The organism is Bradyrhizobium sp. th-b2 (genome assembly GCF_000426785.1).
Taxonomy (GTDB): domain Bacteria; phylum Pseudomonadota; class Alphaproteobacteria; order Rhizobiales; family Xanthobacteraceae; genus Bradyrhizobium; species Bradyrhizobium septentrionale.
Genome location: NZ_AUGA01000028.1, coordinates 55,781 through 112,293, shown reverse-complemented (window position 1 = coordinate 112,293; position 56,513 = coordinate 55,781). Strand labels below are relative to the sequence as shown.

General features: G+C 61.5%; 55 protein-coding genes, 1 tRNA gene and 3 pseudogenes (1 of these 59 cut by a window edge). 40 read left to right on the top strand and 19 right to left on the bottom strand.

From position 1 onward, the window contains the following. The 5 genes from K359_RS0129845 to K359_RS0129825 form a co-directional block, all read left to right on the top strand. Positions 1 to 784, top strand: the 3' portion of a protein-coding gene (locus K359_RS0129845) for a TRAP transporter substrate-binding protein (protein WP_029082599.1). It extends 221 nt beyond the left edge of the window; the window shows 784 of its 1,005 coding nt (coding positions 222–1,005); the start codon falls outside the window, past its left edge; the stop codon is at positions 782 to 784. 288 nt (positions 785 to 1,072) lie between these two features. Continuing rightward, positions 1,073 to 1,645 carry a TRAP transporter small permease gene (locus K359_RS0129840; RefSeq protein ID WP_029082598.1) on the top strand — a complete coding sequence of 191 codons (573 nt, stop codon included), beginning with the start codon at positions 1,073 to 1,075 and terminating at the stop codon, positions 1,643 to 1,645. Continuing rightward, complete coding sequence (locus K359_RS0129835) at positions 1,645 to 2,928, top strand: TRAP transporter large permease (protein ID WP_029082597.1); 1,284 nt, start codon at positions 1,645 to 1,647, stop codon at positions 2,926 to 2,928. Before K359_RS0129840 ends, K359_RS0129835 begins: the two co-directional genes overlap by 1 nt. A 159-nt stretch (positions 2,929 to 3,087) precedes the next feature. Further along, entirely contained in the window at positions 3,088 to 3,681 is a 594-nt protein-coding gene (locus K359_RS0129830) for a Spy/CpxP family protein refolding chaperone (protein ID WP_029082596.1), read from the top strand. 175 nt (positions 3,682 to 3,856) lie between these two features. Beyond that, positions 3,857 to 3,932 (top strand) — tRNA-Lys (locus tag K359_RS0129825). 190 nt (positions 3,933 to 4,122) lie between these two features. Here K359_RS0129825 and K359_RS53375 read toward each other — a convergent pair. Further along, positions 4,123 to 5,637, bottom strand: coding sequence for a DUF2235 domain-containing protein (locus tag K359_RS53375; protein WP_051346481.1), 1,515 nt, complete (start codon positions 5,635 to 5,637; stop codon positions 4,123 to 4,125). Positions 5,638 to 5,816: 179 nt separating this feature from the next. On the opposite strand from K359_RS53375, the gene K359_RS59215 reads away from it, so the two are divergent. From K359_RS59215 to K359_RS66260, 7 genes are all read left to right on the top strand, one after another. After that, positions 5,817 to 6,017, top strand: coding sequence for a hypothetical protein (locus K359_RS59215; RefSeq protein ID WP_084301864.1), 201 nt, complete (start codon positions 5,817 to 5,819; stop codon positions 6,015 to 6,017). 872 nt (positions 6,018 to 6,889) lie between these two features. Continuing rightward, complete coding sequence (locus K359_RS0129810; RefSeq protein ID WP_029082595.1) at positions 6,890 to 8,047, top strand: diphosphate--fructose-6-phosphate 1-phosphotransferase; 1,158 nt, start codon at positions 6,890 to 6,892, stop codon at positions 8,045 to 8,047. Positions 8,048 to 8,249: 202 nt separating this feature from the next. Continuing rightward, a complete protein-coding gene (locus tag K359_RS0129805; protein ID WP_029082594.1) occupies positions 8,250 to 9,851 on the top strand; it encodes an alpha-amylase family glycosyl hydrolase in 1,602 nt (533 codons plus the stop codon). 24 nt (positions 9,852 to 9,875) lie between these two features. Further along, positions 9,876 to 10,883 carry a glycosyltransferase family 4 protein gene (locus tag K359_RS0129800; RefSeq protein ID WP_029082593.1) on the top strand — a complete coding sequence of 336 codons (1,008 nt, stop codon included), beginning with the start codon at positions 9,876 to 9,878 and terminating at the stop codon, positions 10,881 to 10,883. Between the two features lie 521 nt (positions 10,884 to 11,404). After that, positions 11,405 to 11,722: a co-chaperone GroES gene (locus tag K359_RS0129795; protein WP_029082592.1), complete on the top strand. Its 318-nt coding sequence runs from the start codon at positions 11,405 to 11,407 to the stop codon at positions 11,720 to 11,722. A 138-nt stretch (positions 11,723 to 11,860) separates the two neighbouring features. Then, positions 11,861 to 13,513 (top strand): chaperonin GroEL, encoded by a 1,653-nt coding sequence (gene groL / locus K359_RS0129790; protein ID WP_029082591.1) that lies wholly within the window; start codon positions 11,861 to 11,863, stop codon positions 13,511 to 13,513. 616 nt (positions 13,514 to 14,129) lie between these two features. Further along, a complete protein-coding gene (locus K359_RS66260) occupies positions 14,130 to 14,456 on the top strand; it encodes an ATP-binding cassette domain-containing protein (RefSeq protein ID WP_084518549.1) in 327 nt (108 codons plus the stop codon). On the opposite strand, the gene K359_RS53370 is transcribed toward K359_RS66260, so the two are convergent. After that, the gene (locus K359_RS53370) at positions 14,443 to 14,898 is read right to left on the bottom strand and encodes a MarR family winged helix-turn-helix transcriptional regulator (protein WP_051346480.1); all 456 of its coding nucleotides are present in this window, start codon (positions 14,896 to 14,898) and stop codon (positions 14,443 to 14,445) included. The genes K359_RS66260 and K359_RS53370 overlap by 14 nt on opposite strands. A 249-nt stretch (positions 14,899 to 15,147) precedes the next feature. Here K359_RS53370 and K359_RS0129775 point away from each other — a divergent pair, with 249 nt between their 5' ends. From K359_RS0129775 to K359_RS53365, 14 genes are all read left to right on the top strand, one after another. Beyond that, positions 15,148 to 16,197: a substrate-binding domain-containing protein gene (locus K359_RS0129775; RefSeq protein ID WP_029082589.1), complete on the top strand. Its 1,050-nt coding sequence runs from the start codon at positions 15,148 to 15,150 to the stop codon at positions 16,195 to 16,197. Between the two features lie 66 nt (positions 16,198 to 16,263). After that, complete coding sequence (locus tag K359_RS0129770) at positions 16,264 to 17,502, top strand: ABC transporter substrate-binding protein (protein ID WP_029082588.1); 1,239 nt, start codon at positions 16,264 to 16,266, stop codon at positions 17,500 to 17,502. Positions 17,503 to 17,564: 62 nt separating this feature from the next. Then, positions 17,565 to 18,431: a branched-chain amino acid ABC transporter permease gene (locus K359_RS0129765; RefSeq protein ID WP_029082587.1), complete on the top strand. Its 867-nt coding sequence runs from the start codon at positions 17,565 to 17,567 to the stop codon at positions 18,429 to 18,431. Next, on the top strand, positions 18,431 to 19,495 hold the full coding sequence (locus K359_RS0129760) for a branched-chain amino acid ABC transporter permease (protein WP_029082586.1): 1,065 nt from the start codon (positions 18,431 to 18,433) through the stop codon (positions 19,493 to 19,495). Before K359_RS0129765 ends, K359_RS0129760 begins: the two co-directional genes overlap by 1 nt. Before the next feature lie 2 nt (positions 19,496 to 19,497). Next, a complete protein-coding gene (locus tag K359_RS0129755; RefSeq protein WP_029082585.1) occupies positions 19,498 to 20,226 on the top strand; it encodes an ATP-binding cassette domain-containing protein in 729 nt (242 codons plus the stop codon). Further along, positions 20,223 to 20,924, top strand: coding sequence for an ABC transporter ATP-binding protein (locus K359_RS0129750; RefSeq protein WP_029082584.1), 702 nt, complete (start codon positions 20,223 to 20,225; stop codon positions 20,922 to 20,924). Before K359_RS0129755 ends, K359_RS0129750 begins: the two co-directional genes overlap by 4 nt. A gap of 87 nt (positions 20,925 to 21,011) precedes the next feature. Then, complete coding sequence (locus K359_RS0129745) at positions 21,012 to 22,526, top strand: amidase (protein WP_029082583.1); 1,515 nt, start codon at positions 21,012 to 21,014, stop codon at positions 22,524 to 22,526. Further along, positions 22,526 to 22,828: a putative quinol monooxygenase gene (locus K359_RS0129740; protein WP_029082582.1), complete on the top strand. Its 303-nt coding sequence runs from the start codon at positions 22,526 to 22,528 to the stop codon at positions 22,826 to 22,828. Before K359_RS0129745 ends, K359_RS0129740 begins: the two co-directional genes overlap by 1 nt. 16 nt (positions 22,829 to 22,844) lie before the next feature. Beyond that, positions 22,845 to 23,315: an urease accessory protein UreE gene (ureE, locus tag K359_RS0129735; RefSeq protein ID WP_029082581.1), complete on the top strand. Its 471-nt coding sequence runs from the start codon at positions 22,845 to 22,847 to the stop codon at positions 23,313 to 23,315. Then, positions 23,302 to 23,982, top strand: coding sequence for an urease accessory protein UreF (locus K359_RS0129730; RefSeq protein WP_245284763.1), 681 nt, complete (start codon positions 23,302 to 23,304; stop codon positions 23,980 to 23,982). Before ureE ends, K359_RS0129730 begins: the two co-directional genes overlap by 14 nt. Before the next feature lie 16 nt (positions 23,983 to 23,998). Beyond that, positions 23,999 to 24,697 carry an urease subunit beta gene (gene ureB / locus K359_RS0129725; protein WP_084518548.1) on the top strand — a complete coding sequence of 233 codons (699 nt, stop codon included), beginning with the start codon at positions 23,999 to 24,001 and terminating at the stop codon, positions 24,695 to 24,697. A 2-nt stretch (positions 24,698 to 24,699) separates the two neighbouring features. Further along, the gene (ureC, locus tag K359_RS0129720) at positions 24,700 to 26,406 is read left to right on the top strand and encodes an urease subunit alpha (RefSeq protein ID WP_029082578.1); all 1,707 of its coding nucleotides are present in this window, start codon (positions 24,700 to 24,702) and stop codon (positions 26,404 to 26,406) included. After that, positions 26,403 to 27,053 (top strand): urease accessory protein UreG, encoded by a 651-nt coding sequence (ureG, locus tag K359_RS0129715; RefSeq protein WP_029082577.1) that lies wholly within the window; start codon positions 26,403 to 26,405, stop codon positions 27,051 to 27,053. Before ureC ends, ureG begins: the two co-directional genes overlap by 4 nt. Beyond that, a complete protein-coding gene (locus K359_RS53365) occupies positions 27,050 to 27,871 on the top strand; it encodes an urease accessory protein UreD (protein ID WP_245284762.1) in 822 nt (273 codons plus the stop codon). The genes ureG and K359_RS53365 overlap by 4 nt, the downstream gene beginning before the upstream one ends. Before the next feature lie 483 nt (positions 27,872 to 28,354). On the opposite strand, the gene K359_RS64695 is transcribed toward K359_RS53365, so the two are convergent. The 9 genes and pseudogenes from K359_RS64695 to K359_RS0129670 form a co-directional block, all read right to left on the bottom strand. Then, positions 28,355 to 29,029 carry a GAF domain-containing protein gene (locus K359_RS64695; protein ID WP_245284767.1) on the bottom strand — a complete coding sequence of 225 codons (675 nt, stop codon included), beginning with the start codon at positions 29,027 to 29,029 and terminating at the stop codon, positions 28,355 to 28,357. A 15-nt stretch (positions 29,030 to 29,044) separates the two neighbouring features. Beyond that, positions 29,045 to 29,755, bottom strand: a pseudogene (locus K359_RS64690) (nitrilase family protein); the annotation flags it as partial. A 56-nt stretch (positions 29,756 to 29,811) separates the two neighbouring features. Next, the gene (locus K359_RS0129700; RefSeq protein WP_029082576.1) at positions 29,812 to 31,206 is read right to left on the bottom strand and encodes an amidase; all 1,395 of its coding nucleotides are present in this window, start codon (positions 31,204 to 31,206) and stop codon (positions 29,812 to 29,814) included. Positions 31,207 to 31,216: 10 nt separating this feature from the next. Continuing rightward, a complete protein-coding gene (locus K359_RS61670; RefSeq protein ID WP_156928724.1) occupies positions 31,217 to 31,399 on the bottom strand; it encodes a hypothetical protein in 183 nt (60 codons plus the stop codon). Positions 31,400 to 31,410: 11 nt separating this feature from the next. After that, the gene (locus K359_RS0129690; RefSeq protein WP_371261199.1) at positions 31,411 to 32,064 is read right to left on the bottom strand and encodes an ABC transporter ATP-binding protein; all 654 of its coding nucleotides are present in this window, start codon (positions 32,062 to 32,064) and stop codon (positions 31,411 to 31,413) included. A 50-nt stretch (positions 32,065 to 32,114) separates the two neighbouring features. After that, positions 32,115 to 33,947 carry an ATP-binding cassette domain-containing protein gene (locus tag K359_RS0129685; protein WP_051346478.1) on the bottom strand — a complete coding sequence of 611 codons (1,833 nt, stop codon included), beginning with the start codon at positions 33,945 to 33,947 and terminating at the stop codon, positions 32,115 to 32,117. Then, positions 33,940 to 34,776, bottom strand: a complete 837-nt coding sequence (locus K359_RS0129680) for a branched-chain amino acid ABC transporter permease (RefSeq protein ID WP_029082573.1) — start codon at positions 34,774 to 34,776, stop codon at positions 33,940 to 33,942. Before K359_RS0129680 ends, K359_RS0129685 begins: the two co-directional genes overlap by 8 nt. 217 nt (positions 34,777 to 34,993) lie before the next feature. After that, on the bottom strand, positions 34,994 to 36,151 hold the full coding sequence (locus K359_RS0129675; protein ID WP_029082572.1) for a substrate-binding protein: 1,158 nt from the start codon (positions 36,149 to 36,151) through the stop codon (positions 34,994 to 34,996). Between the two features lie 336 nt (positions 36,152 to 36,487). Continuing rightward, the gene (locus K359_RS0129670; RefSeq protein ID WP_029082571.1) at positions 36,488 to 36,886 is read right to left on the bottom strand and encodes a transposase; all 399 of its coding nucleotides are present in this window, start codon (positions 36,884 to 36,886) and stop codon (positions 36,488 to 36,490) included. Between the two features lie 128 nt (positions 36,887 to 37,014). Here K359_RS0129670 and K359_RS0129665 point away from each other — a divergent pair, with 128 nt between their 5' ends. Next, the gene (locus K359_RS0129665) at positions 37,015 to 37,944 is read left to right on the top strand and encodes an acetamidase/formamidase family protein (RefSeq protein ID WP_029082570.1); all 930 of its coding nucleotides are present in this window, start codon (positions 37,015 to 37,017) and stop codon (positions 37,942 to 37,944) included. Between the two features lie 733 nt (positions 37,945 to 38,677). Here K359_RS0129665 and K359_RS64685 read toward each other — a convergent pair. Further along, positions 38,678 to 39,217: pseudogene (locus tag K359_RS64685) on the bottom strand (SOS response-associated peptidase family protein); the annotation flags it as partial. Positions 39,218 to 39,977: 760 nt separating this feature from the next. Here K359_RS64685 and K359_RS57420 point away from each other — a divergent pair. Then, positions 39,978 to 40,619, top strand: a complete 642-nt coding sequence (locus K359_RS57420) for a TetR family transcriptional regulator C-terminal domain-containing protein (protein WP_156928723.1) — start codon at positions 39,978 to 39,980, stop codon at positions 40,617 to 40,619. A 35-nt stretch (positions 40,620 to 40,654) separates the two neighbouring features. Here K359_RS57420 and K359_RS0129650 read toward each other — a convergent pair whose 3' ends face one another. Then, positions 40,655 to 42,268, bottom strand: a complete 1,614-nt coding sequence (locus K359_RS0129650) for an AMP-binding protein (protein WP_029082569.1) — start codon at positions 42,266 to 42,268, stop codon at positions 40,655 to 40,657. 284 nt (positions 42,269 to 42,552) lie between these two features. On the opposite strand from K359_RS0129650, the gene K359_RS0129645 reads away from it, so the two are divergent. The 4 genes from K359_RS0129645 to K359_RS0129630 all read left to right on the top strand — a co-directional run bounded on the left by K359_RS0129645 (position 42,553) and on the right by K359_RS0129630 (position 46,999). Further along, the gene (locus K359_RS0129645; RefSeq protein WP_245284761.1) at positions 42,553 to 43,767 is read left to right on the top strand and encodes an ABC transporter substrate-binding protein; all 1,215 of its coding nucleotides are present in this window, start codon (positions 42,553 to 42,555) and stop codon (positions 43,765 to 43,767) included. A gap of 2 nt (positions 43,768 to 43,769) precedes the next feature. Then, on the top strand, positions 43,770 to 44,927 hold the full coding sequence (locus K359_RS0129640; protein ID WP_029082567.1) for an acyl-CoA dehydrogenase family protein: 1,158 nt from the start codon (positions 43,770 to 43,772) through the stop codon (positions 44,925 to 44,927). A 124-nt stretch (positions 44,928 to 45,051) separates the two neighbouring features. After that, a complete protein-coding gene (locus tag K359_RS0129635) occupies positions 45,052 to 45,861 on the top strand; it encodes an enoyl-CoA hydratase/isomerase family protein (RefSeq protein ID WP_029082566.1) in 810 nt (269 codons plus the stop codon). 31 nt (positions 45,862 to 45,892) lie between these two features. Continuing rightward, positions 45,893 to 46,999: a nitronate monooxygenase family protein gene (locus tag K359_RS0129630; protein WP_029082565.1), complete on the top strand. Its 1,107-nt coding sequence runs from the start codon at positions 45,893 to 45,895 to the stop codon at positions 46,997 to 46,999. Between the two features lie 176 nt (positions 47,000 to 47,175). On the opposite strand, the gene K359_RS0129625 is transcribed toward K359_RS0129630, so the two are convergent. Then, positions 47,176 to 47,433, bottom strand: a complete 258-nt coding sequence (locus K359_RS0129625; protein ID WP_029082564.1) for a hypothetical protein — start codon at positions 47,431 to 47,433, stop codon at positions 47,176 to 47,178. Between the two features lie 390 nt (positions 47,434 to 47,823). On the opposite strand from K359_RS0129625, the gene K359_RS0129620 reads away from it, so the two are divergent. Beyond that, positions 47,824 to 48,156, top strand: coding sequence for a hypothetical protein (locus K359_RS0129620; protein WP_245284760.1), 333 nt, complete (start codon positions 47,824 to 47,826; stop codon positions 48,154 to 48,156). 21 nt (positions 48,157 to 48,177) lie between these two features. On the opposite strand, the gene K359_RS0129615 is transcribed toward K359_RS0129620, so the two are convergent. Continuing rightward, positions 48,178 to 48,411 carry a hypothetical protein gene (locus tag K359_RS0129615; RefSeq protein WP_029082562.1) on the bottom strand — a complete coding sequence of 78 codons (234 nt, stop codon included), beginning with the start codon at positions 48,409 to 48,411 and terminating at the stop codon, positions 48,178 to 48,180. Between the two features lie 311 nt (positions 48,412 to 48,722). Here K359_RS0129615 and K359_RS53350 point away from each other — a divergent pair. Both K359_RS53350 and K359_RS0129605 read left to right on the top strand, forming a co-directional pair. After that, positions 48,723 to 49,622: pseudogene (locus tag K359_RS53350) on the top strand (MBL fold metallo-hydrolase). 10 nt (positions 49,623 to 49,632) lie between these two features. Beyond that, on the top strand, positions 49,633 to 50,151 hold the full coding sequence (locus tag K359_RS0129605; protein WP_245284759.1) for a metallophosphoesterase family protein: 519 nt from the start codon (positions 49,633 to 49,635) through the stop codon (positions 50,149 to 50,151). Between the two features lie 125 nt (positions 50,152 to 50,276). Here K359_RS0129605 and dinB read toward each other — a convergent pair whose 3' ends face one another. Beyond that, on the bottom strand, positions 50,277 to 51,380 hold the full coding sequence (dinB, locus tag K359_RS0129600) for a DNA polymerase IV (RefSeq protein ID WP_029082560.1): 1,104 nt from the start codon (positions 51,378 to 51,380) through the stop codon (positions 50,277 to 50,279). A gap of 192 nt (positions 51,381 to 51,572) precedes the next feature. Between dinB and K359_RS0129595 the strand changes: the two genes are divergently transcribed. From K359_RS0129595 to K359_RS61655, 4 genes are all read left to right on the top strand, one after another. After that, on the top strand, positions 51,573 to 51,785 hold the full coding sequence (locus tag K359_RS0129595) for a hypothetical protein (RefSeq protein WP_063618962.1): 213 nt from the start codon (positions 51,573 to 51,575) through the stop codon (positions 51,783 to 51,785). 771 nt (positions 51,786 to 52,556) lie between these two features. Beyond that, positions 52,557 to 52,730, top strand: a complete 174-nt coding sequence (locus K359_RS61665; protein WP_156928722.1) for a hypothetical protein — start codon at positions 52,557 to 52,559, stop codon at positions 52,728 to 52,730. 291 nt (positions 52,731 to 53,021) lie between these two features. Further along, on the top strand, positions 53,022 to 53,198 hold the full coding sequence (locus K359_RS61660) for a hypothetical protein (RefSeq protein ID WP_156928721.1): 177 nt from the start codon (positions 53,022 to 53,024) through the stop codon (positions 53,196 to 53,198). 77 nt (positions 53,199 to 53,275) lie between these two features. Continuing rightward, positions 53,276 to 53,491, top strand: a complete 216-nt coding sequence (locus K359_RS61655; RefSeq protein WP_156928720.1) for a hypothetical protein — start codon at positions 53,276 to 53,278, stop codon at positions 53,489 to 53,491. 327 nt (positions 53,492 to 53,818) lie between these two features. Here K359_RS61655 and K359_RS0129585 read toward each other — a convergent pair whose 3' ends face one another. Then, entirely contained in the window at positions 53,819 to 54,712 is an 894-nt protein-coding gene (locus tag K359_RS0129585; RefSeq protein WP_029082558.1) for a 3'-5' exonuclease, read from the bottom strand. A 339-nt stretch (positions 54,713 to 55,051) separates the two neighbouring features. On the opposite strand from K359_RS0129585, the gene K359_RS0129580 reads away from it, so the two are divergent. Further along, positions 55,052 to 55,264, top strand: a complete 213-nt coding sequence (locus K359_RS0129580; RefSeq protein WP_029082557.1) for a hypothetical protein — start codon at positions 55,052 to 55,054, stop codon at positions 55,262 to 55,264. Between the two features lie 16 nt (positions 55,265 to 55,280). Here the strand turns inward: K359_RS0129580 and K359_RS0129575 are convergent, their stop codons facing one another. Both K359_RS0129575 and K359_RS0129570 read right to left on the bottom strand, forming a co-directional pair. Then, a complete protein-coding gene (locus tag K359_RS0129575) occupies positions 55,281 to 55,946 on the bottom strand; it encodes an SOS response-associated peptidase (protein ID WP_029082556.1) in 666 nt (221 codons plus the stop codon). A gap of 10 nt (positions 55,947 to 55,956) precedes the next feature. Next, positions 55,957 to 56,163 carry a hypothetical protein gene (locus K359_RS0129570; RefSeq protein ID WP_029082555.1) on the bottom strand — a complete coding sequence of 69 codons (207 nt, stop codon included), beginning with the start codon at positions 56,161 to 56,163 and terminating at the stop codon, positions 55,957 to 55,959. Between the last annotated feature and the right edge of the window lie 350 nt (positions 56,164 to 56,513).

Below are 56,513 nucleotides of genomic sequence, written 5' to 3'. Positions count from 1 at the left end.
AGAGCTCGAGGCGCTGCAACTCGGCGCCGTGCAGATGCTGGCGCCGTCGAACTCGAAGTTCGGCCCGATCGGCATCAAGGAATTCGAAGTCTTCGATCTGCCCTACATCCTCCCCGACCTGAAATCGCTGCGCAAGGTGACCGACGGCCCGCTCGGCGCCCAGCTGCTGAAGAAGCTGGATTCCAAGGGCATGACCGGTCTCGCCTATTGGGACAACGGCTTCAAGCAGATGAGCGCGAACAAGAAGCTGGTCGCGCCCGCCGACTACAAGGGGCTCAAGTTCCGCATCCAGTCGTCGAAGGTGCTGGAGGCCCAGTTCCGCTCGCTCGGCGCGATCCCGCAGGTGATGGCGTTCTCCGACGTCTACCAGGCGCTGCAGACCGGCGTGGTCGACGGCCAGGAGAACACCTGGTCGAACATCTACACCCAGAAAATGCATGAGGTGCAGAAGTACGCGACCGTCACCAATCACGGCTATATCGGCTACATCGTCGTCGTGAACAAGAAGTTCTGGGACGGCCTGCCGGCTGATGTCCGCGACCAGCTCTCCAAGGCGATGAAGGAAGCGACCGAGTTCGGCAACAGCCAGTCGGCCAAGGAGAACGAGGACGCGCTCGCCGAGATCAAGAAGGCCGGCAAGACCGAGATCATCGCGCTGACGCCGGAGCAGGACGAGGCGATGCGCAAGGCCATGATGCCGGTCTACAAGGACGTGGCGTCGCGCGTCGGCCAGCCGCTGATCGACGAATTCCTCAAGGAAACGGGCCGCGGCCCGATGAACTGAGGCGGATCGCCTATTAGCCGCCAAGAAGGCGGTGCGCTCCCTCTCCCGCTTGCGGGGGAGGGCTGGGGTGGGGCATCGCCGCGAGTCATTCTGGTGGAGAGAGCCCCCACCCGCATTGCATCTTCGATGCAATGCGACCTCCCCCGCAAGCGGGAGAGGTGAAGGGAGTTTGCGGATCGGTCTCTCGACCGAGAACCGTCAGGTAATCGAATAAACGCCGCGGCCGTGCGAGGCCGCGGCCTGGGTGCCGTGGCCGGTCGCCGCATCAGGCCATGACAGGGGAGATCAATGCTGCTGAAAATTCTGGACCGGCTCGAGGAAATCATCATCGCGAGCCTGATGGGCGCCGCGACGCTCTTGACCTTCATCACGGTCGTGCACCGCTTTCTGGTCGACGTGCCGGTGCTGTATCCGTACCTGTTCGGCATCAATCTCGCATGGTCGCAGGAACTCTGCATCTACATGTTCATCTGGATGGCGAAGTTCGGCGCGGCCTATGGCGTGCGCGCCGGCGTCCATGTCGGCGTCGACGTCCTGATCAACCGCCTCAATGATTTCTGGCGCAAGCGCACCATCATGTTCGGCCTGCTCGGCGGCGCGCTGTTCACCGGGATCGTCGGCACCATGGGCGCCAAGTTCGTGTTCGAACTGATGCATACCGACCAGGTCTCGCCCGATCTCGAGATCCCGAGCTGGATCGTCTACGCCTGCATCCCGCTCGGCTCCTACCTGATGTGCTTCCGCTTCCTGCAGGTGTGCTGGAACTATTGGTGGACCAACGAGCTGCCGCACCATGACGCCTCCCATGTCGACGGCGTCGAGACCAGCAAGAATGCGCCGATCGCGCTTGGAGAAGCGTGATGAGCGCCGCCCTTATTTTCGGACTGCTGTTTGCCCTGATGCTGACGGGCATGCCGATCTCGATTTCGCTCGGCCTGACCGTGCTGACCTTCCTGTTCACGATGACCGAGGTGCCGATCGAGAGCGTCGGCCTGAAGCTGTTTTCCGGCCTCGACAATTTCGGCATCATGGCGATCCCGTTCTTCATCCTGGCCGGCACCTTCCTGACCCGCGGCGGCGTCGCGCGGCGCATGATCGCGTTCACGACCTCGCTGGTCGGCCATCTGCCCGGCGGCCTCGGGCTTGCCGGTGTCGCGGCCTGCGCGATGTTCGCGGCGATCTCGGGCTCGAGCGTCGCCACCGTGGTCGCGATCGGCTCGATCATGATGCCGGCGATGGTCGATCACGGCTATCCGAAGCGGTTCGGCGTCGGCGTGATCTCGACCTCGGGTGCGCTCGGCATCCTGGTGCCGCCCTCGATCATCCTGGTGCTGTACGGCGTCTCGACCAACACCTCGATCGGCGCGCTGTTCATGGCCGGCATCGTGCCGGGCGTGGTGCTGGCATTGATGCTGGCCGCGGTGACCTTCTTCGTCGCGCGGCGCAACGGTTATCCGAAGATGCCGAAGGCGACGATCGGCCAGCAGTTCACGGCGTTCCGTGAAAGCATCTGGGGCCTCTCGCTGATCGCGATCGTGCTCGGCGGCATCTATGGCGGCGTCTTCACGCCGACCGAAGCGGCTGCGGTCGCCGCGACCTACGCCTTCTTCATCACCGTGTTCGTCTACAAGGAGCTAAAACTCTCCGAGGTGCCGAAGGTGCTGCTGCAGGCGGCGAGCATGAGCTCGATGCTGCTCTACATCATCACCAACGCGGTGCTGTTCTCGTTCCTGATGACGCATGAGCAGATCCCGCAGGAGATGGCGGCCTGGATCATCGACAAGAACTTCTCGGTCTGGATGTTCCTGCTGGTCGTCAACGTCATCCTGCTGCTCGCCGGCAACGTGATGGATCCGTCGTCGATCCTCCTGATCATGGCGCCGATCCTGTTTCCGCTGGCGACCAAGCTCGGCGTGCATCCCGTGCATCTGGGCATCCTGATGATCGTCAACACCGAGGTCGGGCTGTGCCATCCGCCGGTCGGGCTCAACCTCTACATCGCGAGCAGCATCGCCAAGATGGGCATCAGCGAGATCACCATCTCGGTGCTGCCGTGGTTGTGCGCGATGCTGGTGTTCCTCGGCCTGATCACCTACGTGCCGGAGATCTCGCTGTGGCTGCCGCGGCTGTTGGGAATGATTTAGCGACAACAAGAAATCCAAAGCGCGACCTCGCGCTCTGGATGTTTCTGGCGGGCAAAGAAGGGGATTACATCTTGGTAAGAGAGGTCTCTCTGTCCAATCCGTAAGTTGAAGGCGTGGGCAGGGCGCATCATCTTCGAGCAACCTTCAAAGGAGGTTCGTATGAAGAAAGTTCTGCTCGCCGGCGTCGCGGCGCTCACGATTGCCGGTTCGACCGTGGTCTATGCCCAGCATCGTCCCTGGTTCCACGGCCATATGCGGATGAGCCCCGAGGACCGGGCCGCCTTCCTCGACGCGCGGATCGCCGCCGTCCACGCCGGGCTGAAGCTGACGGCGGATCAGGAGAAGCTGTGGCCGCCGGTCGAGGCCGCGGTGCGCGACTTCGCCAAGGCGCGGCTCGATCGCGCCAATGCGCGGATGGCCGCGGAGAAGGCCGACGCGGACAAGGCTGAGAACAAGGCCGCGAAGCCGGACGATCCGGTCGCCCGTCTGCGCGACCGCGCCGACAACATGGCGGCGACCGCGACGTCGCTGAAGAAGATCGCCGACGCCGCCGACCCGCTCTACAAGACGCTCGACGACAACCAGAAGCGGCGGCTGACGATGCTCACCCTCATGGAGGGGCGCGGCTTCGGCGCCGAGGGCTGGCGCCGCCACCGCCTCGAGCGCGGCATGGACCGCTGGGAACGCGGCGGCCGCGACCACCATTTCGACCGTGACGACGGTCCGGATCAGGAGCGCTCCGGCCGGCTCTGAGAGCCGTTCACCGGGCTCTTCACCAAGCTACTGAAAGGCCGCTGGAATCCGGCGGCCTTTCGGCTGTGAGGAGGGCTGGTAAAAGTCGGGAAAAGTTGCGCCCATTTGCTGGACATCGGGGAATCGCTTTGCTAAACGACCGCTCTCTTGCGAGGGTCATTTCCGGACAAGTTCCGGGCGCATAGCTCAGTTGGTAGAGCAGCTGACTCTTAATCAGCGGGTCCCAGGTTCGAGCCCTGGTGCGCCCACCAAGTCTTTCAATGACTTACCCTCGCGAACCGTTTGAGACGACCGAACTAAAACGGTTTTTCAAACGGTGTTTTTGACGGCCGGTTGGCGAGTCCACTCTCGGCATTGTGATGTGCTCTCCTCGTCTCGTCGGAGGCCAAAGGCGTCTCGAAGGCCGCCCGACAGAACCGCTTCCTCAATGTTGTATCTGGGTCAGAGCCGCCCGACATAGCCGGCATTTTCCCACTTCTGTTCAATGTCATCGGCGACGCATTGGGGCAGCTGCGCCGCGCTCCCATCGAAATAGTGCTTGAAGTCGACGTGGACCCTCATGTTGTCCGGGCGGTAGGCCGCCACGCGATCGTAGAGAAGAACGGACGCCGCCTCGAAACGCCGATAGACCGATTTGTGCATCGGTGATCTCGATTCTTCCGTCTCGGGATCGATCGGCAGGTCACGAACCCCGGCCTTGAGGAAGCCTCCCGCCTGCTCATTGTGCTGGGGACCCGCGGGATTGGGCGACAGCCGTAGCACACTGCCGTCGTGTTTCAGGCCGTCTGGAATGAGCGAAGCTCCGGCGAGCAGCCAGTTCAGCGCAACGTCTGAGAGCCGAGCCTCATTCTCGAGATAGCCGCCGCCGACATCGGCGTGCACGCCCGGAAACCAGACCTGCTCGAAGTAAAGATTGCCGTGCGCGTCTCGTTTGTCCTGCTTCTCGGCCGTAGGCGACCAGCCGACGCGCTTGAAATCGGCGCGGTTCTCGTCGATCGAGATCGCATGTTTGGCGTAGCCCACGTTGGGATTGAGGGTCGTGTCGTAGAATTTGTGCTTCGGCGGAGCGAAATGCACGGTCTGGAGGCGCTTCCAGAATCCATAGCCGGGCAAGGATGGCGCGATCTTCAGATAGTTCATGAGAAGAGTAATCAGCGCTATGGCGATGCCGAGGTAGCTCAGAATCCAAGCGACCCATCCGGCCCATGGAAAGACCGGCTGAAGGAAGCCACCGAGCCAGTGCAACCCGATCAGTAGCGCAATGCCGGAGGTCACGAGCGCCGCGCCCAGGTACTTGTGGCCGAGGGCGGCGACGGTATCGAACACGCCGATGAAGTAGGGAAAGACGTTCGCGTGCTCGGCGCCGTTGACGGTGGTTGTGCTGCCGTACTGCTGTCTGAATTGTGCGGCGATCGCATCTCGGGTCTCCAGCAGGAACCGCCGGTATCCAAGAATCTTGCGCGAGTAGGATGGACAGAATTGATAGACATTCTTGACCGCATGCTCGGCCAGCTTGTGGATGCTCTTTGGGTCTCGGCGCAAGGGCGAGCCATCGGGCATATGCCGCGGGACGCCGCAATGGGTCATGACGCCGGCAACCGATCGGACCGTGTAGGCGCCCCGGCTGAAACCGATCAGGAAGATCCGATCGCCTTCCTCATACAGGGCGATGATCGCGGCGTAGCAATCGACAATGTTCCGAGTGATCCCGAGGCCCGTCGCCATGCTGGCGAGATTGTACAGCCACCGCATCCAGCCAATCTTGAAATGACCGCCATCGGACGCAGAACCGAGACCGGCATCGTAGAAGGCGACCTGTTCGGATGGTTCGACCTTCGTGTCCGGGCCGACGCGGCAGGCGCGGTAGAGCTTGTAAACGTTCGTCCGCGCTTCGTCGAAATTGATGCCGCCGGCCTGACCTGTGCCGTCGGAAACGATCACAATATTCTTCGGCATTCCCACCATTCCCAAAAGTGCGCCAAAAGCCAATCTATATCACAGATTGCGTGAGCCCCACTGTGAGCTGGCCCACTTGCGGACAGCGCGCCCGGACCAGGATTTAGAGTCAACTGATCGAGAGTTGCGCCTGAATGCGGCTGTGCTAGTACGCCCACTCTCGAATCGAGGAGCTAAAAGTGGCGAAGAACGCAAAGAAGACGGCTACAAAGAAGAAAACTGTGCGTCGTGAATACACAAAGGCTGACGTGAAAGAGCTGCGCGCTCATTCGAAAGCAAAGACGCCCGTTGCAAAAATCGCGAAGCTCACAAAGCGCTCCGAAGGCTCACTCCGCCAAAAGGCGCTCAAGCTTGGAATCCGGCTCGGTCACCAGCGCTAAAGGTGGCATTATGACGCTCCTCAATAGAGTGTTCTCGACCAGAACGTTGTTGCAAATCATCTGCGTTCTCGTTGCTGTCGTCGCAATGAAGTTGTTGAGCGCTCATTATGATTTCAGCTGGGCAGCCGCAGTTGGCGGTTGACTAAAAGAACGCCCTGGAAGGTTGAGCAGAAAGAAGCCCACCTAATGGTGAGCAATCAAGCGGCGTTCAACGTACGAAGTATTGGCGCCATCAGAGCCGCAGGGGGAACGAGACTAATCAGAATCTAGCGCGGGCGATTTCCCGATATGTGTGGCAGGACTCGATCCTGCAGCCAGACTGTTATGAGCGGCAGACTATCGATCGGCTTCGTCGAATTTGCTATGTTTTCGTTCGAATTCGGCCGCGTTCATCGCGGTTTGTTCACGTCGTTTCTGGTGCGAAACTGGTGCAGTCGGTCAGCATAGTAGGCACTTCACATCGCTATTCGGCACGTTGGGGCCACAGCCTGTCCCATGATGGATTGGAGCGAGAGTTTAAGCTTTTCAATTGGTTAGAGGACAGCGTGTGCACGACGTGTGCACCGGGAGACCAAAGAAAATCTAGAGACAAACGATATGAGCACGCCGAACCAGGTGCTTCAGCGTCAGCAGTAGACGGACGTGGGCGCGACCTGCTGGCAAGCTGGTGATTGTCGAAGTGGATCGTCGATGGACCGCAGTTGGCGCAAAGGCGGTCCTTCCTAAGCGCGACCTTTAGCACGGTTAGCAAGACGCCGATCCATAGATCCATTCGCTGCAGGCCACAGCTCGTTGCAGGATTGGCTAATCTTCGCTTCAATCGTCTCTCACTGTCCGCGGGCGGCACAGCAAGAATAAGTCATGGAGGATCCATGCCATCGATCGTCATTGCCCAGGGCGGCGGCCCCACCGCCGTGATCAACCAGACGCTGTGCGGCGCCATCCTTGCCGCGCGCAAGCACGATCCGTCGTTGCATATTCTCGGCGCGCGCTATGGCGTGCGCGGCCTCACGGCGGACAACGTCGTCGACCTCACCGCCGTCTCCGTGGCGGATCTGCACCGCCTCGGCAACACGCCCAATTCGGCGCTCGGCTCGACCCGCGACAAACCAGATTCCGACGCATGCTCTGATATCCTCGCTGCGCTGGACCGGCTCGACGCCCGTGCCTTCGTCTATATTGGCGGCAATGACACGGCCGGAACGCTCGAACTGCTGCGTCAACAGTCAAGTGGCCCCTGCCATTTCGTGCATGCCCCCAAGACCATCGATAACGACCTGATGGAGAACGATCATGTCCCCGGCTTCATCTCGGCCGCCGCCTTCGTCGCCAACGCCCTTGTCAGCATCGATCTCGATTTTCGCGCCATGCCCGGCATCTATGTGGCCATCGTTATGGGCCGTCATGCCGGCTTTCTCACCGCCGCCGCAGCAGGCTGGCAGCAATCGCCCGACGATGCCCCGCATCTGATCTACACGCCGGAACAGCCGTTCTCGGTTACCCGGTTCCTCGACGAGGTCGATGCGGTTTATGCGCGCCTGGGCCGCTGTATCGTTTCGATGTCCGAGGGCGTGCAGGACGAGATGGGTCGGCCTCTCACCGAGGCGCTGGCGGGCGGGGCGGTCGAGCGCGACGCCCATGGCAATCTGCAATTGACCGGCGGCGATCTCGGCATCGAGATCCAGAAAGCGCTGAAATCGCGTTTTCCCAAGGCAAGGGCGCGCGTCGATACGCTAGGCTATCTACCACGCGGATATATCGGCGTGATCGACGAAACCGACCGCAATGAGGCTTTCGCCGCAGGCGAATTTGCCGCGCAAAGCGCCTTAACCGGCAGTGGCTCGGTGGTGCTACACTATGACGGCGACCGCATCGAACCTCAGATCGTGCCGCTCGAGCGTGTGGCTGGCAAAACGCGTCATATGCCGGACGACTTCTTTGCTGACAGCAGTACCGTTTCGGCTGAGGGACGGGGCTATTTCCGGCGGCTGCTACCCAAACGGCCCGATATCTTCCTGCCGTTCGTGTGAAAATGATAGAGCATTCTCAACGTGAGGCTCTCAGAAGTGTTTTTTGGCACAACCGCGGACGTCCGCTCGTGGGCAACGCCGTCCTTGTGCGGAGCTTGGCTACAGTTCCAACCGGTCCGAAGCACGAGACCTGAAGAAAAACCGTCGACTTCCGATCACAACAGGTAGAGAGTTCATTTTCACCGCTCGGATTGGCTGCTGCATGACCGCGCTCTGGTGGCAGGCGGGTGTGATCTATCAGATCTACCCACGTTCCTTTCAGGACACCAATGACGACGGCATCGGCGACCTCATGGGGATCGGGCGGCGGCTCGACTATCTTGTCAGCCTTGGGGTCGACGCGATCTGGATCTCCCCCGTCTACCCGTCGCCGATGGTTGATTTCGGCTATGACGTCGCCGACTACTGCGACGTCGATCCACGCTTCGGCAGTCTGGCAGACTTCGACGATCTGCTCATGCAAGCTCATCGGCGGGGGCTTAAGGTTTTGCTCGACTTCGTGCCCAACCACACATCCGATCAGCACCCGTGGTTTGTCGAGAGCCGCTCTTCGCGAGAAAACCAGAAAAGAAGCTGGTACATCTGGCGCGATGCTGCCGTTGACGGCGGACCACCCAACAACTGGATCAGCGATTTCGGCGGCTCAGCCTGGCAATGGGACAAGGTAAGCAGACAATATTACTACCACGCCTTTTTGAAGGAGCAGCCAGACCTCGACTGGCGGCATCCAGCCGTGCAAACGGCGATGTACGATGTGATGCGTTTTTGGTTCGACCGCGGCGTCGATGGCTTCCGTATCGACGTGCTGTGGCACATGGTCAAGGCGGCAGACTTTCCGGACAATCCACCCAACCCGGCCTATCGGTCCGAAATGGGCGAAATGCACCGCCTGCTTCAGCTTCATTCGACGGACCAGCCCGAGATGCACCGGATCGCCGCGGATATGCGTGAAATCGCCGACAGCTATGGCGCCGGGGGACAGAGCGAGCGAGTCCTGATTGGTGAGGTATACCTGCCCGTCGATCGGCTCATGCAATATTATGGTGATACGCGCCCGGAGGTGCACCTGCCGTTCAATTTCCAGCTCATTGATGCGCCGTGGGGGGCATGCTCCCTTGCGGCATTGATCGCCAACTATGAGGCGGCGCTACCGTCCGGTGGCTGGCCAAACTGGGTGCTAGGCAACCACGATCGGCCGCGCGTGGCCACCAAGCGCGGTCAGGCCCAGGCCCGCGTCGCCGCGGTGCTGTTGCTGACGCTCCGCGGCACACCCACGCTCTACTATGGCGACGAACTCGGTTTGAGTGATGTCGGGATCGAACCATCCCAGGTCCGGGACCCGCGCGAGTTGCGCGAGCCCGGTTTGGCGTTGGGCCGCGATCCCGTGCGCACGCCGATGCCATGGGATGACAGCGAAAATGCTGGCTTCACCACGGTTAAGCCGTGGCTGCCGCTCAATGCCGACTGGCCCACGCGCAACGTGGCGCGCATGACGGAAGATCCTCAATCAATCTTGACCCTTTATCGTCGGCTAATTGCGCTCAGGCGGAATTGCCTGGCGTTGTCGACCGGTGATTTCGCACTGTTGAGTGGGGAAGGCGAGATACTTGCCTACGAGCGCCGATACGACGCGGATCGGCTGATTGTTGCGCTCAACTTCGGGGAGAGGGCGCACCGACTGCAGTTGCCGGATTGGGCGCGTGGGAGTCGGTTGCTGTTGTCAACTCTCGACGATGCGACGCTGGTTGAAGGCGGGGCCATCTTGCTACGGTCGAATGAAGGTGTAGTGCTTGGGGCCGGATAACACCAAGCAGGGAAGGAGGGTTGCTTGCGTATCGCCATGCTGGCGCCGATCTCGTGGCGTACACCGCCGCGTCATTACGGTCCCTGGGAACAGGTCACGAGTCTCTTGACCGAGGCGCTGGTGGCGCGCGGTGTTGATGTCACCCTGTTCGCCACAAAGGATAGCAGAACTGCGGCCAGGCTCGATGGCATTTGCCCGGCGCCCTATTCCGAGGACCCCGCGATCGACGCCAAAGTGTGGGAGATGCTCCACGTCGCCTATGTCTTTGAACAGGCCGGTGAGTTCGATCTTATTCACAACCATGCCGATTTTGTACCGCTCGCCTTCTCGCGGCTGGTCGGGACCCCGATGTTGACAACGATCCACGGTTTCTCGTCAGACCGCATTCTGCCTGCCTTCAAGCAATACGAAAATCGCGTCCATTATGTCGCCATCAGCCAGGCCGACCGTCATCCGGACCTGCGCTATGCCGCAACGATCCACCATGGCATCCCGCTGCAGGACTTTCCCTTCGACCCGCATGGCAGCGAAGATCTGCTTTTCTTCGGCCGCATTCATCCGGACAAGGGGGCTGCCGAAGCGATCACGGCAGCCCATCGATCCAGACGGAAATTGATTTTGGCCGGCATTATCCAGGACCAGAATTATCACAACGAGCAGGTCGCGCCCGCGCTCGATGGCCGATCCGTCGTCTACCTTGGCGCGGTCGGCGGCGCGGCGCGCGCAAGGACTCTCGGCTCCGCGCGCGCGCTGCTCCACCTCATCAATTTCGATGAACCGTTTGGCCTGTCGGTGGTGGAAGCGCTCGCCTGCGGAACGCCAGTCATTGCCTGCAACCGCGGATCGATGCCCGAGTTGATCGAGGATGGCGTAACCGGCTTCCTGGTCGACAGCCTCGATGCGGCGGTAGATGCGATCAATCGTATCGGCGAAATCGATCGCGCCGCGTGCCGTGCGGCCGTATCTGCACGCTTCACGGTCGATCTCATGGCCGATCGATATTTGGGCCTGTACCGATCGATCCTTGGCTAAGACTCGGTGGTTGCAAAAAGTCTACGGCCAACAATGACAACCACATAGACCCGGTTCGATGCGCACCGCGTGGCCGAGCGCAGTATTTCGTCGGTTTTAGCTCTCGCGCACGGGATAGTCGCAAATGACCGCCATTGGCGCAAAACGGTCCTTCGCCAAATGTCGGATATGACTCCCCACGTCCTGCGTCACAGCTTCGAAAGCATTGCCAACTTACCGTCCGGGCCCGATGACTGGGCGTCGACGATTTGGCGGAGCTTGTATTCGCTATCCCGAAGGGCTTCCTCGGCACGCTTGCGTTCGGTCAAAACGAGCACGAATGCAACCGTCTATCGGCATGTCTATTTCGCCTGCTGTCAATCGCACTACGGCCTCGTCCTCAAGGGACTCGAGGTAAAGTCTAACATCCTGGGCCGAAGCCCTTGCACGCCAGTGTTGCAGGCTTATGTGAGTAACGACTAGCACTCGCTCATTGCGACTGCCAATCCAGAAAATAAATCACAAAATCCAAGGAGGATCGCATGAAATTTCGTCCGCTCCACGACCGCGTGGTGGTCAAGCGCATCGACGCCGAAGACAAGACCGCAGGCGGCATCATCATTCCGGACACTGCCAAGGAAAAGCCCTCGCAGGGCGAAGTCATCGCCGTCGGCCCGGGCGGCCGCGACGAGGCCGGCAAGCTGATCCCGATCGACATCAAGGTCGGTGACCGCGTCCTGTTCGGCAAGTGGTCGGGCACCGAGGTCAAGATCGACAGTGTCGACCTCCTGATCATGAAGGAGGGTGACATCATGGGCGTCCTCACCGACCTTCCCGCGGCCAAAAAGAAGGCCGCCTGAGCGCTAGCCAGTTTTCCTTATCCTGAGGATTCGGCGCAGCCGGGTTCTCGAAGGATGAGGCCGCAATTGAAATCTCATCCCTCAAGAGCGCCCAGTCGCGCGGTCTTGGGATCTGACCAGTTGAAAGCGGAGATCATTATGTCAGCCAAAGAAGTCAAATTCGGCGTCGATGCCCGCGACCGCATGTTGCGCGGTGTCGACATTCTCCATAATGCGGTGAAAGTGACACTCGGTCCCAAGGGCCGCAACGTCGTGCTCGAGAAGTCGTTCGGCGCTCCCCGCATCACCAAGGACGGCGTCACCGTCGCCAAGGAGATCGAGCTCGAGGACAAGTTCGAGAACATGGGCGCCCAGATGGTGCGCGAAGTCGCCTCCAAGTCGGCTGACGCGGCCGGCGACGGCACCACCACCGCGACCGTGCTTGCAGCTGCAATCGTCCGTGAAGGCGCCAAGTCGGTTGCCGCCGGCATGAACCCGATGGACCTGAAGCGCGGCATCGACCTGGCGGTGGAAGCCGTGGTCGCCGACCTCGTCAAGAACTCGAAGAAGGTCACCTCCAACGAGGAAATCGCCCAGGTCGGCACCATCTCCGCCAACGGCGATGCCGAGATCGGTAAGTTCATCGCCGACGCCATGAAGAAGGTTGGCAACGAGGGCGTGATCACGGTTGAGGAAGCCAAGTCGCTCGAGACCGAACTGGAAGTCGTCGAGGGTATGCAGTTCGACCGCGGCTACATCTCGCCCTATTTCGTCACCAACGCCGACAAGATGCGCGTTGAAATGGAAGATGCCTACGTCCTGATCAACGAGAAGAAGCTATCTCAGTTGAATGAATTGCTTCCCTTGTTGGAAGCCGTGGTGCAGAGCGGCAAGCCACTGGTCATCATCGCTGAAGACGTCGAGGGCGAGGCCTTGGCCACGCTCGTTGTGAACCGCTTGCGTGGCGGCCTGAAGGTCGCGGCCGTCAAGGCTCCGGGATTCGGCGATCGCCGCAAGGCCATGCTACAGGACATCGCGATCCTGACCGGCGGCCAGGCCATCTCGGAGGACCTTGGCATCAAGCTCGAGAACGTCACGCTCGCCATGCTCGGCCGTGCCAAGAAGGTGATGATCGACAAGGAGAACACCACGATCGTCAGCGGCGCCGGCAAGAAGGCCGACATCGAAACTCGCGTGGCGCAGATCAAGGCGCAGATCGAGGAGACCACCTCGGACTACGACCGTGAGAAGCTGCAGGAGCGCCTGGCCAAGCTCGCGGGCGGCGTCGCGGTGATCCGCGTTGGCGGCGCGACCGAGGTCGAGGTGAAGGAGCGCAAGGATCGCGTTGACGACGCGATGCATGCGACCCGCGCGGCTGTCGAGGAAGGCATCGTGCCGGGCGGTGGCGTCGCCTTGCTGCGTGCCTCCGAGCACCTCAAGGGCATTCGCACCAAGAACGACGACCAGAAGACCGGCGTCGAGATCGTGCGCAAGGCATTGTCCTACCCGGCCCGCCAGATCGCGATCAACGCCGGTGAGGACGGTTCCGTTATCGTCGGCAAGATCCTCGAAAAGGATCAGTACTCGTACGGCTTCGACTCGCAGACCGGTGAATACGGCAACCTGATCTCGAAGGGCATCATCGATCCGACCAAGGTGGTTCGGGTGGCGATCCAAAACGCGTCCTCGGTGGCGGCTCTTCTGATCACCACCGAGGCCATGGTGGCCGAAGTGCCGAAGAAGAACGCGGGTGGCGGCGGCATGCCTCCGGGTGCGGGTGGAATGGGTGGCATGGGCGGTATGGACTTCTAACTCCGAGCATTTGGAGCTCAACAACAAGATGGCTCGGCAGCGATGCCGGGCCTTCTGTATTGGCTATACGTCAATCTCGACGACGATAGCCGCATGGAGATGCCGACTCCAGGGAGGCAAGCGAGGACGCCGACGACGCTGACTTTAAGACGTGACTGCCCGGACTGAACCAACAAGAAATATGCAGCGCAGGATCCTGGCGAGCGGGCCGTTACCGCGGCGAACGATGGCCGACCTTACTAGCTCAACAAAGTGCGGACTTTCTTCTCGGATAGATTTCGATCCGGAGCATCGGACAAGCCGACTTCAGAGCGCGCCGGCGGCTTCCGCACAGATGGTTGTTTCAAGCTCCGACTTGAAATGGCCGTCAACAATTGTCGCAAATCCCTTCGGTAGTGGGTCGGTCGGCTCGCATTGCTTTCTTCGGCTCTCGCTCGTCAATCAAGACAATGAGCTCTGGAAGGGGCCGATGCCGCATTCCTGGAGGCCATGAGGATAGCGCGCAAGCAGAAGCGTCTTCCATGAACTATGTGCCGCAACCGAACTTGCAGGGTTGGGGCGGCGATATGCCACAAACCGTGTCGCAGGGTGCTGTTGGAGCCGATCTTGGACGTGACTGAGAGCGGCGAGGAGGCGACTAAGGTCCGCGCGGCAGGCGCTTTGTGGCGATGGTGTTTCAGTCGGCGCTGCTCTATCCGCATCTGACGGCGCTGGCCAATATTCAGATGAGCCTCAGGCATGCGGGATTGTCGGCAGACGAGACCAAGGCGCGCATCTCGTCGTCGGCGCAGTTCCTGAAGGTCGACCATCTGCCAAGAAGCCAAGCGCGTTGTCCGGCAGCGAGCCACAGCGGGTCGCTCTGGCCAAGGCCATCGTCAGGCAACCGTCGGTGTTCCTGATGGACGAGCCGTTCCGATTATTACGCTCAGTCATTCGTAAGTGAACGTCTCTCGTCCGCGAGTCGAGCGAGGATGTAGCGGGAGAGGACAGGCCAGCAGCTCCGAGAGCAGCGCGGTCAACGTCGCGGCTTCTGATGCACCCAGCCGGTCGAGGATATCTTGCTGAACAGAGGTACCGAGCGTGCCAACTTCGTCGAAGCGCGCAGCGCCGCTGCGCGAGAGAAAAATCAGGACCTTGCGTCGGTCAAGTGGATCGGGGCCGCGATAGACTTCGGCCGTGGCGACCATTCTGTCGATGATCTTTGTAAGTGTCGGACCATCAACGAAGAGACGGGTCGCCAGATCGCCCATCGGCAGACCGTTCCGCTCCGCCAGCGCCTCGAGCACGCGATACTGATGGAGAGACATGTCCCTCGGCTTGAGCCGGGCTTCCAGCGCCTGTTCCAGCTGACGATTCACGCCCCGGATGAGGTCGGGTAGATCCACTCGTTGTCCCTTGGTCAATTTAGTTGATATTTCAACATTTCACTTCGACTATAAATTGGCGGTGGCGGAAAGCAAACCCGCTTTGTGCGTGCCCAATGAATGGGCTGACTGGGCGGCAAACGCCGGAAAGACGGGCAGCCGGGGGCGAGATTGGTCGCTTCTGCCGCAAAACCGGCTCCGCTGGGGGCGTGATCGCGGTTGGCATGATTCGTGAGTGGTATGTCCGTCGGAAGTACGGAGAGGCCACTTTTGCGTAGCGTTCGGATATGTCTGCTCATCCCACAAAGCGGCGCCGCAGGACTGTGGGCGCCGTCAGCTGAGGCGTGCGGACGTCTGGCAGTCGATGAAATCAACAGGATGTCGGGCATCCTGCGCCGTCCGGTCGAGTTGCGCATCATTAATGCCGGTGAGAGCGGCGTGAGCGCAGGCCAGGCCGCGCGCGACGCAATCGAAATTCGGGGCGCGCACGGCATTGTCGGGATGTTGCCCAGTTTTGCCCGGGACTTCGTGGCGAGTGCAGCTCATGGTCGTGTCCCGTTCATATACACGCCGCAGTTTGAAGGGCTGTCGTCGACATTCGATGTCATGACGACCGGTGAGACCGCCGATGAGCTTCTCGCGCCGGCGCTTCAGTGGCTTTCGGAAGCAAAACACGCGCAACGCTATTTCCTCTGCGGAAATGATTACATATGGCCGCGCTCGTCGCTCAAGATTGCGCGCGCGCTGGTCGCCCGCATCGGGGGAACGGTGACGGGAGAGCATTATCTGCCCGTCGGCTCGGATGACTTCGACGAGATCCTCGACCGCATCAAGGCCACGCGTTCGGAGGTGGTCGTGCCGCTCTTCCTGGGGTTGGACTGCATCGCCTTCAATCGGGCGTTCTGTGCAGCGGGCCTGAGTTCGAGCGTGTTGCGGTTCTGCTCCGCGATCGACGAGACCATTATCTACGGGCTCGAGATGGGCGAGACCGAAAACCTTTACGCAGCCTCGAGCTATTTCGCGTCCATTCGTTCCCGCAACAATGGCGCATTCCTGGAGCGGTACCATACGGCGTTTGGCGATAGTCCGCCCCCGGCCAATGCCTACGGGGAGTCCTGCTACGAGGGCATCTATTCGCTCGCGGCCCTGATCGAGGAAGCGGGCAGCTTCGATGCGCGGGAACTGACCCGCTTTTACGGGCGCACCATCCAGCAACGCACAGCGCGCGGCGATGACGCGCACCCTGTGGTCGGAGGCCGGCATCCGATCTTCATCGCCAAGCTCGATGGCTACGACTTCTCGATCGTCGCACGTCGATAAAGCGCTTGCATTTTCAAATATTGTCTTTTTAATAGTTTCCTTATCAAGAACCGGTTGGGGGCTTTCATGACTTTCTCCCGTCGCCGCTTCCTGCAGCACTCGGCCATTGCAACGACGACGCTGATTGCGGCACCCGCGGTCTTCCGCTCAGGAGCGCTTGGCGCCGAAAATCCGATCGTCGTCGGCAGCCTGCTCGACCAGTCCGGTCCTATCGCGGCCTCCGGTACGCCGATGGTCTACGCGCTGCAGCTCGCCGTGGACGAGATCAACGCGGGTGGCGGACTGATCGGCCGGCCGCTGAAGGTGATCCACTACGACACCCAGTCGAATATCCAGATGTATTCGCAATTTGCCCAGCAGCTTGCGGTGAAAGACAAGGTCGACGTGGTTCACGGCGGCATCACCTCGGCCTCGCGCGAGGCGGTGCGCCCGACCTTCGATCGCTTCAAGGTGCTGTACTTCTACAACGTGCTCTATGAAGGCGGAGTCTGCGACCGCAACACCTTCTGCACCGGGACGACGCCCGCACAGACCGTGGAAAAGCTGGTGCCAACCGCGATGAAAAAGGCAGGCAAGAAGGCCTACATCATTGCTGCCGACTACAATTACGGTCAGATCACCGCGAAGTGGATGACCAAATACGTCAAGGACAATGGCGGCGAAGTGCTGTCGACGGACTTCTTCCCGCTCGACGTCACCAACTTCGGCCCGACAATCTCGAAGATCCAGGCCGCGAAGCCCGACCTTATTCTCTCGGCGCTGGTCGGCGGCAACCATACCGCGTTCTACCGGCAGTGGACGTCGGCCGGTATGAAGGGGAAGATCCCGATCGCATCGACGACGTTCGGCCTTGTCAACGAGCCGACCACGCTTGACGCGGCCGAGAGCGATTCCATTCTCGGCGCCTACGGCTATTTCGAGGAGCTGACGACGCCGGCCTCAAAGAGCTTCGTCGAGAAGATCAAGAAAGCGCATTCCGACACGCCCTATATCAGCGAGCTTGCCGCCTGTACCTACGAAGGCGTCATGCTTTGGGCGGCCGGTGTACGCAAGGCCGGCGGCATCGACCGCATGAAGGTGATCGCGGCGCTGGAGGATTCCATCGCGTTCGACGGACCAAGCGGCAAGGTCACGCTCGACAAGGCGACCCATCACACGATCCGTAACGCGTTCCTCGCAGAGGTGAAGGACCGCAAATGGTCGGTGCTGGAGAGCTTCCCCGACGTCAAGCCGGCCGATACCGCAAGCGTCTGCGATCTAGTCAAGAACCCGAACGACACCAAACAGTACATCATCAGTCTCTGACGCTTTTTGGCCCCGCAGGTCGGCGGGGCCAACGCATTTAGACTGCCGGAAGGACCTTATGAATGGCGATCTACGTCATACTCGGGCTCGACGTCCTGAACGGAGTTTCCTCACTGTTTCTGCTGTGCCTGGGACTGGCGATCATCTTCGGCATGATGAAGATCATCAATCTCGCCCATGGCGAGTTCATCATGCTCGGCGCTTACGCGACCGTCATCTCGGCCAATGCCGGGGTGAACATCTGGATCGCAATGCTGATCATTGCGCCGCTGTTTGTCGGCGTTGTCGGCCTCATCATCGAACGTTGTCTCATCCGCTTTCTCTATGGACGCCTGGTCGATTCGATGCTGGCGACCTGGGGGTTGAGCCTCGCCATCATCGGCATCATCACGACGATCTACGGCAATACCCAGCAGGGAGTGCCCACCCCCCTTGGCGGCTTCTCGATCGGCTCGTATCAGTCGAGCTACTACACGCTGTTCCTGGCCGGCATGGCGATCGTCATGATGGCTCTGGTCTATGGCGTCATGCGCTTCACCCGGTGGGGTCTGATCGCTCGCGCGACGATGCAGAACCCGGCGATGGCAGCGACCCTCGGCGTCAATCCGGCACGGGTCTATATGAGCACCTTCGCGGTCGGCGCCGCGGTCACGGGCCTGGCCGGCGGCTTGCTGGCGCCGGTCTCGGGCATCACTCCCGGGATGGGTAGCGCTTACGTCGCCAAGGCCTTCATGACGGTGGTCGGTGGCGGTGCCGCGATCCTGTCGGGTACGATGTCGGCGGCGAGCCTGTTCGGTGCTGTCAATCAAATCGGCGCCTACTTCACGACCCCCGTATATGGCGAGGTCCTGGTGTTCACGGCGGCGATCGTGTTGATCCGGTTGCTGCCGCAGGGTATCTCCGGCCGCTTCTTCAAGGGGACGCTGTGATGTCCCCGCGCTTTCGTCTCGCTGCCCAGGCGGGTGCAGTCGTCGTCGCGATCATTGCGATCGCGCTGGTTCCTTCGGTGATCGAACTCTTCGCGCTGATGCAGTTGACGCTGTTCGCGGCGATGTCGGTGCTGGCGCTCAGCCTTGCCTTCATCTGGGGGTTTGGCGGCATCCTGTCGTTCGGGCAGACTGCATTCTTCGGGTTGGGCGGCTACGCTTATGCGATCGCGGCCGTCAATTTTCAGGACTCGACGCCGGCGATTCTGCTCGCCGTTATCATTCCGCTGCTGTTCGCCGCGATCCTCGGCTATTTTGTTTTCTTTGGCCGCATCTCCGACGTTTATCTCGGCGTGATCACCCTGACCGTCACCCTGATCCTGTTCAACTGCATCAACTCGACGTCGGGTGACAGCTACCGGATCGGCCAGGCGCTGCTCGGCGGCTTCAACGGCATTCCGGCAGTGCCGACCTTCAACGTGCCGTTCCATCCGGGCGAGATGCTGTCGCCCGAACAATCCTGGTGGACGACGGCCGGAGCGCTGCTTGCGGTATTCCTGCTGCTGCGTCTTCTGCTGTCGCTGCCGGCCGGGCGCGTCATTGTGGCGGTGCGCGAGAACGAAGTGCGCGCCTCCTTGCTCGGTTACGACCCGCGCCTGGTCAAGCTGCTCACGTTCATTCTGGGTGGTGCGATCGCGGGACTTGCCGGTGCGCTCTACGTCAATTGGGGCGCGTTCGTTGGTCCGACCATTTTCAGCCTGTCGCTCTCGGCCGAGATCATCATCTGGATCACCGTGGGCGGCCTTGGCACCTTGCTTGGCCCGATCGTCGGCTGCGTGCTGATCGAGTACATTGTCGCCTATATCGGCTCGCAGCAGGCGTTGAACTCCAATCTCGTCCTTGGCGCCGTCCTGCTCGTATTCGTGCTGCTGCTACCCAAGGGGCTGGTGCCGACGCTGCGTGATCTCCTGCTCAGGCTTGTGCCCGAGCCGAAGCCGACGGCGCCTCGCGCAGACGAGCCGCTGCAATCGTCGCCGGTGGCGCCGCATCCGGCTGGAGCAGAATAGCCATGGCCGAGCTCGTACCTCTGCTCAAGGCCGAGCATCTCACGATGCGGTTTGGCGGCGTGGTCGCCAATGACGACATCAGTTTCACGCTGGACGAGATGGAGCTGCGCTGCCTCATTGGCCCCAACGGCGCAGGCAAGAGCACCTTCTTCAAGATGCTCACCGGCCAGCTCACCCCGACCTCGGGCACGATCGCGTTCCGGGGCGAGGCCATCGCAGGCAGGCTGTCGCACCAGATCGCCCGTATGGGGATTGGCATCAAGACCCAGGTGCCGAACGTCTTCAACGGCCTGTCGGTGCGCGAGAACATCTGGCTTGCGGTCCGCCGCAAGGCGACACCGCGTGCGCAGGCGCCGGCCGTCAATTCCGTTCTGGAGATGATCCGCCTGACCGATCACGCCGATCGCATCGTCGCGACATTGTCGCACGGTCAGCGGCAGTGGGTGGAGATCGGCATGGTGCTCGCCGCCGAGCCTGATTTGATCCTGCTGGACGAGCCGGCTGCCGGCATGACCGACGAGGAGACCGCCCACACCGCCGCGATCATCCGCGAGATCAACCGGACACACGCCATCATCGTCGTCGAGCACGACATGGAGTTCATCAAGCAGATCGCCAAGAAGGTGACCGTATTCCATCAGGGGCGCGTCCTGCTGGAAGATACTGTGGGCAAGGTGCTGGCGGATCAACGGGTGCGCGACGTCTATCTCGGCAAGAAGGTGGCGGCATGAGCGCGCTCCTGGAGATCAAGGACCTGCGATCCGGATACGGCCGGATTCCGATCCTGTTTGGTATCGATATGACGGTACAGGACGGCGAGTATCTCGGCATTCTCGGCCATAACGGCATGGGCAAGACCACGACCTTGCGCGCGCTGATGGGTCATCTGCCGACGACCGGGGGTACGGCCGTCTTCGCGGGCAAGACGATCACCCATTTGAAGCCGCACGAGCGATCCCGGCTCGGCATCGGTCTGGTGCCGCAGGGAAGGGAGATTTTCCCCGATTTGAGCGTCTACGAGAACCTGCGCATGGGCCTCGCTGCTGCGCCAAGGGAAGACCGTGGTATCATTGATACGGTGCTGGAAGACTTTCCGCGTCTGGTGCGACTGCTCGATCGGCGCGGCGGTGCCTTGTCCGGTGGCGAGCAGCAGCTGCTCGCGCTTGCGCGCTGTCTCTGCACCAAGCCGCGGCTCATTCTGCTCGACGAGCCGACGGAGGGTATCCAGCCATCAATCATCGAAGAGATCACCGAGACGCTGCTCGCGCTGAAGAAGCGTTGGAGCATGTCGCTGATCGTCGTCGAGCAGAATCTCGAGTTCATTACCACGCTGTCCGACCGGGTCCTCAACATCCAGAAGGGACGGATCACGGGACAGCTCGACCGGAAAAGCCTGATGGCACGGGATGCCGCCATGAGTCCGAGTTAAGGCCAATTCCGGCGCAGCTGCGCCGGCCACTGCGATCGGTGATTTCTGTCTTCTCTGCCAGCTTGTCTGCACAAGAAAGGATGACTCATGTCTATCAAACGCCCGAATGCCGAGGATATCGCTGAACTCGCGGCGAGCCTGCACATGAACATGTCGGTCGAAGAAGCCGGAGAGTATCTCGCATTGATGGGCGGCATGTTTGATGCCTATGACATCGTCGACGAACTGCCGAATCCGTTGCCGCCGGTCAAATACCCCCGCATGCCCGGCTCGAAGCCGGGTCCGAAGGACAACAAATACGGTGCCTGGGCGATCAAGACTGAGGTGAAGGGCGCGCCGAGCGGCAAGCTCGCCGGCCGGACAGTCGTCCTGAAGGACAACGTCGCGCTTGCAGGCGTTCCCATGATGAACGGCTCGACGACCCTCGAAGGCTTCATCCCCGCAGCCGACGCGACGATCGTGACGCGGATTCTCGATGCCGGCGGCACCATCGTCGGCAAGGCCGTATGCGAACATTTCTGCCTCTCGGGCGGCAGCCACACCTCCGATCCGGCGCCGGTTCATAACCCTCTCAAGATGGGTTATTCCGCCGGCGGTTCATCTTCCGGCAGCGCGGCGCTGGTTGCGGCCGGCGAAGTCGACATGTCGATCGGCGGCGACCAGGGTGGCTCGATTCGCATCCCAGCGTCCTATTGCGGCATCTACGGCATGAAGGCGACGCACGGCCTCGTGCCCTATACCGGCGTGATGCCGATCGAATCGACGATCGACCACACCGGCCCGATGACGGCGAACGTCTCCGACAATGCGCTGCTGCTGGAGGTGCTGGCCGGTCCCGACGGGCTCGATCCGCGGCAATACGCGCCGAAGGTCACGAGCTACACCGAGATGCTCGGGCGGGGCGTCAAGGGCCTGAAGATCGGTGTGCTCAAGGAGGGCTTTTCGGCGCCAAACATGCAGGAAGGCGTCGTCGCGAAAGTGAAGGCCGGGGCCGAGCGTTTCGCCGGACTTGGCGCCAGCGTGTCGGAAGTTTCGATTCCCGAACACGCGCACGCGCTCGCCGCCTGGAATCCGATTACGCTGGAAGGCTTCCTGGTCCAGATGATGATAGGCAACGGCATGGGCTTCAACTGGAAGGGGCTCTACGATGTGGGCCTGCTGGACGCGCACTCCGCCTGGCGCAACCGTGCCGACGATCTGTCGGAAACGCTGAAGCTCTGTATGCTGGTCGGACAGTGGGGCGTCAGTCACTATCGCGGCCGTTACTACGCGAAGTCCCGCAACATCGCGATCGCCGCCAAGGCCGCCTATGATGCGATGTTCGGTTCGTACGACCTGCTCCTGATGCCGACCTTGCCCTGTGTCGCGACTCCAATTCCGGCGAAGGATGCGCCGTTGTCCGAAATTGTCCAGCGCGCCTTTGAGATGACCGCCACGACCAGCCCGTTCGATGTCACCGGCCACCCGGCCATGTCGTTGCCCTGCGGCCTCTCAGACGGCCTTCCGGTCGGCCTGATGCTGATCGCCAAGGACTACAACGAGGCGACCATTTATCAGGCGGCCAGGGCCTTTGAGGCCGATGGCGATTGGAGAAAGTTCTGATGATCACGATCACAGCCGTCATCAGGACGAAATCCGGGCGTGAGGTCACGATGCGCGACGCGCTTCTTGACGTCGCGGCTCATGTCGCGGCCAGGGAGCCCGATACCATCGGGTTCTTCATCTCGCAAAGCGAGGAAGATCCCTGCCTCTTCACGACCTACGAGCGCTTCGCCAACAAGGCTGCGATGGATCGCCATAACGGGTCGGCAGCCGTCGCAACCTTCTTCGGCATCGCCAAGCCAATCCTGGACGGCGAGGTCATGCTTGTGACGTCGAAGGAGGTGTCGGCGACGGTCCGGTAAGCCGGCGCCGGTTCAATTGCGGGAGAACATCGTGACGTTACGGCTTCATGGCATCATCGGGAGATCCGACGATCCGACCTATGCGGGTCGCCTCCATCATATCGAGCATCACGGTGGGATCGAACTGCTGTTCGTGCCGCCTGCGGACGTCGGTCGCAAGCGCTTTCGCCTGATGACCGATCGCGGAACGGACTGCGCGGTCAGCCTGGATCGTGACGAAGAGTTGGTCGATGGCGGGCTGCTTTTTCTCTCGCACGATCGCGCCATCATTGCCCGTTTCGGCGAGCAGGCGACCTGGCGCTTGAAACCCGCGGATCAGGCGACGGCGCTCAAGCTCGGATGGAATGCCGGAAATCTGCATTGGCGGGTCCGCTTCGACGGTGACTGGCTCGTCGTGCTGCTGGATGGTCCGCTCGAGGCGTATCGCGCGCGCATCATGCCGCTGCTCCAGGCAGGCGAGGTGGTGGAGAGCGATGTTGTTCGATAGATTGCAGGCGCTGGCACTGCTGCAACTCGGCGACAGCGCCTATCCGGCCGGCGGCTTCGCGTTCTCCTGGGGGCTCGAAGGGCTCGCCGCGGACGGCATGCTCTCCAATCGCAATGAGCTGGACCGCATCATCGCCGATCAGCTGGCGCGGCGATGGGCCACCATGGAGCGCGTCCTGCTGCGCAAGGCCTTTCACGCGGCAGGATGTGACGCGATTGCTGCGGTCGACCGCCTCGCCGAGGCGGGAACACCATCGGCGGAGATGCGGGAAGGGTCGCGCCGAGCAGGCAGGGCGCTGCTCGGGGTTTGGGTCAAACTCGATGGGCCGCTGTCGGTCGCGTACCGCACCCTGGTGTCATCGGACGCGCGGCTCGGTCATTTGCCGGTCGCACAGGCCGTCGTCAGCCGGGATGCGAATTTCAACCTGGATGCAGCCGAACTGGTCTCGGGCTGGACGTTGGTGACCGGTCTTGTCGGTGCAGCCGTGCGGCTCGGCATCATCGGCCATGTGGAAGCCCAGCGAAGCCAGTCAGCGGCACGCGGTCTGCTCGCAGAGCTGCTCGCAGAGACACCGCCGGCGGACGCGTCGCCCGCGAGCTTCACGCCGTTCATCGATATTGCAGTCTCGCGCGGACCGCTTCGGGATGTTCGCATGTTTACGACCTAGATGAGGTGACTTCGCCATGATGAATCTGTCGCCGACCGAGATGGATCGTCTCGTGATCTTCAATGCCGCGCAGATGGCGCGTCGCAACCGCTCACTCGGGATCAGACTGAGTCACCCCGAGGCGATCGCCTACATAACCGACGAGGTGATGACGGCGGCGCGGCGCGACCTGCCTTACGCCGAAATCCGTGATATGGCGGGGCGGTTGCTGACGACGGACGATGTCGCGCCCGGCGTCGCGCAGATGATCCCGATGCTCTACATCGAATGCATGTTTGCCGAAGGCACCAAGGTGATGGCGGTGTTCGAGCCAATCGCACTCAGTAACGCTCCTGCGGCCGACGACCTCGTACCCGGCGAGATCATCGCAGGTGGCGAAAACATCGAGAGCTTTGCAGGCCTGCCGGCTGTCACGATTGAGGTGATCAATACCGGCGACCGCGATGTCCAGGTCCGCAGCCACACGCATTTCTTTGAGGTCAATCGTGCCTTGCGTTTCGATCGCGCGGCGGCGTGGGGCATGAAGATCGATCGGCCGGCCGGCGCCGGAGTACGTTTCGAGCCGGGGGTCACCAAGTCGGTGCGTCTGGTGCCAATCTCGGGTGACCGGGTCGTGCTTGGACAGGCCGGGCTCGTCAACGGTCCGCTGGATGTGCCGTCCGCCCGCGATGATGCGCTCAAGCACGCCCGCGCTCGCGGCTATCAGGGAGCTTGACCGTGGCCATACTGACCCGTCGTGCCTATGGCGAACTCTACGGTCCAACCAAAGGCGATCTCGTGCGGCTGGCCGACACCAGCCTGCTCGCTGAGATCGAGCACGACTACGCCACATACGGACATGAGCTCCTGGTCGGGGCCGGAAAAAACCTGCGCGACGGCGAGGGCGTCAATGGTTATCGGACGTCATCGCACAAGATCCTCGATGTGGTGATCAAGAATGCCACGATCGTCGATGCGGTCACCGGTATCGTGAAGGCCGACATCGGCATCCGCGACGGTCGCATCGTCGGCATCGGCAAGGCCGGCAATCCCGACGTGATGCCGGACGTGCATCCCGACATGGTCGTGGGTCACACCACCGCGCCGATCGCCGGCGGCCCGTTCATTGTCACGGCCGGCGCGATCGAGTCGCACGCGCACTTGATCTCGCCCGAGCAGTCCGACCATGCACTCGCCGGCGGAACAACAACATTGGTAGGGAACGGATCAGGTCCGGTCTTCGATGTTGGCAGCGGAGCTGCCACACACTTTGCACGCTTCCTTCAGGCGATCGAGTTCTCGCCCCTCAACTACGCGCTGTTTGGACGCGGCGGTTCCAACCCCGAAGCCGTCGAGGAGGCTGTTGCTGCCGGCGGCATGTCCGTGAAGATTCACGAGGATTTCGGCGCCGCGCCGGCCGTGATTGACCAGAGCCTCGTGGCGGCCGATCGTAACGATTTTGCGGTGCACCTCCACACCGATTCGATCAATGAGTACGGCTTCTGCGAGGATACGATGGCCGCCGTCGACGGGCGCACCATCCACATGTATCACGTGGAGGGCGCCGGCGGCGGCCACGCGCCGGATCTGCTCAAGGTGGTGTCGTGGGACAACGTCATCCCGTCGTCCACCAATCCGACCAACCCCTATACTTCCTATGGCATGGAGGAGGGGGTGCCGATGACGATGATCTGTCACCAGCTCAACTACAATGCGCCCGAGGATGTGATGTTCGGCGAAGCGCGGGTGCGCGCCCAATCGATGGCCGCGGAAGACTTTCTCCACGACATGGGCGCCATCTCGATCTTCGGCACGGATACGCAGGGCATGGGGCGTCTCGCGGAGAACGTCGCCAAATGCTGGCAGCTTGCCAGCGTGATGAAGGACCGCATCGGCCGTCTGCCCGAGGAGAAAACAGCCGGTGCAGACAATGAACGCATCAAGCGTTACATCGCCAAGCTCACCATCAACCCGGCAATCGCAGTTGGCATCGACCATTTGGTTGGCTCGGTCGAGGTCGGCAAGATGGCCGATCTGGTGCTGTGGCCGCGCGCGTCTTTCGGCATCAAGCCCTACATGGTGATCAAGAACGGCTTTGTCGTCTGGGCCGCCATGGGCGACGGCAACGGCAGCCTTGGCCTGTCGGAACCGATGATTCAGAAACGCATGTGGGGGGCACTCGGCGCCGCGCCGCAACGGCTGGGTGTCAACTTCGTCTCAAAGCTTGCCCTGGACGCTGATGTCGGGCGCAGGCATGGCCTGACGCGCGATCTCGTTCAGATCAGGAATGTACGGAAGCTGCGGAAGACCGACATGGTACGGAACGCGGCCATGCCGCACGTGGAGGTCGATCCGCAGACCTTCGAAGTTCGCGCCGATGGCAAGCTTCTGATGTGCCCCCCAGCAACGAAGGTGCCGCTTGCAAGGCGGTACATGCTCCGATGAACCGGATCGCACTGAAGAGCGTATCAGCCGCGGCGCGCATCGCCGCCGCGCGGGTCGGGATCGGAGGGCCGGTTGGTTCGGGCAAGACGGCGTTGGTCGAGCGCCTGATCCCGGCACTCCTGAAGCGCGGCATCGATATTGCGGTCATCACCAACGACCTTGTCACGGCTGAGGACGCCGAGCGGATCAGGCGCTCCGGGCTGATCGATCCGGCGCGCGTATCGGCAGTCGAGGCGGGCGCGTGCCCTCACACCGTCATTCGCGAGGACCCGACGCTCAACATTGAGGCTGCGGACGAACTGGAGCGGCGCTTCCCGGGCGTCGAGCTCATTCTGCTCGAAAGCGGCGGCGATAATCTCGCTTCGACGTTTTCGCGCGATCTGACGGATTTCTGGATGTTCGTCATCGATGTAGCCGGCGGCGACGATATCCCGCGCAAGCGCGGCCCCGGGGTCATCCGTGCCGACCTCCTTGTCATCAACAAGGTCGATCTGGCCCCTCATGTCGGAGTGGACCTGGAGCGCATGCATCGGGAGGCATTGAGTGTCCGCGGTGATCGTCCGGTGCTGCTCACCAATTGCCGCCGCGGCGAGGGAATCGATGCGATCGTCGATCGTCTCGAGCGCGAGGTTTTGTTCAGAACGTGAGGCCGGTAGCGACAAGCGACGATCTGCTGCTCGACCTGAGCTTTGTCCGCCGCGCCGATCGTACGGTCATTGACCGGCGCCTGTTCGCCTGGCCGTTTGTTCTGACACGCAGCTTCTATCTCGATCCGGATCGGCCGGGCTGCCTCAGCGTGATCGTACAGACGGGAAGCGGGGCAGTTCACGGTGAGGACAGCCTCGCACAACGTCTCGTGCTCCGTCCCGGCACTGCCGTCTGCCTGACCAATCAGGGCGCGACATCCGTACATCGAGCAGACCCGGCTGCCCGCTCCATGGAAACAGTCAGACTTTACGTCGCAGGCGGCGCCAGTCTGGAATATTTGCCTGAGCCGCGCATCCTGTTTCCGGATGCCGCGCTGTGCCAGTCTGTGGAACTCGACTGCGCGAAGGAGGGCTGCACCCTGGTCGTCGATGCATTCACGATGCACGATCCCGGTGGAGAAGCCCGTGGTTTCCGTGAACTGGAATCGACGTTCTGCCTGCGGAGATCGGGCGGCGAGCCCTTGATGATCGACCGGATGCGCCTGCACCGTCCGGATCCCGACATCTTTCGTGGTCATCGGGCTTTTGGATCAGCGATTCTGGTGCTCACCCCTTCGCATGATCTGGCGCGCCTTCAGGCATCGCTGACTGCCGCTCTGGGTCGGATCTCGAGATTGTACGCTGCGGCCAGTGTGCTACCGGGAGCCGCGGGGCTCGGTGTCCGCCTCGCGGCCCTGGACCTCAGGCAGATACGAACTGCATTCGACGCGATCCGGGCGATCTATCGTCAAACATTGCTGGCTTCGATGGCGTCCTGAAGGCGGTTGGGTCGCTGTTCTTTGATAAGAAAAGCTGAGCTTACGAAACTGCGATAGCGGTCCGTGACTCGAACCCGATGCCTTGTTTCCTGCAGGTGTCCGCTATGTGTGCACGACGTGTGCACCGGGAGATCAAGAAAATCTTGCGACAGCCAACTTAAGCAGGCGCTCGGAGTGGCTCGGGCCACCTGAGCTCGGTGGGCGTGCACCGTAAGTTTCAGAGCAGGTGAGTGCTGACGCAGATCGGAAGCTTCATCCTTCTTCATCGTACTGCCTATGGGGGCGCACGCGCGCAGATGACGTTGTTTAGCCGTGGGACGATCCTGTCTTAAGCAGCAGCGTTTTCGCAGCCTCAATGTCCGGCTTTGACCGGCAGCGCGAACTAGAAAACGGCACCGTGCGGCACGTTTTCGCTGGCCCACAATGCACGCCATCTCCTCTTGAGCACGCGCGCTGCGGTCGCGCCATTCCCCCGGCGTCAAGTCAATGTAGCGCAATGACGCCCTTCGCATTGTAGATGTGCATCCCAATGATATTGGCGTCGAACAGGCGCCGGATTCTTGATTCCCGGTCCTGAAGCTCGCGGTAGAGCAACGCATTGTCGAGCGACGTCGCGGCCTCGGACGCAAGAAATTTCAGCACGGCGACCCGCGCGGGCGTGAACACCCGCGGCGCGAGGTTGTTTTCGAGATACAGCAAGGCGACGGCGTTGCCTTGCTTGACGAGCGGAAGACACAGGATCGAGCGGGTGTGCTTGCGGAGCACGTAGTTGTTGCCGGCAAAGGTGCCGTGCGTCGACGCGTCGTCCAGGATGACGTTCTCCTGGTGCGCGCGGCGTAAAGCACGACCGGCTCCGGCATTTCGGCTCCAGAGATCGGCGAGTCGCGCAGATCGATCGTGACCGAGCCTCCGACAGTAACCGCTTCGCCCCTGGATCCGCGGCTCGCCGCCTTTCGGCACGATCAGCACGCCGCGTTCGGCGCCGGCGTGCTCGATGGCGGTGTGCAGCAGCGTGTGGATGACCTTCTCCGGCACGATCTCGCTCGACACCGCCACGGACACCCTGAGAACCGTTGCGAGGTCCAGCTGCTCGACCGGCGCGCCGATCGTGCGCGTCGGACCGAGCAGGGAGTTGCTCTCCCGGAGGCCCGGATACATTTCGTCGAGTTGCCGCACCTCTGCGTAGATGATGTCTTCGTCAGACTTGCTGGCAGGACCGGCTAACGGGAAGCCGGTGTGGCTTACGATCAGGCTCGATCCCAGAAATGGCTGGTTGCGCTCGACGCCGACACGGTCGGCGGCGGCGATATACATGCTGTTGGAGTGGGCGCCGCTCATGGCGAGGATATTCGCCATGACCATCGTGTTCGCGGGCTGGTCCGGCATCGGCACCCAGTTGGTCGGCACGCAAAGGATGTCGGCGCCCTGCAGCGCGGCGAGACGGTAGGTCTCCGGAAACCAGCCATCGTAGCAAATCGCCACGGCCATGCGGCCGAATCTGGTCTTCCAGACTGGAACGCCGAGATCGCCAGGTTCGAAGAACAGGTTTTCCGAGCCCCACAGGTGCACCTTGCGATAGGTGCCGACGAAGCCGTCGGGCCCAACGATTGCGGCACTGTTGTAGAGCGCGTCACCCGCCCGCTCGCAGATGCCGGCGACGATTACGAGGTCCTGGCGGCGAGCTGCTTCCAGCCGAGCTTTTGTCGTCGGACCACCAGGCACTGGCTCGGCCAGCGCGAAAGCCTCTTGGCGGCAACCGAAGACATAGCCTGAATTGCAGAGCTCGGGCAGCACGACAAGCTGCGCGCCGTTGGCTGCCGCTTCAGCGATCTTCTCCAGCGAGCGTGCAACATTGGCTTGCTTCTCGCCAATCTTCGGCTCCATCTGGGCTTTCCGCGTGCATGGCAAACACTCCGTCGGGTTTGTCGGATCTCGCATTCTCAGATATTGGGATGCATGTCCTTCCAGCCATGCGCGCGCTCATAGGCATCTGCGGCACGGATCAGGGTCATCTCATCGAAAGGGCGGCTTGCGAGTTGCAGTCCGATCGGCAGTCCGGCGCTATCGAAACCGCAAGGTAGCGAGATCGACGGCAGGCCGGCGAGATTCCAGGGATAAGTCAACCGCCAGGAGGCCGCGAGTACGCTCTCATCGTTCGCGCCGACGCGTACAGTCCATTCGCCGATCGGCCATGCCGTCAGTGGGCAGGTGGGCCCGATAATGACGTCCACATCGGTGAAGATTTTCGCTAGATCGTCGATGAGCACGCGGCGGAGCTGCTCGGCCTTGAGGTAATCCGGCCCTGTGACCAGCCGGCCCATTTCGACCAGCGTGCGCACGTCGTCGGTGAAGCCTTTGACCAGGCCGCTTGCCAGGTTGCGGCTGTGATAGGCGGTGGAGGACGATAGCTCGATCGCGAAGATCGCGCCCAGGCCATAAGCGAGGACCGGCAGCTCGAATTCAACCAGACAAGCGCCGGCATCGTGATAGAAGCCGATTGCCGCGTCGATGGCGGCACCGACGTCGGATTGGTTGCTCTCAAAGAAATGGTTACGGCAAATGCCGACGCGAAGGCCGGCGATTGGCTGGTTAAGCCCCCTCGTGAAATCCGGAATGTCGGCGTGGGCGGAGCCGGGATCATCAGGGTCGTGACCGGAAATGGCGTTGAGGGCATGGACGCTGTCGGCGACCGTATAAGAGAGTGGGCCGGCATGGTCGAGTGACCAGCTGTGAGGAACGATGCCGGCGCGGCTCACGCGGCCGAACGTCGGCTTCAATCCAACGGCGCCGCATAGAGCGGCCGGGATGCGAATCGAGCCGCCGGTGTCCGACCCCATCGCGATAGGGACCATCCGGGCAGCGACAGCCGCGCCCGATCCTCCGCTCGAGCCGCCGGGGACGCGACTCATGTCCCACGGATTCTTGGACGGCGGCGTCACATTGCCCCACGCGAATTCATGCATGCGCGTCTTGCCGATGATGATTGCGCCGGCCGCGCGGAGTTTGGCGACAACAGCTGAATCAGCTTTCGCGAAGTTCATGTCGGAAGTCGCGCTGCCGGCGGTAGTCGGCATGTCGGTCGTGATATAATTGTCCTTCACCGCCACCGGCACGCCGTGAAGCGGGCCACGCCAGTGGCCGTTTGCAATTTCCCGATCTGCAGCTGCCGCCTGGGCGTGCGCATCGTCGGCGGTAAAGACAAAGCTTTCAAGCTTGCGATCGAGCGTCCTAATGCGTTCCGACGCATTCTCGACGAGCTCGACGCTTTTCAATTTTCCTGTGCGCAGATCGGCTGAGAGTTCGGCGACGGGGCGCGTGATAGGATTGCCTTGCATCGGGAGAGCCTCAGCCTTGTCGGTCGGCCGGCAGCGGGGAGAACACGACGGCGGGATGAATGTCCGTCAGGTCGAGGCTCCGCAGCTTGGCGATTTCCTGCGCGATGGGCTGGAAGGCGGCGAGCACGGCGGCCCTTCGTTCGGCTTCGAGTTCGATGCCGAGCGCATCGACGAGGCTCTCCAACTCATTCATCGATCTCTCCCTCACAACTGCAGCTGTTCTTGGACGCGCGCCGCAGCAGGCTCGTCGCCGGCCACGCCCTCATCTGCGATTTCACCGATCTTCAGCACCGCGTAGCGGTCGGCCATGGAAAAGGCGAACGGCACGTTCTGCTCCACGACGAAGATCGTGGTGCCGGCGCGCTTGCGCTCGGCCAGCAATATTTCCGACAAGTGCCGGACCATGGATGGCTGCAACCCTTCCGAGATTTCGTCGATCAGCATCAGGCGCGGCGAGCCGAGCAGGGCGCGGGACACGATCAGCATCTTCTGCTCGCCGCCGCTCAACGTACCGGCCTTCTGGTTGAGGCGCTTGCCGATGATCGGGAAATAGTCACTGACACGAGCCAATCCTTCGGCAAAGCCGTGGTCGCTGCGAAGGCCTAGCCTGAGATTCTCCTGAATCGTCAGGTCTTGGAACAGCGTCTGCTCCTGCGGCGTGTAGGCGATGGCCTTGCGCGCGATCAGATGCGTGGTCAGCGTCGTGATGTCTTCACCGAACAGACGGATGCTGCCTTGCCTGGCCGGGACGAACCCGAGGATGGTCTTGAGCAGCGTGCTCTTGCCCATGCCGTTTTTGCCGAGCAGCGCGAAAATTTCACCAGGACGAATCCCGAGCGAGATGTTGCGCAGCACCATGGCTTCGCCGTAGCCGCTGCTCACATCGGAAATGTCCAGGACGGTTTCGCTCATGGCCGCGCCTCTGCATGGGCGCCACCCGCATATATCGTCCGTACCAACTCGGAGCCGACGACTTCCGCCACCGAGCCGTCCAAGAGCACCTTGCCTTGATGCAGCACGATGATCCGGGTCGAGATTTCACGGACGAAGTCGAGGTCATGCTCGATGATCAGCGTGCACAATCCCGCGCGCTGGACGAGATCGACCAGGATGCCGCCGATCAGCGTGCGCTCGGGCTTGGTGAGGCCTGCGGTCGGCTCGTCGAGCAGCAGCACGCTCGGCTCCAGTGCCAGCACCATCGCAAGCTCCAGCGCGCGCTTCATGCCGTGGGACAGATGCCGGCACTCGATCGCAAGCTCGCGGTCGAGCCCGGTCGCGGTGATAACGTGACGGGCGCTCTCGGGCAGCGCGAGCGTCGGCGCGTGGCTCAGCAAGTTGGCGCCGTCCAGCCGATGACGGGCAAGACGCAGGCATTGTGCCACCGTCAGCGTCTCGAACAGGCTGGTGGCCTGGAAGCTTCGGCCGATGCCGAAGCCCACCACAGCTTGTGGCGGTGTGCGCGCAATCGCCCGTCCGAACACCGCAACCGTGCCATCGGTTCGCTCGAAACCATCGGAAAGGCAGCGCATCAGCGTGGTCTTGCCGGCGCCATTCGGACCAATGATGCCAAGTAATTCACTGCCCAGCGCCTTGAACGTGACCCCTTCGAGCACCTTGAGGCTGCCGTAAGAGCGCGCCAGATCGGCAATGTCGAGCGCTGGCGCATCCGAGCCGGTGCCGATGCGGTGTCCTTCGCTGGCCTCAACGAGGGCAGGCACCGCAAGCATCGGTGCAACGTTGCGGCCGCTGGTTGCCGACCACAGCCGCCGCAAGCCGCTCCGGATCACGGGTGCGATGCCCTGGGGCAGCGCGACGATGACCAGCACGAAGATGGAGCCAACGATCAGCTTCCAGACATAGGGCAAATTGCCGGACAGATAGGCACTCGTCACGTCGATGGCGACGGTGCCGAGCACGGGGCCGACCAGCGTACCGCGTCCGCCTAGCGCGACCCACATCACGAGCTCGGTGCCGAACACGAAACTGCCGATCTCTGGTGCAACCACCACCGTATAACCAGCATAGGCATAGCCGGCGACCGAGGCGATCATCGCCATCACCACCATCAGCAGGATCTTGATGCGGGGCGCGTTGATGCCGAGATAGGTGCAGCGCTGCTCATTCTCGCGGATCGCTACCAGCACGCGGCCGAAATCGCTGTTGACGAAGAACCATGCGGCCGTTGTCAGCACGACGAGGCCGACACCGCAGATCGTGAACCAGGCCTCCACCGACAGGTCGAGGGTGTTATAGCCGACGAGGCCGCTGGAGGAGCCGGTGAAGGTGCCACCGGAGTAGAGCACCTGTACGAAGATGATCGGCAGCGCCAGGGTCACGATGGCGACGTAGAGCGGTGAGGCGCCGTAGAAGAAGGAGACCCACCCGGTAATGGCGGCCACCACAGCCGATACCGCGATCCCCGCGAACAGCGCCAGCACCGCAGTTTGCGGCGAGAAGTCCATGTAGGTGAAGGTGATGCCGGCGGCGTAGGCGCCGATGCCGAAGAAGGCGGCCTGTCCGAAGGTGAGGATGCCGGTGTAACCCCAGAGGATATCGACTGTCAGCGCGGTTGCTGCGTACAGGAATGACCGCACCATGATGTTGACAGTATAGGAGTCGAGGACATAGGGGCCTGCGACGGCGGCTGCGATGCAGAGCAGCGCGATGGAGCCGACGAAGCGGAGCCGGGTGGAGGCGACGCGCACGGGCAGCGTCGCCGTTGTGGTCGTGAGATCAGCCATGACCGAACCCCGCGGGACGGATGCGCAGGAGGAGAGCGGCCAGTACCACGATCGTCAGTCCGCCGATGACAGGGCTTATGTAGGTGGAAACCAGCACCTGCGCGCCGCCGAGCGTGATCGCAGCGGTCGCAAGGCCGACCAGCGAGACCGACGACACCAGCACCAGCATGAACGCGTTGACGAGCCAGGGAACGCCCATGTTCGGATCGACGCTGGAGAGCGGCGTGATCAGTGCACCGGCGAGGCTTGCAAGGCCCGCGCCGATGCAGAAGGTGACGAAGCGGACATAGCCGCTATTGATGCCGAGGCCACGCGCCAGCGGCTCGTTCATGATCACCGCGCGCGCTTCGAGGCCAAGCCGGGTCGCGTTGAGCAACGCTGCGATGCCACCCGCGACCAGCGCAGCCGCAAGGATGAGAAACAAGCGATAGAACGAGTAGGTCTGGCCGAGCAAGCTGGTGGCGCCGGTGATCGGTGTCTGCACGAACTGGATCTCGCGACCGAAGATGATGGTGATGAGCTGGCCAATGATGATGCCGAGCCCCCAGGTTGCCAGAATCGCATCGAGCGGACGGTCGTACAGCGGCCGGATGATGAAGCGCTCGACGACGGCGCCCAGCACGACGCCCGCGATCGCTGCTGCCGGATAGGCGAACCAGGGATTCAAGCCAAGCTCCGTCACCACGAGGCCCGAATAGCCGCCGATCGTGAGGAAGCCGCCATGGGCAAAATTCACGATCTTGAGTACGCCCAGAATGATGAGAAGTCCGGCTGAGACGGCAAACAGGATCGCGGCGGTGGTGATGATGTCGAGGATGAGGGCGGTCATGCCGGTCTCCGCTCGGCTTCGATGCCGCCGAAGAGCGCAATGAGCCACTTCGGTGCATTAGAGGAATGGGGGAGTCTGGCACCGCTCATTAGCACGCGCAATCGTCTGGAGCGAAGTGTCGTGGCCCAACTGAGCGAGAGCGACGCGCGGAACTAGACCCGCATGTCGCTCCGCTCATACATGCTACATTGACGAACCCAATCACGCTCCCGCGGGATCAGAGCTTCGGGCACTGCTCGCCCGGGCTGACGTTCGGGAAGCTCTTCACGATCTTCACCGAACCGTCGGACTGCACCTGACCCAGATACATCGTGAGCGGCGCGTGGCGCTGCGCGTTCATCTGCACCTTGCCCCGGGGACCGTCGAACGACACTTCGGCCAGCGCCGCTACCACCGGATCCACCGCAGTGCTCTTCGCCTTTTCGACGGCCGCTTTGTAGAGATAGACGGCGTCGTATTGTGGCACTGACAGGTCGTTGGGCGTCAGCAGCTTGCCACCGAACTTCGCCTTCATGGCCGCCATGAACTTCTGGTTGGCAGGCGTGTCGATGTTGGTCAGGAAGGAAGCGGAGATGAACACACCGTCGGCGTCGGCCGCCATCGTCTTCGCCGTCCCCTCGTCGACACTGAGATTGCCGACGACGGCCTTCATGCCGGCTGCCTTGTACTGCTTCTGCAAGGTGACGTTGGGAGCGCCGCCGGCGGTGGAGAAGATCACCGCATCCGGATTGGCGCTGCGGATCTTGGAGATGATCGCGGTCCAGTCGGTGGCGTCCATCGGTTGATATTCGTCGCCGACGACCTTACCGCCCTTCTTTTCGATGTAGACCTTGGTAAAGGCCAGCATGCCGCGTCCGAACGCGTAGTCGCTGCCGACCAGGAAGAAGGTCTTGGCCTTGAACGCGTCCATGAAGTGGTCAACGATCGGGCCGACCATCTGTTCGGGGACGGCACCGTCTGCGTAGAGATATTTGTTGCACGAGCGACCCTCATAGAGCGAGGTGTAGATGTATGGGACCTTGCCGCGGGTCACGACCGGGAGCATGCCGTTGCGGGCCGCGCTCGTCTGCATCGAGATCAGCGCATTGACCTTTTTCTGGAAGATCAGTGAGTCGGCAGCCTTCTGTGCGCCGGCTGCGCCCGAGCCGTCATCGGCGACCTCGAGCTCGACCTTTTTGCCGAGAATGCCGCCGGTCGCGTTGATCTCATCGACGGCGAGTTCCGCCGACTGCACGACCGACGGCGCCACCACGCTGTTCGCCCCGGAAAGGCCGGTAGGGATTCCGATCTTGATTGTGTCCTGCGCGTTCGCAGCCAAGCTCGACGTCAGCACCAGTGTGAAAATGACCGCGCCCGTTCCCAATCTCGACAACATCGCATTTGAACGCACATGATTGACCATGGCCGTGAAACTCCCCGCTTGAGCCGAAACGCCGATCAAAAGCCTACTGCGGCTCAAAAGAGCGGCAAGCAGAAATAAACGACGGAATTGCGCGAATTTTGGTCGGACTTAGTCTTTATGTCGCTCGCAGTGACATAAAGTCAGGTTGCCTCGCGCATCGCTCGCGATTTTGGTCCCGGAAACAAGCATCGTGCGCTCACGCCGACACCATGCGAGCGTTCAGGCTATCGATGCATCGCACAAAAATATTGCAGCGAGCCGAATGTGGAAGCAAGGATCGCGATGTCCCGCAACTCCGCCGGGCATGCGTCAGCGATTGCCCCGAACCGCAGCGAAGTGGCCGGTGAGTGCACCACCGCATTTCGCTGCGGCGATGCGGCTGGCGCGCGTCTGATCGCGCGCCTTCTCTTCGGCAGTCCGATGGACTGTTATTGTGGACGCAGGCTTGGCTTCCGCGGCGTGGTCGTCAGGTCTCCGCAACTGTTCAAACAAATTGCTCACTAAGCCGCGCAGCCGCAGGTTCTCCGAAGCCAGATCTTTCATCTGCCTTGCCGCCGGAACGTCGAGCCCGCCGAATTGGCGGCGCCAGCGATAGAAGGTGCGCGGGGTAATGCCGGACGTGCTGCAGATCTCGGCCACGGGAACACCTGCGCTGGCTTCCCCAAGCAGCTGGAGTATCTCGTTATTTGTGAATCGGGAACGCCTCATGGGATGCTCCGTCTCGTCGATGCGCAGGCGACTATATCTTAGCGCCGGCAAACGTCTCGCCCATTGTGCGAAGAGGGGCCGGATGTGACGATCGGCCGTTGTCCAATGCAATCCGCCGGAGCCAGTTAATGCCGCGCCGCCACGAGATCTCAAGCGCCCCCGAAAATATGGTATGGGGATACCTGGACAGCGACACGTCGCCGGTTCTGGAAGTAAGCTCCGGCGACACTGTGACGCTTCACAGCTTTCCGTCAGGAGGGAAGGAGACCCTGCCGGATGATCTAAGTCTTGTAGCACCTGACTACCTGGCGGCGCTCGAAGCGCTGCCACCCGGGCCGGGAGCGCATTTCATAACCGGTGTCCGAGGCGCCGCCGTCGGCGACGCCTTGCAGATCGACATTCTCGACGTGAAGGTCCGCCAGGACTGGGGCTTTGTATCGATCCTGCCGCTGCTCGGGACCTTGCCCGACGAGTTCACGGAATACGAGACCATCCATCCGCGGATCGATCGGCAGCGCAATGTCTGCATCATGCCCTGGGGAAGCGAAATTCCACTTGAGCCGTTCTTCGGGATCATTGCCACCGCGCCGCCGCCGAGCTGGGGCCGCTGCGGCTCGCCGGTGCCGCGCGCGTTTGGCGGCAACATGGACAACAAGGAATTGCGTGCGGGTACGACGCTCTATCTGCCCATATTCAACGAAGGTGCTCTATTCTTCGCCGGTGATGGTCATGCGGTGCAGGGCGATGGCGAAGTCTGCATCACCGCTCTTGAGACCGGTGTGACTGGAACGTTCTGCCTCACCGTGCGCAAGGACATGGAGATACGCTGGCCGTTCGCGGAAAGCGCGACCCATCTGATGTCGATCGGTCTTGACGAGGATCTAGATGACGCCGCCAAGCAGGCAGTAAGGGAAATGGTCCGGCACGTTTGCGCGCGCACCAATCTGACTCGCAACGAGGCCTACATGCTGTGCTCGCTGGCTGGCAATCTGCGCGTGACCCAGCTCGTCGATGGCAACAAGGGCATCCACATGTTGTTATCAAAAGCGCTTTTGTAGCGATTTACTTGCGCGATCGTAGCGCGCCATTCCCTAAGCTTGGCCGGCCCACATGTGGCACCTGTTCTGTGCCGCGCGTCGCTGCTGAACACAGCCGAGCATCGAAAGGGTTTCAATGCTCGGCTCGACTAGGTTAATCGCTATTCGCCGAAATGCGGACATAGGTCGATCCGAGGCCAAAGTCGACTTTCGCCCGTAGCTGCCCGTCGATGTGATTGCGGCTGCGTCGGCTCTTATGGGCAGACCAGACAAGCTGCGGATCGGGCCTCCACAGTCGCTTCTGGTCACGAACCGAGCTGACGGAGAGGGCGGCATTTTAAATGCGGAGCGGGCCTGTTTGGCTGGTACATAGCTGGGGGAGCGAGCGGCGCCGCGACTAAAGGTGTCTGATCTCTGACGGTATTTGAGGTTGTGTGCCAATGCGAGCCTGTCAGTCTTAGTCACGCACGCGGCGCGCCATCCAGCCAATAGATTGCGATAGTTAGCAGAACTGCCAGTGGTTCGTGAGGAGCAATTTTTTCTGTGAATTCAAGACCACAAAAATGCGGCGGGTATGCCGTCGGCAATGCTTGCAAAACAACGACGAAACGTCGTTCGAAATGATAGAGTGGGAGTAGTGCGGTAGGCTGCGATCGCGTAGTTTTGCGGAGTTATTCTCGCTTCCTCTAACGCCGACCGAAGAGTGACATTGGCTTATCCCGGTCGAGCTCGGTAATCCACAGCGCTTTCGCTAGGTGGCGAGGACGACAGGCATAGCTTTGGGATGGATTGGCGCCACGACCGCGTTGGGTACGGTCGTAAGCCGTAGACCAGGTGAGGGCCGGGGACTGGCCTCGTACTTGGTCCCGCGGTCCCCCTTGAACTCTGTCCAGATGCCGGCAAAGGCCGTCAGCGGTCGGTCGTCGTTGAGTAGACCACACGACGTCCTTTTTCTTGGTTTCGGCGTTCGGCTCGGGTGCATACTCAGCGAAGCTGTTGAAGGGCACCAGCACCGATTTTCTGGCTTCAGGCCAGCCGCGCCAGTGCGGTGAGGAGGAATTCCGGATATTCGTCACGGGTGGCCCGCCCGTGCGCGGTGGGGCGGCATACCCAGCGCATTAGCACCATCTCGCGCTCGTCACCGGCACTGCGGACGACGGGGCGGGGGGCGGGGGGCGGGGTAGTCGGGGAAAACGCCCGGCATGGGGGCCAGGTTGCCGGTGTACCTGCTGACGACGCGAAACAGGTTCAGGATCGCGGCCTGGTTGGTCGTGATGCTGTAGAGATTACACATCGCTTAAACATGAGGCTTTCCGGCTTTATCGTCGAGTGCTTTGTCGGCTGTGCGGCCGTCGGCCAATGCCTCGACAGTCTCGACAACGTGCCGACGGGCAGATGGATCCTTGATCGAGCGGAATGCTCGCAGCAGTCGAAATATCTCTGCGGCGTCTCGGGCGAGCTGCTCCTTCGTCAAAAATGAATCCCCGCGATCAACCTGGCGGAAAGCTCCCGCCGCGCATCCGACTGAAAAGCGCTTCCGAACAATCAAAAAGCCGCGACCCGGGACAACACCTGGGCCTTAACCTGAGTAATGAAAACAATTCTACTTCGAGCCCGCTTTGCTTCAATAGCGAGAACTACGGACAAATTCGTCGACGAACCTTGGGCGGTTCAGCATGGCGGCCAGATTTCGTTTGTCTTGTAGCACCTGGTCCGTCTGACCGTGCCAAGCGCCACTTGGTGACAGCTCCGCGCAACGGATTTCGCAGCTCAAGGCGTCCGATTCAATGGAAGGATCAGGGCCGCGACACCGCGTCGTAGAGCTGCCGCTGTGACAGTACGGCTCCTTTGCCCGGGTCAGCATGGCACGGCCGGCCTGCACCGTCTGTTCGGCGATGATGCATTCACCGCGCGCCAATTTCTACCTCGCACTGTGGCGGGCAAGACCAGATACACGGCAACGGTTACGTTTGCGCGATTTCCGGGAAATTGAATGGACATCCAAAGAAATTCAGTGATTTAGTGCGGGCAGCAGAATAGGAAGGAGGCGCTGCTTGCAGAAAGCGGAAAAGCGGACGCGCGGGCGTCCGGTGGGATCCTCGGACCAGGGGGCAAAACGGCAGGAATTTGTCGTAGCGGTGATGAAGGCGATTGCCGAGCACGGCTACAAGGATGTGACCGTTGCGACGATCTGCGAAGCGGCTGGTTTCTCACGCGGCCTGATTGCGCATTATTTCCCCGGCAAGGACGCCTTGTTGCTGCATGCCGTAGGCGAGGTGGCGAAAGATTTCGAGCAGGCCACGCGAGCCGCGGCCGACGCGGCTGGTCCTGATCCGCTTGAACGCCTGCGCGGTATCGTCACCGCAAGCTTTCGCGCCCCAGTGTTCACACCCGAGAAGGTCCTCGTCTGGGTGGCCCTTGCAAGCACGTCGCGCTGGTCCCCCGAGCTCGCCGAGATCTACCGAAAACTCTATCGGCCGTACCGTCGCGGACTGGCCCATCTCATGCAACGCGCGGCCGAAGCTCGGGGCCTCAAGATCAATCCAGACCGCCTCGCGCTAACCCTGACCCAGCTCACCGAAGGTCTATGGGCCGGCTGGGCAGCCGATCCCAAGACGGTTTCGGCCGCAGAGGGAGAGGCGGCATGCCACGATCTGCTCGACGCATTCTTCCCGTCACGGCGCGCGGTCCTGTAGCGCTCCTCCCGCGTTGGCTGACGGGAAGCAGACCGCTATTTGCGCTTTTTCATCGCACGCAGGTCAATCGCGCCAACAAGGGTTCGAGGGTCAATGCCGGCTGCGAAGATCTGCGCCTTGTTGATCTTTTCAGTCGCGGTGAGGGGCATCCGGTCCAAGAACAGCATCCACCCCGGCGCCTTGTAGTAGGCCAGCTGCTGGTTGCAATAGTCTACGATGCCTTGGGCAAGCCTTAGATCGGCCGTGTGACCCGGAGCCGGCACGACACAGGCGAAGACCTCCTCTCCGGCCTTTTCGTCAGGAACGGCCAGGATCGCGATCTGGCGAACGGCAGGATGCCGGCACAGCACGGATTCGACTTCGGTGGCGGCAATGTTCTCACCGGATCTGCGGATCATGTTCTTGCGCCGGTCGACAAAATAGATGATCCCGGCCTGGTCTTGGCGGACGATATCGCCTGAATGCCACCAGCCGCCACGCCACCCCGCCTCGGTCGCTGCCGCATCGTCGAGATAGCCGGCGAAAAAGCCTCGTCGGGGATCTTCGCCCGACAGTCGAACAACGAGCTCGCCCTCGGTGCCGGAAGCCACCTCACGGTCGTGCTCATCGACCACTCTCGCCTCAAGGGGAGCGACCGGACGCCCGATTGCTCGGACTCCGATCGGGCGCGGCTCGTGATCATTAGCCGTCCACCGTCCGACCTCGGTCATACCCCAGACCTCGAGATGCGGGATTCCGAAGCGTTCCTCGAATTCCCGATGGATGGCAGGCTCCATTCCCGCCCCAAAGCCAAATCTCACGCTGTGCGCCCGCTCACCTGCGGACCTGTCCATCGCGATCAGGGCCTGCGGCACGGCGCCGATGTAGTGGACGATGGTGGCGCGGCTGGTCGAAACCTCGCGCCACCACCGCTTCGCCGAAAAATGTTCGGGGCGGATCACGCAGCCTTGCGACAGCAACATCGGCATGAGTGCAACCACTCCGGCGTGGACATGGAATACCGGCATCGGGTTGAACAGCCGGCCCCTGCCGGGCTCGATGGAGAAGCGGCCGCCGCTCCTCGCGAGCGTGAAGAACCATTCACCCGCCGAGAGCCAGTAGTCGTTCGTAACCAGACAGCCCTTCGGGCGACCGGTGGTGCCCGATGTGTAGAAGACGCCAGCCTCGGTATCGCGACCGAGAGATCCTGACGCAGCGAACCGTGCAGGCGTGGGCAGCGGGTCCGGCAAGTCGTCGGCTGCAACAACAACGAACTGGTTCGCCAGCTCAGTTGCGACCGCAGTCAACCGGTCGATGTGATGGCGGAGGGCGACCGCAAGCACCGCGCCGCTGTGCCTCATCTGGTAGAGCAGCTCGGCGTGGCGATGGTCAGGGTTGATAGGGACGACGCTGGAACCGACCGCGTTGAGCGCGAGCAAGTGAAGGAAGTAGTCGGGCCTGTTCTCAACGAGCAGGGCGACGCGATGTCCAGGTCCGTATCCTGCCTGTCTGTAGAGCTCGACGAGCGGCACAACGCGCTGCATCGCCTGGGCATAGGTCCATTCAAAGCCATCGGTCGCATAGGATGTTCCCGCGGGCACGCAGACAAACGCATTGTGCGGTGCCGCGGCAAGGCTCTCCCGAAATGCTTCGTAAATCGTGTCGGCCACCTGTCGTCGCCCTCCCGTATTCGTCGCGCGGCGGTCGGATCGGACGCTTCAGCCCGTTCGAACGCGGCGGCGACCGTCGCCGTCTCATTTGTCGGACGCGCGCCTCGTAGACGCGTGCCGATGCGAGGTCGGGCCCATTGATGGCCAGCTTCGGCTTTTTCGGCGTTGTGGCGATCCTAAAGCGGGGCCGCAGGAAGGCAACAATAATTTTGTTGAACGTCCGACAAATTATGCCATGATGGGCGCGGCAATAAGAAACTGATCGAGACCAGGGAGGTGTCGGCATGCTGCGGAAGTGGATGGGTACTGCGGTCGCGTCGCTGCTCGTTGTGGGTTGGAGTCTCGTGCCGGCGGCTTGGGCGCAGTCGGACACCCCGGTCAAGATCGGCGTTCTCGGCGATCAGTCCTCGGTCTATTCGGCTGCGGGCGGCCGCGGCAGCGTCGAGGCGGCAAAGCTTGCCGCGGAAGACGCCGGATTGGTGCTCGGCAAGCCGGCCGAGATCGTCTCGGCGGACTTCCAGCTGAAAGTCGATGTCGGCGTGGCGATCGCCAGAAAATGGTACGACGAAGAGAATGTCGATGCGATCATCGACGTTCCGTTCTCGGGACTGGCTCTCGCCATCGCCGATATGACGCGGACCAGGAAGAAGCTCGCTCTCTTCAACGCTGCGGCGAGCTCCGAACTGACCGGAGCGAAATGCTCACCCTATGTGGCGCAGTGGACCTATGACACCTATTCGCTGGGCCACGGGCCAACCAGTGGCCTGGTGAGCCGCGGCGAAAACAGCTGGTTCTTTCTGACCAATGACACCGTGTTCGGCGCGAGCCTTGAAGGCGACGCCTCCGCTGCGGTCAAGGCCGAGGGCGGCACTGTGATCGGCTCGGTTCGCACGCCGACCGCATCGACGGACTTTTCGTCGTTTCTGCTGCAAGCCCAGTCTTCCAAGGCAAAGGTAATCGGGCTCGTCGAGGCCGGTGCCGATCTCGCGACGGTCCTCAAGCAGGGTGAGGAATTTGGCGTGAAGTCGCGGGGACAACGCTTCGCGGCGCTGATGGCCACGATCGATGCGATACACGGCGTTGGCCTCAAGGACGCACAGGGCATCATCGTGGCTGAGGCGTTCTACTGGGACCAGAACGACGAGACACGTGCCTTCGCGAAACGGTTCTATGAGCGGATGGGCGCCATGCCGACGCAAGTCCAGGCCGGCGCCTACAGCGTCGTCAATCACTATTTGAAGGCGATCAAGGCGGTCGGCTCGAAGGATCCCGACAAGGTCATGGCCAAGATGCGGGAGATGCCGATCAACGACTTCATGTCGCACGATGCCAAGCTGCGGGCCGACGGCCGTGTGATGAGGGATCTCTATTTGTTTGAAGTCAAGTCGCCCAAGGAATCGGCGCGCCCATGGGACTATTACAAGCAGATTGCCGTCATCCCGGCCGACAAGGCGGTACGGCCGATCGACCGGGGCGGCTGCCCTCTGGTCGGTCAATAATCGTGGCCGCCCCCGTGCTATCGTCATCCGACCCGGATGGGCTCGATCTGTTCCGCACGACCGTCCGCCGCTTCCTGGCGGAAGAGGTTGTCCCGAATGCCAACCCTTGGCGGACAAGGGGATACATCGATCGGGCGCTGTGGCGGAAGGCGGGTGCGCTCGGGCTGCTCTGCGCCAGCAGTCCCGAAGAATATGGAGGCGGCGGAGGCAGCTTCCGGCACGAAGCTGTCATCATCGAGGAATTGGCGCGGATCGCATTCCCCGATTTCAGCGTCCCGTTGCAGAATGTCATTCTGGCACCGTACTTCGCGCAGTACGGCACCGAAGAACAGAAGCGCCGCTGGTTGCCAGGCATGGCGCGCGGTGACCTGGTCGCGGCGCTTGCGATGAGCGAACCGGGTGCGGGGTCGGATGTGCGAGCGATCCGAACCCGGGCGCGCCGCGAGGGCGACACGTATATCGTCAACGGGCAAAAGACGTTCATCACCCACGGTCACACCGCCGACTTGATCTGCCTCGCGGTCAAGACTGATACAGGCGAGGACGCCGGTGTCCGCGGCTTCAGCCTGCTGGTGATTGAGGCCGGTGAGACGTTGGGATTCAAACGCGGCCGCAGGCTGGACAAGGTCGGGCTCAAGGCACAGGACACGGCTGAACTGTTCTTTGAGGACGCGCGGGTTCCGGTTGCCAATCTGCTGGGAGGCGTCGAAGGCCGCGGCTTCTATCAGCTGATGGAACAGCTTGCGAAGGAACGCATCAATATCGCGATGCAGGCGCTGGCCCTGGGCGAAGCGGCGCTGGCCGAGACCGTGGCCTATGTAAAGCAGCGCGAGGTATTCGGCAAACGTCTGATCGATTTCCAGAACACGCGGATCGTGCTGGCCGAGGCCAAGACTGCGATGGTCGTCACACGCAGCTTCGTTGAAGTTTGCATCGACCGGCTGATCGCCGGAACGCTCGATGGCGAAACCGCGGCAATGGCAAAGTGGTGGGCGACCGAGAAGCAGTGCGAGGTCATCGATAACTGTGTCCAGTTGCACGGCGGCTACGGCTACATGCTCGACTATCCGATCGCCAGGATGTGGAGCGACGGACGAATTCAAAAGATCTGGGGCGGCTCCAATGAGGTCATGAAGGAGCTGATCGCGCGGACGCTTTGATGTTGGACGAGGCCACGACCGCTCCACAGTCGGGCGACGTAGGTCGTTGGCGATGATGAACGAAGCCGCAGACATGATGATCGGGGCCTCGAGGCCTGAGCATGATCACAAGCCGGAGACAGGGATGAGCCAGTACGCCAAATACGAGTGCCTGAAGATCGAGGTCGCGGACAAGGTCGCAACCGTGACCTTGAACCGCCCGCAGGCGCGCAATGCCATCAATCAGAAGCTGATCCGCGAGTTGCGGACGATCTGGGACGATCTCGCCGACGACCATGCCGTCAATGCCGTGGTGCTGACCGGCGCCGGCGATTTCTTCAGCGTCGGCGGCGATGTGAAGGCGATGTCGGAGCGTCCGGGCGGCGACGTACTCGAAGAGGGCGAGGTGCATGACCCCATGATCAGCCGGCGGGGTGTCACCCGTCAGCTTGAGCTCGACAAGCCGATCATCGCCGCGATCAACGGCGATGCTATCGGCCTCGCGGCCACCCATGCGCTGCTCTGCGATATCACTGTGATGGCAGAGGATGCCCGGATCGGCGATACCCACGTTTCGCGCGTCGGCCTGGTTGCGGGCGACGGCGGCACCGTGATCTGGCCGCTGCTGATCGGCATCAACAAGGCCAAGGAGTTCTTGATCCGCGGCACGCTGCTGAAGGGCAAGGAGGCGGAGCGGATTGGGCTCGTCAATCACGTCGCGCCGCGCGCGGAAGTGCTGGCCAAGGCCCGCGAGATCGCGGTCGAGCTCGCAAACGGACCGACCTGGGCCATTCGCTGGACCAAGCTGTCGATCAACCAGATCGTCAAGGAGCGCGTCAACATGCTGCTGGAGGCCTCGATGGCGCTCGAGCAGGTGACATTCGAGACCGCCGACCACAAGGAAGCGACGATGTCGTTCAAGGAGAAGCGCAGACCAAGATTCGGTCAGACCTGAGTTTATCTGCAACCTGAAGATTGGAACGCCCATGCGCAACCGCATCACTGAAATGTTCGGGATCGAGGTTCCGATATTTGGCTTCACGCATAAGCCGGAGGTCGCAATCGAGGTAACGAATGCCGGCGGCATGGGCGCCTTGGCGGCCAGTTACTATCAACCGGACGAACTCGAGCGAATTCTCACCGACATGGATGAGAAAACCGGCGGACGTCCGTACTGCATTGACGTCCTTTTCGCAAACAAGGTCGGCGAGGTCGTGCCGCTGTCCGAGCGGCTCAAGGCGCTGCCGAAGCAGCATATCGATTTCGTCGAGAAGATTCTCGATGATGCAGGCATACCGGCGCTGCCCCCGGATGTCGAGGCGCAGATGCTGCGTGAAAAGCCGCCCGGCCATGGTCACACGGAAGAGGGCGTCCTCGAAGTCCTGGAGATCGTCGTCAGACATCCGCAGGCCCGGTTTGTGCTGAGCGCAATGGGGGCGCCTCCGGCCTATGTCGTCGACAAGCTGCACGGCCATGGCATCAGGGTTGGCGCCATGGCGGGTAGTGCCGAACACGCGCTCAAGCACGTCCACGCAGGTGTCGATCTGATCGTCGCGCAGGGAAGCGAGGCCGGGGGGCATACCGGTACGATCTCCTCCATGGTGCTATGGCCAGAAGTGGTTGATGCCGTCTCTCCGATACCAGTTCTTGCAGCGGGTGGCGTTGGCAGCGGGCGCCATATCGCCGCTGCCCTTGCACTTGGCGCTGAGGGCGTGTGGTGTGGCACGATATGGCTCGGATCTTCAGAGAGCGAGTTATCTCCTGATATGCGCAAGCGATTTATCGCGGCGCGTTCGCAGGACGCGATTCAGAGAAAGTACGACACCGGAAAGCCGCTGAGGGGGCTCCGCAGCAAGTGGACGGATGCGTGGGATGCGCCGGGAGCACCGGAGCCCTTGCCGCTGGCGGCTCAGAAACTGCTCGTTGCTCCGGCGCTGAAGCGGCTAGAGCTGGCCAATGCGGCCGACTATATGGGCTATATGGCGGGACAGGTCGTTGGCAGGATCAAGGATGAGCGGTCGATCCATGACATCATGGACGGCATGAAATCCGAATGCGTTGCAGTCCTTAAGGGTCTGAGCGCTACTGCTTAGGGCAGCGCAGCGGCAAACGCCGGAACAGTCATCGTCAAGCACGGCCGTCGCGGCCGTTGGCATCATCACCACGACCACCACCACGGGGTCGTTGTGATCAAACACCGGCACTAATGTTGATTTGAATGTCGATTTGGTGGATTTGAAGGGCTCCCCCAAGTGGGGGCCCTTTCGCGTTAATTAAGGACCTTCGGCAGCACGACAACGACGTCGATATCCTGGCAAAGAATTTGAGACGCGACGATCGAGATATGCACGGCGAAATTGTCCTCGATCTCCGATGCAGTGGCCTCATCTTTGGCATAGACGTAAAGCAGCGGTCCGTCGACCTCGGCGAACCGGATCCCGGCGAATACACGATCGAACGTTCCCGCGCCGACCGCGAGGGCCATTCTTGCCTGGATGGCGTAATCCTGGATTTCGGTCAGGTCCATTTTGCTACCGCGAGGATAATCAGTTGCCTGAACCATTGATATTTACGGCTCTGACGCGAACAAGGGGCATTGCAATTTGTGTAGCGTCTCCGCTGGCTCGCGGAAATCGTCGTCTTCGCGCGTAGGTATCGCGGTTAAGGATGGCTTCCTGAGGGGCCGGCGAGCGAATTGCCGTCTCATGTCCGCGTTCGAGCAAAAGCGCGTCGTGGCGTGCTTTCCTTCGACACGACCGCCTTCCTCCTGGTGTGAAGCGCTATCGATGAGTAGCTCGATTTCCCCACCCAGTTTGGGAGCCTTACCAATGGGCGGTCCGCTGGATTATAAGAAGGTTGGGATCAGCCCGGTACATCCGAGGGCCCAGCCATCTCATGGCTCAACAAGGCGTCTAGAGTGCAGAACCCGGAAGCAGTCGCCGCCATCGTGTCGGCTCTTCGACATGCGCACGGCGACAACGTTGCCCGCGCCTTCCTCGCTGACGGTGTGAGTCTTGCTGCGCTTATGGACGCGGTGTTTTCTCTTCCGATAAAGAATAGCGAGGCGGTCAGGACGATTGCCAGAGCGCTTGAATCCGGAGATTTTGTCATCTCACCCGATGTCGGGCCGCTTTGGCACATCAAATATGTCCACAGCCAGCCTGGCTCGATGACTGTAGTCGACATGGTGGTGCTAACGCCGGACAAGGCGTTCGCCAGTAGCGAAATCTCGTTGCGGCTGCGCGTGTGAAGCCGGCGTTGAGGCAGCGATCTATTGCAGCTCCTGGATATGACCGGTGCTATCGACGAGAATGGACCTTACCTTTCCATTCCGCGTTGCTTTGAACGTCTTGATCTTGCCGGATGGCACCTCCCGGATTTGCGAATAGCCCGCGGCCTCGAGCTTAGCCTTGATATCGTCCAGGGTAAGGGCATGGGCGGCTGGAAAGGCGTTGAAGATCGCCAGAAAGCAAAGGGCAAGAAGCTTTTTTGCCTTGATGTCCATTAGCCGAGTTTGGTTGCTGATGATGACGTCTCGCTAACCAGCGGAGGCGGTCCAATTCCTGCCGTGTCTAGCAGGAAGGAAATAGGGAATCCTTGAGATGGTTCCCGGCAGCCGGAGGTCGTTCGATAGATGGGGCGCAAATGGGCAAATCGCCCGGAATTGCTGGAATGGATGGATCTATCCGCGGCACGTCCTTGTCCGATCCGCGGACTCCCGAAGGACGGCTCTCGGCGGTGTCGAGGTCTATTCTGGAGCGGGCTCCGTTCGCAGGCTTTGAAGCCCCGCTGCTTGCTAGGTAAGTTGGCCTGATCATGTTCAACCTGACTTTTCTCGGCACCTCGGCCAGCGTGCCATCCGCCGAACGCAATCATCCGGGCCTTCTGGTCGAGGCCGGAAGCCATCGGATCCTCGTGGATTGTGGGGAGGGGACGCAGCGGCAGCTATTGCGCAGCGGCGCTGGCTTCCGGCGGCTGGATCGCCTCCTGCTCACTCATGCGCATTTTGACCACGTGCTCGGGATTCCAGGACTCTTTTTAACGCTTCGGCTGCGTCAGAGCGAGGATCTCGTGACTATCCACGGCAGTCCAGGCACGCTCGATGTCGTCGTCAGGATGTTGGCCGGGCTCTGGGGCGAACGCAGAGCGCCGATCCCGTTGGAGCTGGTGCCGCTGCAGCCGGGCTTGGTCCTCGACGCCGACGAATTTTCGGTCGGCTGCTTCCCGGTCCGTCATCGCGACACCGACAGCTACGCTTTCGACTTCAAGAGCCCGCCACGCAGCCACCCTTCGCGCTGACCCCCTGGCGGCACTTGGCGTGCCTGACGGGCCGATCCGGAAGGACTTGGTTGAGGGCCGCTCGATCACCCTGGCCGACGGCCGAACCATCGCTCCGGAGAGCGTTCTGGGGCCGCCCGAAGGGGCCAGGAAGCTTGTTGTCGTCGGCGACACCGAGACGACCGACGGTTTGGCGGAGTATGTGGAGGGGGCCGACATGCTGATCATCGAAGCCACCTTCCTGGCGCGCGATGCTGAGCTCGCGCGTGACTACGGACATCTCACCGCGGCGGAGGCGGCATTACTGGCGGCGGCAAACGGCGTCAAGCAACTCGTCCTGACACTGGGCGCTATCCGGATGAAGAGATCCTGGCGGAGGCTACGCGGGCCTTTCCGAATAGCCGCGTTGTGACAGATTTCACAACCATTACCATCTAGGCGATCCCTCTTGGACAACATCGGTTCCCCCGCGGCGAAAACCGCGATCCCGGCGAACGCGAAGGCGTTCAGGGTCGGCATCATCTCGGATACGCACGGCCTGTTGCGGCCAGAAGCGGAGCGTGCGCTGGCTGGCGTCGACCACATCATCCATGGCGGGGACATTGGTCAGCCCGGCATTATCACGGCGCTGCGCCGGATCGCGCCGGTCACAACGATCAGGGGGAACATCGACAGCGGCGATTGGGCTAGCGCCTATGCTGACACCGAGCTCGTACGGCTTGCGGGACGGACGATCTTCGTATTGCACGATCTCAAGACGCTACGAATCAACCCCGTTGAGCGCGGCATAGACATCATCATCTCCGGCCATTCTCACGTGCCGAAGGTCGACACAGTCAACAACGTACTCTACGTCAATCCCGGCAGCGCCGGCCCCCGGCGGTTCAAGTTGCCGATCACGCTTGCGACGCTCGATATTACGCCTGACGGCCTGCGACCGGTCATCCATGACCTTGCGGCCCGTTGAACTGTGCGGGTGTGCGGGCGCACGGATATGAGGGACGGAGGGCCCGCGGCTCGGCCTGTCCAACGTGGTGATGGGTTCGGCATCCAGCGTGTCTTCGAGAAAGCCGACCGCATTGATCGATAGCGTCAAATTGGCAGGTCCAGTTGAGGTCCCGCTTGATCCTGGTCGTGGAGCGCGGAGAGCGAGACGCCCAGTAAGCGTACGGACTTCCGGAAGGGCATTTCGTGCAGCAGCAGGCCGATAGCCAGGCGCTCGAGGTCAACGCGGCTTGATACCGGGGCTGATATCGATCGGCTGCGCGTAATGATCTCGAAATCAAAGAACTTGACCTTTAGCGTTACTGTGCGCCCGCGGGTGCCGGTGCTTTCGCAATGCCGCCAGACCTTGTCGATGAGCTGCTGGAGCTCCGCCGCCAGGGCATCGAACGCGGCCAGATCGGCCGAGAATGTGTTCTCGGCGCCAATCGACTTCCGGACCCGATTTGCCCGCACGGGGCGCTCGTCGACGCCGCGTGAGATCCAGTAATAGTAGGTGCCCGATTTGCCGAAGTTCGCGCTCAAGAATTCGAGTGATTGATTGCGGATGTCCAGCCCTGTGAAGATGCCGAGGGCGTTGAACTTGGCTGTCGTCGCCGGGCCGATGCCGTGGAATTTGGCGACGGAAAGATCCTCCACGAAACCGGGTCCGATCTTGGGCGTGATGACGAACTGACCGTTGGGCTTGCGTTGGTCGGAGGCGAGCTTCGCCAGGAACTTGTTGTACGAGATTCCGGCGGAGGCGGTGAGCCCGGTTTCGGCAAGGATCTTGGCTCTGATCGCGGTCGCGATCTCGGTTGCGAGCGGGATGTTCTGAATGTTCTCGGTAACGTCGAGATAGGCCTCGTCCAACGACAGCGGCTCGAAAACTTTCGTGTGCTCGGCGAAAATGTCCCGGATCTGCCGGCTGACGGTCTTGTAGACCTCGAACCGCGGCTTCACGAAAATCAGGTCCGGGCACTGACGCTTCGCGGTGATCGACGGCATTGCCGAGCGAACCCCGAACTTCCGGGCCTCATAGCTCGCTGCGGCCACGACACCGCGTTCCGCGGAGCCGCCTACGGCCAATGGCTTGCCGCGCAGGTCGGGATTGTCCCGTTGCTCCACCGACGCGTAGAACGCGTCCATATCGATATGGATGATCTTGCGCTGGCGGGCCTCGCCGCTGTTCCGCGCTCGGTCCGACGAGCTCATTCGGGAACAATACCTCAAGCTGCCCCGCGCGGGAATGACGGGGAGAGCGGGGAAAACTGCCATTCCCAACTGGCTAGCCAAACCTCGTCGGGCTCATGCTAGCGGACTTGTTGTCGGACCTGGCGAAGTCACCACAGGCAGCGACCGCTTGGTGCTTCGCTGGCATGCTTGTTTTTTGTAATGGGCATTTTCATGAAGAAGTTTGACGAGCGGACGACCGCTAACCTCGACGTTGTTCTGGACGACGCTTGCCGCGACCTCCCGAACGGCGGTGGCCACGAGACCAGGAAGTTCATTGCGCGGAAGCTGCTGCGGGCAGTCCAGCAAGAGAAAAAGACGCTTGGAGCTCTCGAGCGTGTCGCTCGCCAGGCACTGCGGGGACTCTTGGAAGGGCGTCCGGCATAATAAGCCATGCAGGGTCCGCGGTTTCGCAATTGAAGCCGCTCGGAACTATCGGGCATGCGCACATAAGCGGGGACTCCATGTATGACGTTTATCTGAACAGGAGCAACGAGCTCCTGGTTGTTGCTCGAGGCGGATCTATCCCTTCGGCGATTTCCGGACGATGGCGCAAACAGAAGCGTGTCGTCCGGTCCGTCAGCCACAGCATTCGCGACGACGTGCGGCGGCATGGTTACCACCACCGCAACCTGGCGAAGCGATTGGTCGCGTCAGCGAGGGCAGAGCTGCAGTAGAGCGATTGGATTGGCGCCCCTGGCGCCGCAATCCGCAGTCGGCGCGAGCATTTCGAACTAGCGCCGAGCCTCTTGCTCCGTCTTCACAGAATTGAAGCCATGGCAACGAAATACATGGACGGCTTCGTACTTGCCAACGGATGGTAGCTCGGCCAACAAGGCCATGTGGCGACCGCAAACGTCACATTTGCATGCGAGCGCTTCTATCTCCTGCCTGGACATCGTTGGCATAGCGAAGTTCCCCATACGCTATCCGCTGAGCTCCCCATGATGGGCCTCGGAGCGTGTTCGTTGTATCCGTGTGAGTACGGAGAGAGCCTGATCTACTGCAAGTCGAACGTATCCAACGACAGCCTCGCGATTTTGATAGTCCGTCTGGGTCATACAGGTTGTGCCAGAAGAGCATGCTCCAAATGGACCAGGCTTTCGTGGTGTCACAGCGCTCTGGAATGTTGACGGTCAGCTTCGGATATTCAGCGGCATGACGATCAAGACGCCTCATTTTCAGCCTGAAAAGACAAAGGATGGTCGCTGGTTTGTGGCGGTCAAGACTGGCAATGGGCCGGATTCTCACATCGGAGACTTCGATACGGAAGCCGATGCGGAGCGTTGGATCGCCACCAAGGCGAAATACTGGCCGGGTAGAGAGAACTAAATCGCTGGCTCCCGGAATTCTGAAGACCATCACCTTCTTAACGACGGACGAACTGATGCGGCCTTAGCTCAAATGGGTCAGACGCAAACGAATGGCCGCGTTGCAGCGCGAAACTGGGGCAACCTGATTTACGTTCCTGTTTGGTCGGCTATCGCTTCTGTTTGAGGCAGGGGCAATTGGAAGTGGCTGGCAGGGGCCGTCCGCTTTTCCAAGTTACGGACGGCCCCAACTCCGGGGCTCGAGGTCAGAGCTGCCAGAGCGGCTTTCGATGCAGAAGGAGCGTATTGCCATGTGGCGCAATACCGGCTGCTACTGCTTGTATTTGCCACCAAAGGGCAGGCCAAAATGGTGGCAAAAGAATTGAAGCGTGCCGATGCCGCGGCGATCAACCTGGAAGTTGGCCCAAGGCAAATATTGGGGAGCGAATCCCAGAACGCCAAGGAACAGTCAGCGTTCACTGGACGTTAGCGCTCGTGCGAGAAGTCCACTGGTGCGTGTGATGACGGACGATGGCGAGCGCCGCGACCGGGCGCAAGGGAGCGTATATGACTGACGGAAACCCCATTGCACCAACTGCTACGCCGGAACAGCGAATAGATCAGGCTTCAGAAGCGATCCGTCGAATGGCTGAAGACGCCGTGTTCGAACCTCTGCCGCAGCAGGATCGGTGGCTGCAGCTCCTGACCGAAGCGACAAGAGCGGCTCCGCTTCAATCACTCGCCTTCGCATTCCTGCTAGGGGTTTTTCTGGCTCGTCGATAGCCTGGACACCGGTTGGCCGACGAGAGCATTTCGCCGCCTCAAAATACTCCCTGGTTGCAAGTCAAAGGATAGGAGCAAGCGGTCAAGCGCAATCACTCTTCCCCACCACTGTTCCGCGTTGACAGTGTGGCGTCTCTCGATGGGCCCATGCTCCTCTCCTTCCCAGTCGCCGATCGTGACGCAAGTAGCGCATCAATAATCAGAGTGAGCCGTGACCAGAGATGGTTCGCCGTTCATTCGCAACACTGGCAACTACGGGCAGCCGGCGGACCTCGTCGCTGCGTCGCGTTCGAACTTCCTTGCGACCGCTGGCCGGGGGCGGGTTGTTCAGACCCTTACGGAAAAGCGCTCGAACGCAGTGAGTATCTGGATCCGGATCTCGACGTCTCTTTGATAGATCGTTCCCCGCAGGTATTCAATCTCGGGTGGCTGATCCGCTTCGTCAACGTCGATGTACCAGGACCGCGGCCGGCCATCGGCGCCGTCGCTCCAGCGATACCCGCGCCGCTTGAGCTCGTCCTTGAGCTCGAACGGCGACTGCTCGGCCCAGACCCTGATCGTCTTGCGACGGGCGCGCTCGAGCAGCAGCGAGAGCACGGTGCGATCGAGACGGGGCAGGGTCATTGCGAGGATCTCGAGCAGCGCACGGCAATCGTCGACCGCCCGGTGTGCCTCATGAAATAGCCCGGCCTTCATCAGGAGATAGGACAGGCGCGATCCCTCGAAGCCATGGCTGCGCCATTCGACTTCGCTGACCGAGCAGGCCCAGGCCTTGTGTGTGAAGAGAGGCGCGTAACGCTCCATGAACTTGCGGTCGAAGCCGGCATTGTGGGCGATGACCACGACCGCATCGGAAGCGAAGGCGTTGATGCGCTCGACGTCGAGGTTCTGGCCTTCGACCATCTCGTCGGTGATGCCGGTCAGCGCGGTGATCTCGGCGGGAATGGCGATCGACGGCTGGTTGAAGCAGCCGAAGGTGTCGATGACCCGGCCGATCCTTCCATCGGCCAGATAGCTGAACTTGACCATCCCGAGCTCGATGATCTCGTCACGCGCCGGATCGAGACCCGTGGTCTCGACGTCGAGCAGGATCGCGGTCCTGGTCGATTGCCCGTCGCTAGGGGTGAATTCGGAACGTGGAACCAACCGGCGCAGCACCCGGTAGTCGGGCGACTGCTCCAGCATGCCTGCGATTTCGGCCAAGGTCGGTTGAACGGTCATATCGGGCGGCGGACCCAAATTATCTGGCGGATGGTCTCCAAGCTTATCCGATCAGAATGGACCGGGCACGGCAGCACCTGTGGATAGGTCTCTGGCCGGCGGTTGGAACGGCTTTCCTCGCCCGTGGAACCGGCTTGGCGATCCAGAGCAGTCCTGCGCGCCGCCGGCTGCGGGCGGGCTTTCGTAGGCCGTGCCGCCTCGCGTCACGGCCTCGCGGACTCGATCCCTCGTGCCGTGACCCGGTCGCGCGATCACAATATTCTGTAAAAACGAAATATGCCTCGACGGAACACCCAACTCACTTTTATCATGGTGCCTTGAGACGGTAAGGTGGTCGTGATGGCAGGTCAGCAGGTCAGGTCTTCGGACCTCGTCGAAATCGCTCGCAGAAGCGGTGAGTTTCGGAAGCACTATGGTGTCGTGCTCGGAGCATTTCTGTACCTCAGCTCGATCAGCGCGGCGCGGCCGCGTTCGATCTGGTGGAGTGGCGTGATCACGGCGCTGATCGGCGCGGCTGTCGTTTGGCTCAAGAGCCGGAGCAGCGGTGGCTAGCGAGCGGGTCTTTGCGTCAGGCGGCGGGTGCGATGTCCTCCTTATCGGGGCCGCGCATCACGATCTGGAGCATGTCATCGGGCAGGGGGCGTTGCAGTGCCTTCGCCTCATCCCAAGAAGCTCGCATCCAAACGTCACGCTCTTCTCCGCTGGTCAGGATCACCGGCATTGCCTTTGGATGGATTGGCTCGACGACCGCATTGGCTGACGTCGTTAGGAAGCCGTAGACGAGGTGAGGGCCGGCGATCGGCTTCGACTTGGTGCCGCGGTCGCCCCTGAACTCGGTCCAGATGCCGGCGAAGCAGAACAGCGGCCGGCTTTGCTCGAGCGCGAACCAGACGACGTCTTTCTTCTTCGTCTCCGGATTTGGCTCAGGGGCGTACTCTGCGAAATTGTTTGCCGGCACGAGACAGCGGTGCTCCGGCTTCAGCCACCCGCGCCAATGCGGCGACGAGGTGTTGCGGATGTTGGTGACCGGCGGCCCGCCGGTCTTGGGTGGAGGGGGCATGCCCCAGCGCATCAACGCCATTTCTTCGGCGTCGCCGGCATGTCTGATCACCGGTGCAGGATAGTCCGGAAAGACACCGGGCATGGGCGCGAGATTGCCGACATACCGGTTCATGTGCCTGAACAGGCCGGCGATCGCCGCCTGGTTGGTTGTGATCGAATAGAGATTGCACATTCGGCGTCGTCTATCCCGTATGGGTCCGAAAGCGCCCCCGCGCGTAGGCGTGCGAGACGGCCTTTCTCAATTCGATAATCTCGGATTCCAGGAAATTGTTCGCAACGATCTGGGCGCGAATGGTCGCCCGCTGATCGCCGCCGCAAAAAGCGATCGCCTGTTCAACTGCGGCCTCAAGTCCATCGTCCTGTTCGTTCGGCTTCGAGACCGAGGACATGGCCTTGTTCCAGGTTGACCGTCAATGGCAAATGTTCTTCTTATTTTGTTCCTATGGAGTCAAGCGGTGCTGGCCTGTTTTATCCGCTAGTGGCCTAGTTTGAATTTGGGAGTGGCAGGTTTTGAATTAACCGAGTTGGGCGGCCTCTTTTCATGCCAAGCTCAGCAAATGCTCGATAAGCTCTATGTGCTTTTCGGTTGTTGTGCTCGCTTGACACAGATCAATTGCAGCGCACGAAATCTCTGTATGACAGCCATAAAGGTCCACCGTCTCACGAACGCTTCCGTAGGCCTGACTCTGTCAGCGAGGACGTGGTATTCCACGAAATAAAAGTCGACCCATCCAATAAA

Excerpts from the sequence above, each read along its gene's own strand:
- K359_RS0129840 (WP_029082598.1), top strand. The coding sequence starts at position 1,073 with ATGCTGCTGAAAATTCTGGACCGGCTCGAGGAAATCATCATCGCGAGC.
- K359_RS0129835 (WP_029082597.1), top strand. The coding sequence starts at position 1,645 with ATGAGCGCCGCCCTTATTTTCGGACTGCTGTTTGCCCTGATGCTGACG.
- K359_RS0129830 (WP_029082596.1), top strand. The coding sequence starts at position 3,088 with ATGAAGAAAGTTCTGCTCGCCGGCGTCGCGGCGCTCACGATTGCCGGT.
- K359_RS53375 (WP_051346481.1), bottom strand. The coding sequence starts at position 5,637 with ATGCCGAAGAATATTGTGATCGTTTCCGACGGCACAGGTCAGGCCGGC.
- K359_RS0129810 (WP_029082595.1), top strand. The coding sequence starts at position 6,890 with ATGCCATCGATCGTCATTGCCCAGGGCGGCGGCCCCACCGCCGTGATC.
- K359_RS0129805 (WP_029082594.1), top strand. The coding sequence starts at position 8,250 with ATGACCGCGCTCTGGTGGCAGGCGGGTGTGATCTATCAGATCTACCCA.
- K359_RS0129795 (WP_029082592.1), top strand. The coding sequence starts at position 11,405 with ATGAAATTTCGTCCGCTCCACGACCGCGTGGTGGTCAAGCGCATCGAC.
- groL (WP_029082591.1), top strand. The coding sequence starts at position 11,861 with ATGTCAGCCAAAGAAGTCAAATTCGGCGTCGATGCCCGCGACCGCATG.
- K359_RS0129770 (WP_029082588.1), top strand. The coding sequence starts at position 16,264 with ATGACTTTCTCCCGTCGCCGCTTCCTGCAGCACTCGGCCATTGCAACG.
- K359_RS0129765 (WP_029082587.1), top strand. The coding sequence starts at position 17,565 with ATGGCGATCTACGTCATACTCGGGCTCGACGTCCTGAACGGAGTTTCC.
- K359_RS0129760 (WP_029082586.1), top strand. The coding sequence starts at position 18,431 with ATGTCCCCGCGCTTTCGTCTCGCTGCCCAGGCGGGTGCAGTCGTCGTC.
- K359_RS0129755 (WP_029082585.1), top strand. The coding sequence starts at position 19,498 with ATGGCCGAGCTCGTACCTCTGCTCAAGGCCGAGCATCTCACGATGCGG.
- K359_RS0129750 (WP_029082584.1), top strand. The coding sequence starts at position 20,223 with ATGAGCGCGCTCCTGGAGATCAAGGACCTGCGATCCGGATACGGCCGG.
- K359_RS0129745 (WP_029082583.1), top strand. The coding sequence starts at position 21,012 with ATGTCTATCAAACGCCCGAATGCCGAGGATATCGCTGAACTCGCGGCG.
- K359_RS0129740 (WP_029082582.1), top strand. The coding sequence starts at position 22,526 with ATGATCACGATCACAGCCGTCATCAGGACGAAATCCGGGCGTGAGGTC.
- K359_RS0129730 (WP_245284763.1), top strand. The coding sequence starts at position 23,302 with ATGTTGTTCGATAGATTGCAGGCGCTGGCACTGCTGCAACTCGGCGAC.
- ureB (WP_084518548.1), top strand. The coding sequence starts at position 23,999 with ATGATGAATCTGTCGCCGACCGAGATGGATCGTCTCGTGATCTTCAAT.
- ureG (WP_029082577.1), top strand. The coding sequence starts at position 26,403 with ATGAACCGGATCGCACTGAAGAGCGTATCAGCCGCGGCGCGCATCGCC.
- K359_RS64695 (WP_245284767.1), bottom strand. The coding sequence starts at position 29,029 with ATGTATCCGGGCCTCCGGGAGAGCAACTCCCTGCTCGGTCCGACGCGC.
- K359_RS0129700 (WP_029082576.1), bottom strand. The coding sequence starts at position 31,206 with ATGCAAGGCAATCCTATCACGCGCCCCGTCGCCGAACTCTCAGCCGAT.
- K359_RS61670 (WP_156928724.1), bottom strand. The coding sequence starts at position 31,399 with ATGAATGAGTTGGAGAGCCTCGTCGATGCGCTCGGCATCGAACTCGAA.
- K359_RS0129690 (WP_371261199.1), bottom strand. The coding sequence starts at position 32,064 with ATGGTGCTGCGCAACATCTCGCTCGGGATTCGTCCTGGTGAAATTTTC.
- K359_RS0129685 (WP_051346478.1), bottom strand. The coding sequence starts at position 33,947 with ATGGCTGATCTCACGACCACAACGGCGACGCTGCCCGTGCGCGTCGCC.
- K359_RS0129680 (WP_029082573.1), bottom strand. The coding sequence starts at position 34,776 with ATGACCGCCCTCATCCTCGACATCATCACCACCGCCGCGATCCTGTTT.
- K359_RS0129675 (WP_029082572.1), bottom strand. The coding sequence starts at position 36,151 with ATGTTGTCGAGATTGGGAACGGGCGCGGTCATTTTCACACTGGTGCTG.
- K359_RS0129670 (WP_029082571.1), bottom strand. The coding sequence starts at position 36,886 with ATGAGGCGTTCCCGATTCACAAATAACGAGATACTCCAGCTGCTTGGG.
- K359_RS0129665 (WP_029082570.1), top strand. The coding sequence starts at position 37,015 with ATGCCGCGCCGCCACGAGATCTCAAGCGCCCCCGAAAATATGGTATGG.
- K359_RS0129645 (WP_245284761.1), top strand. The coding sequence starts at position 42,553 with ATGCTGCGGAAGTGGATGGGTACTGCGGTCGCGTCGCTGCTCGTTGTG.
- K359_RS0129635 (WP_029082566.1), top strand. The coding sequence starts at position 45,052 with ATGAGCCAGTACGCCAAATACGAGTGCCTGAAGATCGAGGTCGCGGAC.
- K359_RS0129630 (WP_029082565.1), top strand. The coding sequence starts at position 45,893 with ATGCGCAACCGCATCACTGAAATGTTCGGGATCGAGGTTCCGATATTT.
- K359_RS0129625 (WP_029082564.1), bottom strand. The coding sequence starts at position 47,433 with ATGGACCTGACCGAAATCCAGGATTACGCCATCCAGGCAAGAATGGCC.
- K359_RS0129615 (WP_029082562.1), bottom strand. The coding sequence starts at position 48,411 with ATGGACATCAAGGCAAAAAAGCTTCTTGCCCTTTGCTTTCTGGCGATC.
- dinB (WP_029082560.1), bottom strand. The coding sequence starts at position 51,380 with ATGAGCTCGTCGGACCGAGCGCGGAACAGCGGCGAGGCCCGCCAGCGC.
- K359_RS0129595 (WP_063618962.1), top strand. The coding sequence starts at position 51,573 with ATGAAGAAGTTTGACGAGCGGACGACCGCTAACCTCGACGTTGTTCTG.
- K359_RS61665 (WP_156928722.1), top strand. The coding sequence starts at position 52,557 with ATGACGATCAAGACGCCTCATTTTCAGCCTGAAAAGACAAAGGATGGT.
- K359_RS61655 (WP_156928720.1), top strand. The coding sequence starts at position 53,276 with ATGACTGACGGAAACCCCATTGCACCAACTGCTACGCCGGAACAGCGA.
- K359_RS0129585 (WP_029082558.1), bottom strand. The coding sequence starts at position 54,712 with ATGACCGTTCAACCGACCTTGGCCGAAATCGCAGGCATGCTGGAGCAG.
- K359_RS0129580 (WP_029082557.1), top strand. The coding sequence starts at position 55,052 with ATGGCAGGTCAGCAGGTCAGGTCTTCGGACCTCGTCGAAATCGCTCGC.
- K359_RS0129575 (WP_029082556.1), bottom strand. The coding sequence starts at position 55,946 with ATGTGCAATCTCTATTCGATCACAACCAACCAGGCGGCGATCGCCGGC.
- K359_RS0129570 (WP_029082555.1), bottom strand. The coding sequence starts at position 56,163 with ATGTCCTCGGTCTCGAAGCCGAACGAACAGGACGATGGACTTGAGGCC.